This is a genomic window from Neobacillus drentensis NBRC 102427, from assembly GCF_001591445.1.
Lineage (GTDB): Bacteria > Bacillota > Bacilli > Bacillales > Cytobacillaceae > Neobacillus > Neobacillus drentensis.
In genome coordinates this window covers 1-57671 of the sequence record NZ_BCUX01000015.1, presented here as the reverse complement: position 1 = coordinate 57671, position 57671 = coordinate 1, and the positions used below count along the sequence as shown (strand labels likewise).

General features: G+C 38.4%; 58 protein-coding genes (1 of these 58 running past the window's edge). 21 read left to right on the top strand and 37 right to left on the bottom strand.

Features of this window, described 5'->3' with window-relative positions:
- Window positions 1-1505, bottom strand: partial view of a 4-hydroxyphenylacetate 3-hydroxylase family protein gene (locus tag BDR01S_RS09065; protein ID WP_066255925.1) — the 5' portion only. 7 nt of this gene lie to the left of the window's left edge; 1505 of the gene's 1512 nt are visible here — the first part of the coding sequence; its start codon is at window positions 1503-1505; its stop codon lies beyond the left edge, outside the window.
- A gap of 213 nt (window positions 1506-1718) precedes the next feature.
- Window positions 1719-3593 (bottom strand): helix-turn-helix domain-containing protein, encoded by a 1875-nt coding sequence (locus BDR01S_RS09060; protein ID WP_066255928.1) that lies wholly within the window; start codon window positions 3591-3593, stop codon window positions 1719-1721.
- A 406-nt stretch (window positions 3594-3999) separates the two neighbouring features.
- Between BDR01S_RS09060 and BDR01S_RS09055 the strand changes: the two genes are divergently transcribed.
- Window positions 4000-4977: a M20/M25/M40 family metallo-hydrolase gene (locus tag BDR01S_RS09055; RefSeq protein ID WP_066255930.1), complete on the top strand. Its 978-nt coding sequence runs from the start codon at window positions 4000-4002 to the stop codon at window positions 4975-4977.
- A gap of 143 nt (window positions 4978-5120) precedes the next feature.
- Here BDR01S_RS09055 and BDR01S_RS09050 read toward each other — a convergent pair whose 3' ends face one another.
- The 4 genes from BDR01S_RS09050 to BDR01S_RS09035 all read right to left on the bottom strand — a co-directional run bounded on the left by BDR01S_RS09050 (window position 5121) and on the right by BDR01S_RS09035 (window position 9215).
- Window positions 5121-5831 (bottom strand): DNA alkylation repair protein, encoded by a 711-nt coding sequence (locus BDR01S_RS09050; RefSeq protein WP_066255932.1) that lies wholly within the window; start codon window positions 5829-5831, stop codon window positions 5121-5123.
- A 63-nt stretch (window positions 5832-5894) separates the two neighbouring features.
- The gene (locus tag BDR01S_RS09045; RefSeq protein WP_066255935.1) at window positions 5895-6926 is read right to left on the bottom strand and encodes a S66 family peptidase; all 1032 of its coding nucleotides are present in this window, start codon (window positions 6924-6926) and stop codon (window positions 5895-5897) included.
- 277 nt (window positions 6927-7203) lie between these two features.
- Window positions 7204-8190: an ABC transporter substrate-binding protein gene (locus BDR01S_RS09040; protein WP_066255938.1), complete on the bottom strand. Its 987-nt coding sequence runs from the start codon at window positions 8188-8190 to the stop codon at window positions 7204-7206.
- A gap of 131 nt (window positions 8191-8321) precedes the next feature.
- Window positions 8322-9215, bottom strand: coding sequence for a TauD/TfdA dioxygenase family protein (locus BDR01S_RS09035; RefSeq protein ID WP_082797370.1), 894 nt, complete (start codon window positions 9213-9215; stop codon window positions 8322-8324).
- A 457-nt stretch (window positions 9216-9672) separates the two neighbouring features.
- On the opposite strand from BDR01S_RS09035, the gene BDR01S_RS09030 reads away from it, so the two are divergent.
- Together BDR01S_RS09030 and BDR01S_RS09025 are read left to right on the top strand one after the other, a co-directional pair.
- Window positions 9673-10449, top strand: a complete 777-nt coding sequence (locus tag BDR01S_RS09030) for an ABC transporter ATP-binding protein (RefSeq protein WP_082797369.1) — start codon at window positions 9673-9675, stop codon at window positions 10447-10449.
- Between the two features lie 23 nt (window positions 10450-10472).
- Window positions 10473-11297, top strand: a complete 825-nt coding sequence (locus tag BDR01S_RS09025) for an ABC transporter permease (protein WP_066255943.1) — start codon at window positions 10473-10475, stop codon at window positions 11295-11297.
- 121 nt (window positions 11298-11418) lie between these two features.
- Here BDR01S_RS09025 and BDR01S_RS09020 read toward each other — a convergent pair whose 3' ends face one another.
- Window positions 11419-13545, bottom strand: coding sequence for a glycoside hydrolase family 3 protein (locus tag BDR01S_RS09020; RefSeq protein WP_082797368.1), 2127 nt, complete (start codon window positions 13543-13545; stop codon window positions 11419-11421).
- A 214-nt stretch (window positions 13546-13759) separates the two neighbouring features.
- Window positions 13760-14350, bottom strand: a complete 591-nt coding sequence (locus BDR01S_RS09015) for a hypothetical protein (protein WP_066255945.1) — start codon at window positions 14348-14350, stop codon at window positions 13760-13762.
- 339 nt (window positions 14351-14689) lie between these two features.
- On the opposite strand from BDR01S_RS09015, the gene lspA reads away from it, so the two are divergent.
- On the top strand, window positions 14690-15154 hold the full coding sequence (gene lspA, locus BDR01S_RS09010) for a signal peptidase II (protein WP_066255947.1): 465 nt from the start codon (window positions 14690-14692) through the stop codon (window positions 15152-15154).
- A 64-nt stretch (window positions 15155-15218) separates the two neighbouring features.
- Here the strand turns inward: lspA and BDR01S_RS09005 are convergent, their stop codons facing one another.
- The 5 genes from BDR01S_RS09005 to BDR01S_RS08980 all read right to left on the bottom strand — a co-directional run bounded on the left by BDR01S_RS09005 (window position 15219) and on the right by BDR01S_RS08980 (window position 20266).
- Entirely contained in the window at window positions 15219-15656 is a 438-nt protein-coding gene (locus BDR01S_RS09005; RefSeq protein WP_066255950.1) for a universal stress protein, read from the bottom strand.
- A gap of 239 nt (window positions 15657-15895) precedes the next feature.
- Window positions 15896-16132: a hypothetical protein gene (locus BDR01S_RS09000; protein WP_066255952.1), complete on the bottom strand. Its 237-nt coding sequence runs from the start codon at window positions 16130-16132 to the stop codon at window positions 15896-15898.
- Window positions 16132-16452, bottom strand: a complete 321-nt coding sequence (locus BDR01S_RS08995) for a heavy metal-binding domain-containing protein (protein WP_066255955.1) — start codon at window positions 16450-16452, stop codon at window positions 16132-16134. The genes BDR01S_RS09000 and BDR01S_RS08995 overlap by 1 nt, the downstream gene beginning before the upstream one ends.
- Before the next feature lie 130 nt (window positions 16453-16582).
- Window positions 16583-18892, bottom strand: a complete 2310-nt coding sequence (gene helD, locus BDR01S_RS08990) for an RNA polymerase recycling motor HelD (RefSeq protein WP_066255958.1) — start codon at window positions 18890-18892, stop codon at window positions 16583-16585.
- Window positions 18893-19393: 501 nt separating this feature from the next.
- The gene (locus BDR01S_RS08980) at window positions 19394-20266 is read right to left on the bottom strand and encodes an SDR family oxidoreductase (RefSeq protein ID WP_066255963.1); all 873 of its coding nucleotides are present in this window, start codon (window positions 20264-20266) and stop codon (window positions 19394-19396) included.
- A gap of 210 nt (window positions 20267-20476) precedes the next feature.
- On the opposite strand from BDR01S_RS08980, the gene BDR01S_RS08975 reads away from it, so the two are divergent.
- From BDR01S_RS08975 to BDR01S_RS08960, 5 genes are all read left to right on the top strand, one after another.
- The gene (locus BDR01S_RS08975) at window positions 20477-20917 is read left to right on the top strand and encodes an Rrf2 family transcriptional regulator (RefSeq protein WP_066255966.1); all 441 of its coding nucleotides are present in this window, start codon (window positions 20477-20479) and stop codon (window positions 20915-20917) included.
- Between the two features lie 150 nt (window positions 20918-21067).
- A complete protein-coding gene (locus tag BDR01S_RS08970; RefSeq protein WP_066255969.1) occupies window positions 21068-21925 on the top strand; it encodes an SPFH domain-containing protein in 858 nt (285 codons plus the stop codon).
- 13 nt (window positions 21926-21938) lie between these two features.
- Entirely contained in the window at window positions 21939-22094 is a 156-nt protein-coding gene (locus BDR01S_RS24845; protein WP_082797367.1) for a type II toxin-antitoxin system antitoxin, read from the top strand.
- 252 nt (window positions 22095-22346) lie between these two features.
- A complete protein-coding gene (locus BDR01S_RS08965) occupies window positions 22347-22799 on the top strand; it encodes a C40 family peptidase (RefSeq protein WP_066255971.1) in 453 nt (150 codons plus the stop codon).
- Window positions 22800-22968: 169 nt separating this feature from the next.
- On the top strand, window positions 22969-23973 hold the full coding sequence (locus tag BDR01S_RS08960; protein WP_066255974.1) for a DUF3231 family protein: 1005 nt from the start codon (window positions 22969-22971) through the stop codon (window positions 23971-23973).
- A 104-nt stretch (window positions 23974-24077) separates the two neighbouring features.
- Here the strand turns inward: BDR01S_RS08960 and BDR01S_RS08955 are convergent, their stop codons facing one another.
- Window positions 24078-24779: a YoaK family protein gene (locus BDR01S_RS08955; protein ID WP_066255976.1), complete on the bottom strand. Its 702-nt coding sequence runs from the start codon at window positions 24777-24779 to the stop codon at window positions 24078-24080.
- A 205-nt stretch (window positions 24780-24984) separates the two neighbouring features.
- On the opposite strand from BDR01S_RS08955, the gene BDR01S_RS08950 reads away from it, so the two are divergent.
- Window positions 24985-25488, top strand: coding sequence for a CarD family transcriptional regulator (locus BDR01S_RS08950; RefSeq protein WP_066255977.1), 504 nt, complete (start codon window positions 24985-24987; stop codon window positions 25486-25488).
- Between the two features lie 83 nt (window positions 25489-25571).
- Here the strand turns inward: BDR01S_RS08950 and BDR01S_RS25295 are convergent, their stop codons facing one another.
- The 9 genes from BDR01S_RS25295 to BDR01S_RS08910 form a co-directional block, all read right to left on the bottom strand.
- The gene (locus tag BDR01S_RS25295) at window positions 25572-25730 is read right to left on the bottom strand and encodes a hypothetical protein (protein ID WP_157406131.1); all 159 of its coding nucleotides are present in this window, start codon (window positions 25728-25730) and stop codon (window positions 25572-25574) included.
- 11 nt (window positions 25731-25741) lie between these two features.
- Window positions 25742-26095, bottom strand: coding sequence for a DoxX family protein (locus tag BDR01S_RS08945; RefSeq protein ID WP_066255980.1), 354 nt, complete (start codon window positions 26093-26095; stop codon window positions 25742-25744).
- 310 nt (window positions 26096-26405) lie between these two features.
- Entirely contained in the window at window positions 26406-26954 is a 549-nt protein-coding gene (locus tag BDR01S_RS08940) for an NADPH-dependent FMN reductase (protein ID WP_066255983.1), read from the bottom strand.
- 213 nt (window positions 26955-27167) lie between these two features.
- Window positions 27168-31151, bottom strand: a complete 3984-nt coding sequence (locus BDR01S_RS08935; RefSeq protein WP_066255986.1) for a S8 family serine peptidase — start codon at window positions 31149-31151, stop codon at window positions 27168-27170.
- Between the two features lie 185 nt (window positions 31152-31336).
- Window positions 31337-31999 carry an amino acid ABC transporter permease gene (locus BDR01S_RS08930; protein WP_066255989.1) on the bottom strand — a complete coding sequence of 221 codons (663 nt, stop codon included), beginning with the start codon at window positions 31997-31999 and terminating at the stop codon, window positions 31337-31339.
- A 12-nt stretch (window positions 32000-32011) separates the two neighbouring features.
- Window positions 32012-32650, bottom strand: a complete 639-nt coding sequence (locus tag BDR01S_RS08925) for an amino acid ABC transporter permease (protein WP_066255992.1) — start codon at window positions 32648-32650, stop codon at window positions 32012-32014.
- Between the two features lie 89 nt (window positions 32651-32739).
- Window positions 32740-33546 (bottom strand): transporter substrate-binding domain-containing protein, encoded by an 807-nt coding sequence (locus BDR01S_RS08920; RefSeq protein WP_066255996.1) that lies wholly within the window; start codon window positions 33544-33546, stop codon window positions 32740-32742.
- Between the two features lie 14 nt (window positions 33547-33560).
- A complete protein-coding gene (locus tag BDR01S_RS08915) occupies window positions 33561-34289 on the bottom strand; it encodes an amino acid ABC transporter ATP-binding protein (RefSeq protein ID WP_066255998.1) in 729 nt (242 codons plus the stop codon).
- Between the two features lie 462 nt (window positions 34290-34751).
- A complete protein-coding gene (locus BDR01S_RS08910) occupies window positions 34752-36551 on the bottom strand; it encodes a S9 family peptidase (protein ID WP_066256001.1) in 1800 nt (599 codons plus the stop codon).
- 330 nt (window positions 36552-36881) lie between these two features.
- Here BDR01S_RS08910 and BDR01S_RS08905 point away from each other — a divergent pair, with 330 nt between their 5' ends.
- Window positions 36882-37139, top strand: a complete 258-nt coding sequence (locus tag BDR01S_RS08905) for an HPr family phosphocarrier protein (RefSeq protein WP_066256003.1) — start codon at window positions 36882-36884, stop codon at window positions 37137-37139.
- Between the two features lie 289 nt (window positions 37140-37428).
- On the opposite strand, the gene BDR01S_RS25290 is transcribed toward BDR01S_RS08905, so the two are convergent.
- From BDR01S_RS25290 to BDR01S_RS08885, 4 genes are all read right to left on the bottom strand, one after another.
- On the bottom strand, window positions 37429-37599 hold the full coding sequence (locus BDR01S_RS25290; protein WP_157406130.1) for a hypothetical protein: 171 nt from the start codon (window positions 37597-37599) through the stop codon (window positions 37429-37431).
- Between the two features lie 160 nt (window positions 37600-37759).
- Window positions 37760-38749, bottom strand: a complete 990-nt coding sequence (locus BDR01S_RS08895) for a Gfo/Idh/MocA family protein (protein WP_066256008.1) — start codon at window positions 38747-38749, stop codon at window positions 37760-37762.
- Between the two features lie 14 nt (window positions 38750-38763).
- Entirely contained in the window at window positions 38764-39927 is a 1164-nt protein-coding gene (locus tag BDR01S_RS08890) for a YecA family protein (protein ID WP_066260117.1), read from the bottom strand.
- Between the two features lie 225 nt (window positions 39928-40152).
- The gene (locus BDR01S_RS08885) at window positions 40153-40785 is read right to left on the bottom strand and encodes an FMN-dependent NADH-azoreductase (RefSeq protein WP_066256011.1); all 633 of its coding nucleotides are present in this window, start codon (window positions 40783-40785) and stop codon (window positions 40153-40155) included.
- A gap of 272 nt (window positions 40786-41057) precedes the next feature.
- Here BDR01S_RS08885 and BDR01S_RS08880 point away from each other — a divergent pair, with 272 nt between their 5' ends.
- The gene (locus BDR01S_RS08880; protein WP_066256014.1) at window positions 41058-41759 is read left to right on the top strand and encodes a pirin family protein; all 702 of its coding nucleotides are present in this window, start codon (window positions 41058-41060) and stop codon (window positions 41757-41759) included.
- 96 nt (window positions 41760-41855) lie between these two features.
- Here the strand turns inward: BDR01S_RS08880 and BDR01S_RS08875 are convergent, their stop codons facing one another.
- The 5 genes from BDR01S_RS08875 to pdxR form a co-directional block, all read right to left on the bottom strand.
- Entirely contained in the window at window positions 41856-42458 is a 603-nt protein-coding gene (locus BDR01S_RS08875) for an alpha/beta hydrolase (protein ID WP_066256016.1), read from the bottom strand.
- Window positions 42459-42577: 119 nt separating this feature from the next.
- Window positions 42578-43186 carry a flavin reductase family protein gene (locus BDR01S_RS08870; protein ID WP_066260118.1) on the bottom strand — a complete coding sequence of 203 codons (609 nt, stop codon included), beginning with the start codon at window positions 43184-43186 and terminating at the stop codon, window positions 42578-42580.
- Window positions 43187-43362: 176 nt separating this feature from the next.
- The gene (fsa, locus tag BDR01S_RS08865) at window positions 43363-44022 is read right to left on the bottom strand and encodes a fructose-6-phosphate aldolase (RefSeq protein ID WP_066256019.1); all 660 of its coding nucleotides are present in this window, start codon (window positions 44020-44022) and stop codon (window positions 43363-43365) included.
- Window positions 44023-44271: 249 nt separating this feature from the next.
- Entirely contained in the window at window positions 44272-44943 is a 672-nt protein-coding gene (gene rpiA, locus BDR01S_RS08860; RefSeq protein ID WP_066256021.1) for a ribose-5-phosphate isomerase RpiA, read from the bottom strand.
- 241 nt (window positions 44944-45184) lie between these two features.
- On the bottom strand, window positions 45185-46621 hold the full coding sequence (gene pdxR, locus BDR01S_RS08855) for a MocR-like pyridoxine biosynthesis transcription factor PdxR (RefSeq protein ID WP_066256024.1): 1437 nt from the start codon (window positions 46619-46621) through the stop codon (window positions 45185-45187).
- 165 nt (window positions 46622-46786) lie between these two features.
- On the opposite strand from pdxR, the gene BDR01S_RS08850 reads away from it, so the two are divergent.
- From BDR01S_RS08850 to BDR01S_RS08830, 5 genes are all read left to right on the top strand, one after another.
- The gene (locus BDR01S_RS08850) at window positions 46787-46978 is read left to right on the top strand and encodes a hypothetical protein (RefSeq protein WP_066256026.1); all 192 of its coding nucleotides are present in this window, start codon (window positions 46787-46789) and stop codon (window positions 46976-46978) included.
- A gap of 50 nt (window positions 46979-47028) precedes the next feature.
- Entirely contained in the window at window positions 47029-47313 is a 285-nt protein-coding gene (locus BDR01S_RS08845) for a hypothetical protein (protein WP_066256028.1), read from the top strand.
- Between the two features lie 138 nt (window positions 47314-47451).
- Window positions 47452-48132, top strand: a complete 681-nt coding sequence (locus BDR01S_RS08840; RefSeq protein ID WP_066256030.1) for a zinc metallopeptidase — start codon at window positions 47452-47454, stop codon at window positions 48130-48132.
- 326 nt (window positions 48133-48458) lie between these two features.
- Window positions 48459-49238, top strand: coding sequence for a Cof-type HAD-IIB family hydrolase (locus tag BDR01S_RS08835; RefSeq protein ID WP_066256032.1), 780 nt, complete (start codon window positions 48459-48461; stop codon window positions 49236-49238).
- A 51-nt stretch (window positions 49239-49289) separates the two neighbouring features.
- Window positions 49290-49820 (top strand): GNAT family N-acetyltransferase, encoded by a 531-nt coding sequence (locus tag BDR01S_RS08830; RefSeq protein WP_066256036.1) that lies wholly within the window; start codon window positions 49290-49292, stop codon window positions 49818-49820.
- 82 nt (window positions 49821-49902) lie between these two features.
- Here BDR01S_RS08830 and BDR01S_RS08825 read toward each other — a convergent pair whose 3' ends face one another.
- From BDR01S_RS08825 to BDR01S_RS08810, 4 genes are all read right to left on the bottom strand, one after another.
- Window positions 49903-50208 carry a BC1872 family protein gene (locus BDR01S_RS08825; protein WP_066256038.1) on the bottom strand — a complete coding sequence of 102 codons (306 nt, stop codon included), beginning with the start codon at window positions 50206-50208 and terminating at the stop codon, window positions 49903-49905.
- 118 nt (window positions 50209-50326) lie between these two features.
- Window positions 50327-51109, bottom strand: coding sequence for a putative protein N(5)-glutamine methyltransferase (locus BDR01S_RS08820; protein WP_066260120.1), 783 nt, complete (start codon window positions 51107-51109; stop codon window positions 50327-50329).
- 198 nt (window positions 51110-51307) lie between these two features.
- On the bottom strand, window positions 51308-52423 hold the full coding sequence (locus tag BDR01S_RS08815) for a cysteine desulfurase family protein (protein WP_066260122.1): 1116 nt from the start codon (window positions 52421-52423) through the stop codon (window positions 51308-51310).
- Between the two features lie 21 nt (window positions 52424-52444).
- On the bottom strand, window positions 52445-53179 hold the full coding sequence (locus tag BDR01S_RS08810; protein ID WP_235846528.1) for a gamma-glutamyl-gamma-aminobutyrate hydrolase family protein: 735 nt from the start codon (window positions 53177-53179) through the stop codon (window positions 52445-52447).
- A gap of 193 nt (window positions 53180-53372) precedes the next feature.
- On the opposite strand from BDR01S_RS08810, the gene BDR01S_RS25285 reads away from it, so the two are divergent.
- A complete protein-coding gene (locus BDR01S_RS25285) occupies window positions 53373-53510 on the top strand; it encodes a hypothetical protein (RefSeq protein ID WP_157406129.1) in 138 nt (45 codons plus the stop codon).
- Between the two features lie 44 nt (window positions 53511-53554).
- Here BDR01S_RS25285 and BDR01S_RS08805 read toward each other — a convergent pair whose 3' ends face one another.
- Complete coding sequence (locus BDR01S_RS08805; protein WP_066256045.1) at window positions 53555-54352, bottom strand: MBL fold metallo-hydrolase; 798 nt, start codon at window positions 54350-54352, stop codon at window positions 53555-53557.
- 161 nt (window positions 54353-54513) lie between these two features.
- On the opposite strand from BDR01S_RS08805, the gene BDR01S_RS08800 reads away from it, so the two are divergent.
- The 3 genes from BDR01S_RS08800 (at window position 54514) to serC (ending at window position 57434) form a co-directional block, all read left to right on the top strand.
- Window positions 54514-54750, top strand: a complete 237-nt coding sequence (locus tag BDR01S_RS08800; protein ID WP_066256047.1) for a hypothetical protein — start codon at window positions 54514-54516, stop codon at window positions 54748-54750.
- Between the two features lie 171 nt (window positions 54751-54921).
- Window positions 54922-56223, top strand: coding sequence for an MFS transporter (locus BDR01S_RS08795; RefSeq protein WP_066256053.1), 1302 nt, complete (start codon window positions 54922-54924; stop codon window positions 56221-56223).
- Between the two features lie 113 nt (window positions 56224-56336).
- Complete coding sequence (gene serC, locus BDR01S_RS08790) at window positions 56337-57434, top strand: 3-phosphoserine/phosphohydroxythreonine transaminase (RefSeq protein WP_066256056.1); 1098 nt, start codon at window positions 56337-56339, stop codon at window positions 57432-57434.
- The last annotated feature ends 237 nt before the right edge of the window (window positions 57435-57671 follow it).

The window sequence follows — 57671 nt, the reverse complement described above, 5'->3', positions numbered from 1 at the left end:
TTAGCGGTTTCTTTTTCTACTGCGTCCAGCCACGTCTTGTTTGTCCAACCATTTAGGTCATAATCGTTTAACGCTGTATCAACAAATGCTTTGTAACGATCCGCTGCTCCGACTGCCTCTGCATGGAATAGGGCTTCCATTCTAATATTTTCATGATTGCCTGCATAATTGACCTCATACAGTTCATGTCTTCCTCCAAATTCAGTTCCAATCGAATCCCAAACCATTTTTAACAATTTCACTTTATCCACAGCATCGATTCCAGTTCCGCGGTAATATTGATCGAGAAAGGGTCTTAATTCAGGATTTAGAAAATCACTGGAACTAGACGGCAGCTGAATTAAACCACCGGCAACCACTTGTTCAAAAATACCTTTCACTCTCACCCAGCTCATTGGTGCTAATGCTCGATAAGCAGCACTGGAGGCACCATTTGGCATAACAAGTCCATTCGGTCCTTTATCTGGATCAGTTGCCATCGCTGTAGACAATCCCCAGAACATATTTCGTATCGCCACAACTTCACCAATTTGAGCTTGCACACCTCTAAAGTTCTTTGTTCCGGCTGCTTCCGTTGCTTTTAATAAAAGCCCTGTCATGAAATCCAGCTTAACAGCAAGACGAGTACAACCGTGAAATGTGAAGCGGTTAACAAAGCCACTTTCAGGGACGAAATTATTTGATATATTGATATTTTTGTAGCAAAGAACATCTTCCCATGGAATAAACACGTTATCTAAAACAATGACGGCATCATTTTCATCAAACCGACTTGAAAGTGGGTAATCGAATGGTGTTCCCGTTAAAGCAGCCTGTAGTTCGAACGATTGCCGGCTGATCATTTTTACCCCCGGTGCATTCATCGGCACAAAGAAGATAAGTGCGTGGCTAAGGTCGCCATCTCCTAAATCAATGGTTCCATAGTTCGCAACGAAGTTATAATGAGTTAATGCTGCCGCTGTTCCTACCATTTTGGCACCGCTTACAATTATTCCGTCATCTTTTTCAGCAACAGCTCGAACAAATACATCTTTATTTTCGTGAAGGGGTTTTGAGCGGTCTACTTGTGGGTTGATAATGGTATGATTAACAAAATGAAGCTCTTTTGCCGCTTTCTTGTACCATGCTTTCGCATTATCCTCAAAACCTTGGTAATAATTTGAAAGAGCATCTAAATGACCAATAAACGAAGCCTTATAATCTGGAGTTCGGCCCATAAATCCATAATTAAGCTTGGACCATTCAGCAATAGCATCCCTTGCTTCTAATAGATCTTGTGAACTTTTAGGAGTTATGAAGAATTTGTGTGTTCGATCACCGTATTCATTTTCAGCCGTTAAGATATCACGTGTAGCTGGATCATGAAGGGCATCATACATTCTTGCATACGAACGTGCAGAATTTCGATAAGCAGGATGTGACGTTACATCTTTAATTCTTTCACCGTTTAAATAAACAACCCTTCCGTCATTCAAGCTTTCCAAATATTCTTTACCTGTGTACATTCCTTCAACTCCATTCTTATTATTATTAAAATTTTTGTGTGATCGAGTGTGGCGATCCCTAAATTTATGTTAATTTATTTGAAAATTCTTTACAATAACACCGAGTGTCAGAAAAACCAGAAAAAACAACTACTTTATGTCAGTTAAAAAAAAAAGAATGTCAGACAACACCAATGGACAATTTCCAACGCGCATTATCTGACACCTTTTACTTTATTGAAATTTTTTTAGCCTATCATGGTCGACAATTTTCAATGCTTTTAGAGCCATAAGCAATTGAAACTGTCTTTGTGGATCACGCAGGTCGCAGTCCAGTAGATCAGTGATTTTCGTGAGGCGGTAACGGAGTCCGCTTTTAGATAATGCTAGATTTTCTGCTGTTTGTTCCAGGTTTCCACCATTCAAAAGAAAATGATATAAGGTTTCAATTAATTCAATTTTATTACTATCTAAATTCTCACACAGACCACTGAGCGTATCCCTAATCATTTTCCGTATTGCATTTTCATTTTGGTCATTAATTAATACACCAATAATGCCCAGTTCACTAAAAGATGTGACGGGTTTATCCCTTGAAGACAATCGTACAGCTGAACGGGCTTCTTCAACAGCCACACCTGCATCGACTATTTTGCTGTTTTGAGAACTAATCCCCGCTAAAAACAGGGCATTTTTTATTTCCTTTTTTAAATTGGATACTAGAGACAATAAGGTACTTTCAATCTTTTCCTGGTTTAATTGTTTCTCCGTAAAAAGGAGAACGATGCTATCTGGCTGCTGGCCAATTAAGACATTGATGCTCTTCTCTCTAAAAAAAGTAGAAACAGCTTCAAATGTGTTTTTATGGAGAGTAAATTCCTTTTCTTCACATTTTTTCAAAAACTTGTAGTTAAGGACGATCATATGATAATGATCAGATAAATCCAATTGAATAAAATCAGCTTTCCTAATGATTTCCTGTTGAGAGTACTTTCCACTAATAATTTCTTCTAGAAAATGTCCTTTTACCAGTTCCAATGATTCGATTTCCGCTTTTTCCTTTAAAAACAGCAGCGCACAAATCGACGCTAATCGATCGACAATCATGGAGTCAATTTCATAGTTAGGTGTCCTTCCTCTATCATATAGAAACGAACAATATCCTACAATTTTACCTAAAAGGTATATGGGGGTAATAAGTCGTGTCCCATTTTCAAACGAGAGAACCTTAACTTTTGTCACATTCTGACGCTTATCTACTGAAGCATTAAATGCTTTTCTTATTGTTTCATAGCCATCCACTGTTATTCCTTTCAGTGTAATGACCTGATGCCGAATATCCTCAATAACAATGGGCAAGTTTAGTTGTTTATTTAAAATTTCTAAAATGGAATCAATATTATTGCCTTTTATTAGCTCATTTGTCATCTCATTATACGTTTTAGACACCAGTGCTATATTGTTCTTTTCAAGCATAAGCATTTCGTTTGTCTGTTCAAGTTCCTTAAGAATTGGCAGTTCTTTATTATAAGAAAAAAATTCTTCTGCCTCTTCCTTCCATTCAGAGATAAGACGCCCCTCCCAAATACAACAAGGTGCCCCTTCCCCCTCACACTCCAGTTCTTTAAAAAATACTTTCTGCCCAAGTAAAGTGGTAATATATCCAGTTGCATAACCAGTTAAGGTATAACAAACGGTACCTTTTTTTATCCCAAAATTTCGAATATGTTGTTCGGCTTCAAATGAACTTTCCCAAATTCCCTTAAGTCGAAAGGATGTAATTTCGTTATTCTCCATTTCAAGCTCTTTTTCCGTGATTCGGGGTTTTGCATGTCCTTTTAAGGCATGAATTATGGGACCATATTCAATTTTTTCAAGCATACTTAATGATTCGTTTTTCGCAACCTCAATCGCGTCTTCCTCTCCCAAGTGATACCCATACTTGAAGAAAAATGTTTTCAAACGATTAATCCCCATATTTTCAATTAAATCATGCTGCATCGCCCCAAATGCCTTTGTAGAAACGACAACAGACCTTTCATTATTTGCAAACAGGAGTTCATTTTCTTGTCTAATATGCAATAGGGCATTTAAAGAAAACGTTTTCATTCTATTGCTCCCCTTCTAATTTGAACTTGTAGCAACAGGATTCCTAAACTATCCTTTTTCCCAAGCTCCAACTGGCAAATCCCATTTTATTGTCCTGACTATAGAGGTTGATAGACTAATTCTACTTATTATCAGAAAATACCTTCTTCCACTTCATCAATAATTACATCCTTAAAATCAGACTAAAATATTAAAAATGTTGGGAAATATGCCTTTCATCAAATATTCCTAATCCAGCTGTCTTCTAAAAATTATCCTTTGGAACGGCCCGTATAGCTTTTTATAGCGAACTCTGTCTATCACTGTTCGTCTATTATGTATCCTTTTGGAAGTGTTTGTCGGAACTATTGTTTCTGAATAAAGAATCTATTATTCTATTTACAATAATCAAAGAGGAGTTGGCGCATTGAAAAAGAAAATAAGTATATCCTTTATTGTGTTGATGTTTAGTCTTTTGACGATTGTTGGGGGAGCTTCGGCCCAAACCGTTTCGTACAAGCCATCACTAGTGCATAAAAATGGTGCAATGGCTTATGAACATATGAAATACATAGCCTATGAAATAGGTCCAAGGGTGGCTGGATCGGCCAATGAACGAAAAGCAGAGCAATATATTCAAGGTCAATTCGAACGAATTGGAATGGAGTCAACCGTACAGGATTTTAGCTATTCTAGAAGAGGTTCGACAACCAAATCTTCAAACGTGATTGCCTATAAGCCTGGAAAATCAAGTAAACAGATTATTGTTGGAGCACATTATGATTCTGTTTCTGTCGGGCGGGGTGTCGATGATAATGCGTCAGGGGTTGGTGTCCTTTTGGAAGTTGCTGAGGTCTTGAAAAATATACCAACACCATACTCGATTGTTTTCATCGCATTTGGTGCTGAAGAAACCGGATTAAGAGGTTCAAATTTTTATGCAGCCAATATGACGCAAGCAGATATTAAAAATACGATTGGTATGATTAATATGGATAGTCTTGCAGTTGGTGATAAGATGTATGTTTATGGTGGGGCTGGAGAAGCCGGATTCATTCGTGACCAGGCCTTGGAGATTGTGAAGAAGAAAAAGTTAAATGTCGGAACAAATCCAGGTTTAAATCCTGAGTACCCAGCCGGAACTACTGGTGACTGGAGTGATCATGCACCCTTTATAGGGCTTGGTATTCCATACGGATATTTAGAATCGACCAACTGGGAAATTGGAGAATTAGATGGATATGACCAAACGGTTAAACATGGAGGAGTATGGCATACCGGTAACGATACGATTGAGTTTATCGAATCTGAATACCCTGGCAGAATCCAGGAACATCTTTCTTCATTTAGTACCCTATTAACCGAATTATTAAAGTTCATGAATAAGACGAGTACTTCTAAGTAATAAGTAGATTCATTGATTAACTAATGGAAGTAATTGTTACATCCCGCTTAAACTTGTTTCACAATTTATTCCACAGCAAAAAAAGTGTCAGGTACCAGCCAATTTCCCGGCGAGTGCCTGACACCTTTTTCCTGCCAACTATACTAACACCTTACATATTTGCGTTTGAAACCAAGTTTCTTCCCTCTATCTAACTCCTTTTGAATATTTTCTGATGCAAGCAGAACGCTGTTTTTTTTCTTGCTCCGCTTCATTTCAACAGGTCCTACAGCCTGTGCGGTTTCAACTGCCTTATCATGAAGCGGTAAATATGAAATCGCAACTGTGTACATAAAATTATTCATCGCCGATTTGGTTCGATCAGGAGAATCGTGAATTGTATTTTCCACCTGATCAAGCATACTAGCTATCTTGCCAGCGCTAAATTCAGCGTCTTTCCGATTCCCCAAAAGCCAACAATAACAGCTCCAGCCCGCCGACATTCTAAGTTCTTCCCCGCTTGCAATCCATTTATCGGCAACAGCTTGCGCAATATCGGTTTCTGCCAAAGTTACGGCCACCACATAATCAGACAGCATATAAAAATACGCCGCATCGATCCAACGCTCAAAATCCGCCTCGGTCATTATCTTGGGGTCCGCAATGATGCCGGCAAAATACATAGCATCGTAGTTCCCAGTGGCGTAGAGTTGCTCGGCCAATGGCTGATTTATCTTAATTTTCTTTGCAATCGGCTTCATTTTGCCTGTAGCCACGCCAAATAGGGGCTCGTGTGCCCCATTGCTTATGTACGTCTTTTTTATTCGCTCACTACTGAGCGATTCCAGTTCCTGTATAACCATTTCAAAATCCATCGTTTTGCACTTCCTTCCATTATCATCATTTCCACTGCATTGTAATTATTATCAAGCAATTAATTATTCCACGCCACTTTCTAATATCGTGAAAGTCTTTTTATCACAATTAATTTCCGCCATGGCTCCATAAGGCAAAATAAATTTCGGTTCGGTATGACCAAAATTGAGATTATAGAGGATCGGCAAATCCTCCAGATTAAATTCCTTCATTACTTTTTGTATTTCCACTTTATATTCATCGTAAAATTTCTCATCTTGCGGTTTACCAAAAATGATTCCATTCGCTTCTTGTAGAATTCCTTGAATGGCATAATTTCGCAACCAATACTTAATATTATTGGGCTCTGGCTTTTCCTCTGATGTTTCAAAGAAAAGAATACTATTCTTCCAATATTTCTCTTCTGGCCAAAGCACGGTTCCTTTCGCAAACTCTAGTACCTCAATACAGCCTCCAATCAAATGTCCTTGGGCTACACCTGAGCCTTGAAGTATATCGTAACCTATATTTTGTCGCATTGTCCGTCGGCGGTTTTTATTCTCTTCGATCCATTCTAAACGCTCACTTGTCCACTGTTCGGCCGCTTGAATTTCGCCAATCATCTCATTTGAAAAAAGCGTTCGCTTCACCATTTCAATCGTATATGAATCCATCTCAATGTTTTCAGCAAAATCGGTTAAAATGGCCGGACCATAAAAAGAAGAAATACCTGCTTTATGACAAAATAAATGTGAAACAGTTACATCTGAGTATCCCATAAAAATTTTCGGGTTTTCACGGATTACATCAAAATCAATATAAGGAAGTAAACGAATACTATCTTCTCCGCCTATATTTGCAAAGATACCTTTAATGCTATCATCCTTAAATGCTGTCATCAAATCTTCCGCACGAGATTGTGGATTTTTATAAAGATAATCGCTCCCTTTTAAACTATTCGGCATAGGGATAACTTTTAGTCCAAAAACTTCTTCTAATCTCTTTACCCCTTGTTCATACCGCCATCTCAGTCCTGGATCACCGGCACCTCCCCAGGACGGACTTACTGTTGCCACAAGATCTCCCGGTTGTAATTTCCTTGGCTTTTTTAACATATTTACTCCCACCCTTGTATCATTCGATTGGCTAAGAATATAGATACCTCTTAGTTTAAGAAAATATCTCTTGTCACTAATTTCTACAGAATTAGAAAAATACCTGCTTTAATTCGTTAATATGCCATTACATAAAGAAATACGAGCTATATGAAAGTGTTTATAACTACCTTTGTCGCTTTATGAACGGTTTATAACAAAAAAGTGCCTGACACCATCCATAATATTGGATGGTGTCAGGCACTTTTTTTATGTTTCTATTTGACCTTTGATGTTATTATTTTAAAACTGCATCGATGTACTCATTATGGATTTGTTTTTTGTAATTAAATGCTTTCTTGATGTACCCCGCTTCAGCTAACGTGTCAATGGAATCTTGCTGTGCGTTAATAGACTCTTCAGTAAAACGTATATTGGGTTTTTCTGCTGTGATGATTTTCTTAATGAGATCAGCTGGAAGTTTTGTTGCACGTGAATAGATTTTAGATGCTTCATCCGGATTTTCTATTTGCCAATCGGCTGCTTTTTTGTATACTCTTAAATAGGCTTGAACAATCTCGGAATGTTCCTTCGCAAAGCCTTCTCTGGCAATAATAGCGCCTGGGGCAAATATTTTTTTATTTACATTTAGAGTTACTCCGTTCCCTTTTTCAACATTATTTAGATAATAAGGATTCCACACGGACCATGCGTCTAATTTTTTGGATTCGAAGGCGGCTTGTGCATCATCGGGTTGAAGATTGATGAGTTTAACATCATCAGTCGTTAAACCATTCGCTTTCAATGCTTTAATTAGATATACATGAGCCGTTGTACCAAGAGGAACACCCACTGTCCTGCCCTTTAAATCTTTAATATTCTTGATATCCCCATTTTTTTGTACTAATATTCGAACATTCGATTCTCCTGTACCGGTTTGGGCAATCACTTCAAATGGCAGTTTTTTATCTAAACCTGCTATTAACGCACCATCTCCTAAAAACGATAAATCCACACGATTTGAAGCAAGTGATTCCAAAAGCGGGGGTCCGCTTGTGAATTCACTCCATTTAACTTCGGCATTCATCGCCTTAAACTCTTCTTCGAACCAGCCCTTTTCCCGAGCAATGACCAATGGTCCCATTTTCCCATTTAAAGCAATATTTACTTTAACCTGAGCACCTTTGGCATTCGTTTTTTCTGCAGATGAACCGCATCCTGCTACTAAAAATATCATGGAAATGACCAAGAATAATCCTAATAAATGCTTACGATATTTCTCCATTTTGTAACCTCCTCAAATCATATGGCTTCACCTGCCTGCATGTGTGTATCCTGATTAGGATAAGAATAGAGGTTCGACAATGAGAGTGATCTCTCTTTATCGGAACCTCTAATTATTCAATTGGTTAGATTTTATTTTTTAACTATTAATCTACTAACTTCATTTTCCTGATTAACGGTTACGTTCTTTCCAACTGTTACACGTCGTACAACGCGGTGACGATCTCCGTAATCTGCAACCGCATAATGTTGCGTGGCCAAGTTATCCCAAATGACCACATCCCCTTCCGTCCATTTCCAGCGGACGGTATTTTCTAAACGTGTCACATAAGAATCAAAGATACTTAATAATCTTTCAGATTCACTTGTTGTATAGCCTTCCAACTTTCCTGCAAATCCTCCTAATAACAAATGCTTTTTCCCTGTTTCTGCGTGAACATGTACAACCGGATGTCTCGTTTTAAAAACTGTTGATTCAAAAACAGCACGATATTTTTTGGTAACGTCATTAACATGAATATCACTTTGTTTATACTGTGCATAATCAAATTCATTTGAATGAATTCCCCATAACTTATCTGCTAATCTTTTCAAGCCGTCCGGAAGGTCTTCATACGCTGTATTCGTATTTGCCCAAACAGTATCACCGCCAACTTCCGGAATCGTTACCCCTCTTAATACAGAGTATTTTGGAACTTCAGGAACAAACGTAACATCCGTATGCCAATGATTCGCTTTTGCACCTTGCTCAGAGTCCAGTTCAAAAATAAAGTTCGTATTATTTTTTACTGGTACAGTCGGATGAGCATATGGTTCGCCTAATAATGTTGCAAATGCTTCTTGGCTCGCATCCGTTAAATGATTTTGACCTTTAAAAAATACTACCTTGTACTCGTTTAGAGCTTGTTTAATCTCATTTAAAATACTTGATTCTAAGTCTCCACTTAATTGAACACCTTGAATTTCTGCACCAATTCTGCCTGCTTGCGGTACCACTTTTAATTGTTTTGTTTGAAAAGCTGTCATTTTCAAATTCCTCCTCATTATCATGTTTTATTTTTTTTCAAATACAACGTAAATCTCCTTTGAACCTCCTCCTGACTTTTTATTTCCCACTTAACCAAGTGATATAGTCGGTTTAATGATCATCAAAAATAAAAAGAGATCCAACAAAGTAAGCGTGAAGGCTTCTCTTTGTTAAATCTCTAGACGACTAGTGGATTTTTATCACTATATTTAATTGGACTAAATTGGTAAGTGGTTTGTTTATGATTGCATCTTAACAGGGTTCGAAATACTCTGTCAATTATTTTTTTAAGTAATCCTATAAATTTAGTTGGATTTAAAGTATTGAATATTAATATTAACCATGGTAAGTTATTATCAATAAATTCATTCGAATGAATCGACTAGGCTACTGGAGATTCGGTGAAAGGACATCTATGTCTTTTCGCTGAATCTCTTTTTTATTTTAGAAAGGATGATGAATATTTTGGAATCAACAGTGAAAATCGATCATGTTAGAAAAACTTTTAAGAGTGACAATGAAAGCATTAAAGTATTAGAGGATTTTAATCTTGCAGTAAAATATGGTGAGTTTTTGACCATTATCGGTCCCAGCGGTTGCGGAAAAAGTACTTTATTAAAATTGATTGCAGGACTTGATTTAGATTTTGAAGGCGAGATTATGATAGCTGATAAGTCAGTGAATGGTCCCTCTAAGGATCGCGGCTTTATCTTTCAAGAGCATCGTTTGTTTCCCTGGTTAAACGTTGAAAAAAATATTGCAGGTAACCAGTCATTAAAAGATCCGGATATACGTTCAAAAGTGGACCATTTAATTTCACTAGTAAAACTTAAAGGATTTGAAAAAGCATATCCGCGTCAATTATCCGGGGGAATGTCACAACGCGTGGCAATTGCCAGGGCCTTGCTGCGGAATCCTAAAGTGTTATTGCTAGATGAACCGTTTGGCGCATTAGATGCATTCACTCGCAACCATCTCCAAGAAGCTTTACTGGAAATATGGGAGGAAAATCGAACGACAATGATTCTTGTAACCCACGATATTGATGAGGCGATCTTTTTGTCATCTAAAGTCGTCGTCATGGATGCAAAGCCAGGGCGAATAAAAGGGATTGTTCCTATTGATTTGCCTTATCCAAGAACAAGGATCAGTAAAGCTTTCCAAGAATACAGAACCGTTATCTTGAAATACCTTGATCACCAAGATAACGAAATAGAAGATTGGATTATCTAATTAAAAAAGAAAGGATGATATAAATGTCTACACAAACAATTGCTCAGAACAATGCCATTTCAATTAAGAAAAAGAAATCACAAGTAACAAAAAGCTACTCAATTTGGCGCGGATTATCCCTGCCTGTTTTCGTATTGATTTTATGGCAATTGTTAAGTTCACTCGATATCTTGTCCGCTCAATTATTTTCTTCACCCTTGTTAATTATCACGCGCTTCATTGAACTAGTTCAGTCAGGGGAGATGGCTAAACATCTTCAAATCAGTTTAATCCGAGCATTTCTCGGTTTTGCGATAGGCGGTTTTCTTGGGTTATTAATAGGTGTCATTGTTGGTATGAACAAAAGGGCGGAGGAGTATTTAAACCCAAGTATCCAAATGCTCCGCACTGTCCCACTGCTTGTGATTACACCGCTATTTATCATGTGGTTAGGGTTTGGTGAATTATCTAAAGTATTACTAATTGCTTTAGGCGCCTTTTTCCCTTTATATTTACAAACCTTTTTAGGCATTCGTAATGTAGATAAAAAGCTATACGATGTGGCTCAAATATTAGAGTACAGCCGAATGGATCAAATAACTAAGCTTATGATTCCGGCTTCATTACCTAATATTTTACTGGGTATACGCTTAGCTCTTAGCGCTGCCTGGATGTGCTTAGTCGTCGCTGAATTGTTGGGCGCTGATAGAGGTGTGGGTTTCATGATCCAAGATGCCCGTTCTTTTATGCAGACAGACACTGTCTTTGTAGGCATTATCATCTTTGCCCTTGCCGGTAAAATATCCGACTCGTTTGTCCGCTTTTTAGAAAATCGTTTACTAAAATGGCAAGATAGCTTTAAAGCCTAACTAAAAACCAATGAATTCTTCATTCTTATCTTTGAACATAAAAAAGACTACTTCCTTTTTATACGGAAGTAGTCTTTTCTGTAGAAAAAACTATATTGTAACTTTGGCCGGCAAGCTGAACTTACTTTTTATAGTTGAGACCAAAGCCGAAGGTGTAATCGTCACCTGCTGCATTTGTGTAAGTATAGTCAAACTTTTCGGCGTAGCCTGGAACATCAGATGCGTTTTTCTCGACAGCATCTTGGTTGGCTGGGATCGTGATTGGCAGCTTTCCTGTTGGGTTGAAACGTCCGCGAAGGACATCAAGTAGTGCTTCAGCCTTGACACTGTAAGTAGCCACAACTGCCGCAGCGCCAGGCTCTACCTCATCGATAACCCATGGATTGGTCATGTTGATAACCAGCGTAGTTGGGACTTTTTCTTCGATTTGTTTAACTCTTGCAACGTCAATGCCGGTATTTGTACCTAGTTTAATATCTACAGTAGAATTGTCAGGGAACTCGAATGGACTTGGGCGCAGCCAAACAACAGCGGCAGTTGCTTCACTAAGTGTGTTTACGATTTTTACTGTTGGGTCTTCCTTCGCAATAATTTCCTTCAATGCGGCTGTGCGACTGTCACTGTTGGAACCGCTAAACACTTCTACGTATAGCTTTGTAGTGGCGACTTTTTTATCAGTCAGTGGCAGCATGCCCTTGTTGTTGCGAAGAAGCGTTACGGACTTAAGATGCGCTTTGTCTGCTTTGGCCTGTGATTTTTCTGAGCTGGCAATATTCTGTGCTTCTGTCGGATCCGTATATGGGTCTTCGAAAAGTCCGAGGTTGAATATTTCAGTAAGCAGCTGGGACACGGAAGGATCAAGGTCTTTCACTTCAATTAGGCCTTGTTTTACTGCAGAAATTAGTCCGCTCGGGTCGTTGTTGTCAGAGAAAATATTAGTTCCTGCATCGATTGCCTTGGCAAACTTCTGCTCGATTGTTAGATTATGCACGCCCCAGTCGCGGTTGGTCAGCACGCCGCTGTCGCTGTTGACGTATCCCTTAAAGCCCATCCGGTCACGGAGCAGGTCTGTGAGGAGGGTCTTGTTGTAAGCACCGGCAACCTCTTCGAACTGCTTTGTCTCCGATTGCCAAAGCTCACGTGGAAGCTGTGCTGCGCTGCCCTCATTTTTAGGGGCATTGTAGTAGGACATGACCGAGCTCACTCCAGCATCGATGGCAGCTTGGAACGGCGGCAGCTGGTATTTGTACAGGCTGCCAGCCGTTGGATAGGTCGCAAACTGACCGGGCTCATTGTGCGGGTCGAGGCCACGGACGACAGCTCCGTCACCAGGGAAATGCTTAACAGTCTGGGCAACAGACTTGTTGCTTAGCTCCTCACCTTGGAAACCAAGGACGAGTTCTTTGGCAATTTTTGCGTTCAACGATGGGTCTTCTCCGAAGGTGCCGGAAATACGACGCCAGCGCGGTTCAGTCGCGGTTTCAATCTGATAGCCGTAGTTTTTCTGGATGCCGGCTGCGCGCCACTCAGCGGCTGCAATCTCGGCGAAGTCGCGAATGAGGCTGAGGTCACGCGTTGCCGCAAGACCCAGGGTTCCAGGCCAGGTGGAGAATTGACCGGAGGCCTCGCTGATGCCGAACTCGTTTTGTTCATTTATGTTATTCCTAGGATTAGAGGTGAAAACGATCGGGATACCCAGCGGTGAGGCCTCGGCAATCTCCTGATATTCGTTTGCTCGCTCCGCTAGAGCTTTAGCTGAAGGATTATCTCGGATGATAAGGTAGCGAATATGACGATTATTGATGTAATCGTTGATGGCGGTTTTGCTAAGTGAGGTGATTTGCATGATGCCTGCTTTCTCCTCCATGCTCATTCGCGGCAGGAGATCGGCTACACGCTTTTCGGTGGACAAGCGCCAATCCTCGTAAGGATCAAGCTTGCCGTTTGCATTGAGATCTTTGAATAGGCGTTGACCAATCTTAATAGTGGGCTTAACATGAGCTTCAACCGATGGCGACTTTTTCCCACCAGCATTTGAGTGATCCGGTGGTGAGGCAAATGCCCCGCCTGCAATCGTGGCAGCAGCCACACTTGTGATAAGAGAAGACATAACCATTTTTCTTAACCGTTTCGATTTTTTCGCCAATTTTGCTACCCCCTTGAAATTTTGTTGAAAGTGAATCATAAAAGCTTTTGCATTAAAATAGCTATATTTTCCCTCCCTTGCGCCCAAAAACTTGAGGTTCATAATTTGTAACCGGATACAATATGGGACAACTAAATTATAAGAAAATTAAGACAATTAATCGTTGTATTAATTTTAGGTTTTTTTGTGATATTTTTATTTCTTATCACCATAGTAAAATGAATAGATTTAATTAAAATTAGCACCATCCCAATGTTGGATGGTGCTAATTACGAGCTATGTGTAACGGTTTATAACGACCTTCGCCACCTATTAATCACTGAAAAGGGCTATATGAAACGGATTTTTCATTTAATTTGTTTAACTTTCCTCCGGCTACGATAAATCCCGCTCCTGTGAAAAGAGCGCCAATGAGTTCGACAATCTTCTGGCTGTCGCCTGAAACACCGGCCGCTGCAAATACTAGGGTGCCAATCAATAATAGATAGCCTGAAGATCGAGGAAATACCTTCCCCCTAATCATCGATACTCCCAAAAATATCATTCCTAGTACAAACAGAAGCGGTCCAAACGTATAAATGGGCTCAGTATAAGCTGTGGTAAAAACTTGGCCAACCATTTCCCCAGAAGCCTGTGCAATTTCCACAAAAACAATGGCTGTTACGATGATGTTTCCTATATTTCCTAGTATCATAGCCAAAAGGCCAAGCATGCCGTTTCTAACCCCTTGAAGAAAATACAAGCCAAAAAATGCAAAGACGAGCAGTAAGTGGGCTGCAAAAACCAGAAATGTACCAAAAATGCTTTCATGTTCGCCTGCTGCAAGATTTATAGTATGAGCCACCACGAGAAGGATTCCAGCGAGAATGGAAGTGATTCGCCCTAGACGAGCAATTGATTCATTCATTTTTTTTAACACTCCTTTAATTTTTTTAAGCTAGGATGTTTTAACGGTTTGGAAAAAAGTAAAATGATACGCAGACATTATGTCGGATAGTGCAGGAACAAGGATGAGTGGCAAAAGTCGACGAGTTCTTATACAAAAACAATACTCTGAGTTGAAATTATTTTACTATTTAAAATATAGAGGAACAGTTAGAAAATGGAAAGTACTATTTCCAAAAATTTACGAAAACTATAGAATTATCGTCTAATAGTTTAAGAGCTTTAAAATAGAATAGAAAAAAGCTTTCAATTATACTGATGATTAGGATGCAATTGATTCTGCAAGAAAGAAGGTCTATAAATGTTATTTTACCTGATTGCAATTCTTGTTATTGTGATGGACCAGCTTTCTAAATATCTAATTCGGGCCAACATTGATATCAATGAAACATTTACATTATGGGGAATTCCACTCACACATATTGAAAACAGCGGGATGGCAGGCGGTTTATTTCAAGGCTATGCGCGATTCTTCGTGGTTGTGGCGGTGTTGTTCGTGATAGGTGTTTTATATTTTCGCAAAACTGAAGAAATGAAGGGTGCCCTCATCGATAGTAGTTTCGGATTCCTAGTCGGAGGAGCAATTGGAAATGGAATTGATCGACTTCTGTTTGGGCAGGTAACAGATTTTATCATTCGCTCTGGTGGAATTCTTAACTTGGCTGACCATGCTATTGAGATTGGTGGGTTACTGCTTATTATTCACGGAGTCGTTAGCTGGTTAAAAAGCAAAGCAATAGATTCTCTTAAAAATGGGGACCAATAGATAACTATTGGTCCCCTCTCTATTAATCAATAAAAACTAATCCTGAAAAGCATTTTATAGTTTCTTATTTTACAATTAAAACTGGGCAATGCGCCTTTTGGACAACATAATGGCTGACACTTCCCAAGAAAAGTTCCTTCAGTCCACTTAATCCTCTGCTTCCCATGACAACAAGGTCTGCATCATTTTGCTTCACATAGTCGACAATCATGAGTCCTGGATTCCCTTGTAATAAAAGTGCTTTTGTTTTATTTGGAAGTGACTTTAATTCTTGTTCAATTTCACTACGCACGGCATTAGCTTTCTCAAGCTGCGACTCAAGAATTGCAACAACTCCATAACCGGAGGCGTATGGAATGGGCTTTTCTGGTTGCATGACCATTACGACAAACAATTGAATTTGTTGATCCTCTTTTGCCATATTCATTGCCATTTTCAAGGCTTTTTTGCTTAAGTCAGAATGGTCATATGCAACAACAATTCGCGAATAATTTGTTAACATTATTCTCATCTCCCCATTATTAAACTTTCCTTCCTACTTTTATTATACGTCTGGCATTTTAATCGCGGATTGAAGATATTGACAATTTTGTGTTAAATATGAAGATTTTTCCTAAAAAGCTGGCGAACAGTGACTGTTACTGTTCGCCAGCTTCTAAATCCCTCCAAGCCCTATTATTGCTAAAAAAAATGACTACAAATTAATTGATAATTTGAGTCACTTTTTACATTTTTAGTTAATCATTTTTCCTTTTTATAAAAACGCTCTCCAGTGAGCGGGTTATAGTACACCCTTGTTTTCTCATTGGTGATTGGGTCAATGTTTATTTCATCTGTTTTTTCAAATCCTGCGGGCACTTTTTCACCCTGCCGACCTTTGAATCGTTTGTCATAAATAAACACTCCTAATAAAATAAACACAATAACAGCGATGACTTGCAAGCCGTAATAGGTGATAATTATCCAAAGTCCGTTCATTACATTTTCTCGACTACTACTGCCGTACCGTATGCAAAGATTTCAGTCATATTTTTTCCAGCTTCTCCTGAGTCGAACCGAGTCATGACTATTGCATTGGCTCCCATCGCATTGGCATTCTTGATCATCCGGTCCATGGCTTCTTTTCTCGAATCCTCTAGCATCACAGTATATTGTTTAATTTCTCCGCCTACCAACCCTTTTAAGCTTGCCATAATATCCGCACCCAAACCGCGGCTTCTAACGATTAAACCAAAAACAGGTCCTTTAACTTCAACCACCTTGTAACCTGGGATATTTTCTGTAGTTACTACTAGCATACAATCACTCCTATTAAACATTTTAAGATATATGAATGACCTTACCTCATTATGGCGCATCCATTTTTCCTTATTATACCATCAAAAAGGTGTCAGGCACCCTTCAATAGGTGCCTGACACCTTTTTTTTTCACATTTTATCGAAATGGATGGATTTAACTTTATTTAATAGTAATTCTGACGGCGCACTCGCATATAAATACAACCGATGCATCGGTCTTGTCATGGCTACATACAACAATTTGATGTCTAATTCTTCCTCTCTGTATGACTCTTCTAAGGTAATAATCAGTACGGCATCAAATTCTAATCCTTTTGAAAGGTACGAAGGTAAGATCACTATGCTGCCCTTTTTCATATCTTGTTTTTCTTCTAGGAGCTGAATTGGAAGTTTGCTATTTTCAAGCATTTTATGTATTCGTGTGCACTCTTTGTCGGTTCTTCCAATAATCGCAATCGAGTTTAGCTCTTCCTTTTTGAGTAACTGAATATCATGTTCAAGGATTGCTCTTATTTGTTCTAAATTGGCAGGGTCTATTTTGGTTAACCGGGGTTTGTCCCCATGGCGAATGACGGGTTCTACTTTTGGCAAGTCTTTATCCATGATGGAAAGAATATCGTTTGCTAAGTGCATAATCTCGACTGTCGTTCGATAACTCTTTTGTAACGTTTGATAGTTTGCATTAGGGAAAATATCGTTTTTTAGCGGTTCCCAACTATTCAACCCTCGATAAGAATGAATCCCTTGGGCTAGGTCACCGACGATCGTAAACAAATCTGTTTCAAAACCTTCTTTTAATGCGGCAAATTGGAAATAACTATAGTCCTGGGCCTCATCAATAAAAATACTTTTCATTTTATAGGGTTCTTCGAGCCCTTCTAGCTTTGCCTTCATATAAAATAATGGTGCTAAATCTTCGAGCTCGAGCGCCTTTTTAGCAAAGATCCTTTGACAATAGTTACTTAACCTCGTGCAGTCTGCCTCGGAAAGTGTACGCGAATATTTTTGCAACAGTTCAGGCGATGCCATAAGTTCCTTATAAAGCGTAAAGATATCTTTTTTAACAAAAGCAGCCATATAATTTTTTATCGCGACCTTGGACTCTTTCTCCACCGAACTGATTCTCTTTTCTTTTGAATCCATGAAATTGACTACTTTTTCCTTTCTTTTTTCAGACTCCGGCCTGCTGCTAAAAAGGAGCTTTTCTAAAGCATCGTCATATTTGCTATTAAGTTTAGAAAGAATCAGCGATTTTTTTAATCTTAAATCATTGGCTAATAAATTTTTAATTTTATCCAGTCTCTTATAGATAGGTAAGTATTGAAATTCATTTATAAATAGTTTTTTTAGTTTCGCGCCTCTCATCAGGCGTGATTTTTCAATCATAAAGTCCTCGGAAGGTGCCAAATTATACTCAATTTCTTTTAAATAGTGGTCGATTAACTCTTTAAAATCTAGCGACCCTTTATAACTGGAAACCCATTGGATCATTTTTGATTTTTCATTTCCGTTTATAAGAGCCATTAATTTTGAATTAGGCGATATTAATGTTAATTTCTTGCCTAAACAATTTCTCATAAATTCAATATAGGTCGTTTGCTTTATCTTATTTACTCCTAAATCTGGCAGAACGGCGGAAATATAATCGATAAATAATTTATTAGGTGCGAGAATCATCAATTTTTCTGGAGGAAATCGATATCCAGATGAGTAAAGAAAGTAGGAAATTCGATGGAGTGCAATGGTTGTTTTTCCACTGCCGGCCGCTCCTTGGACAATAATGGGGTGTTTAAGTGAAGCTCGAATAACTTCATTTTGCTCATTTTGGATGGTCGCGACAATTTCAGTTAAGCGATTGTCTGCTTTTCCTGCTAAGGATTTCTGCAATAACTCATCATGTGTGGTTAAGTCGATATCTCTAATATCTTTTAATAATCCTTTCTCGATATCGTACTGTCGCTTTAGCGATAAATAACCACTTTGCGTTTCCCCGTAAGCGTCATAAGTGACATTCCCAAGCCGTCCATCATAGTAAACATTGGCAATTGGTGACCGCCAATCGACTATAATCGGTATCTGATTGACACGGTCAAATAGTGAAGCTTTGCCAATATATAAAATCTCTTCGATGGTGTCACCACTGCTTGTAAAATTGATTCTTGAAAAGTAAGGTTTGCCGATGACGCTTGATAGCCGTTCCAATTCACTCACGGCCAATTCTAAATACTGAGCATTCGTCAGTAGGTTCATGTAACTTAAACTACTGTCTGATGTGTCCAAATCAGCAAAGGCCTCTTTTAAATTCTCAACGAACTGTTCTTTATTTCCCTTCGACATTTCCAAAACACTTTTAATATATTCCTTAGTAAACTCTAGGCGCTCCACTTCTGATTGATAATCTTTATGGTCACGAATTGTTTTTTGTTTTTTCGAGCTCATAGTCTTAATCCGTCACCTCTCCATATGGGTTTTATAAGGGTGGAACAGCACAAAAAGAAACATCTACCCTTTTTAGTAGATGCTATACTTAAGATTGGAGTTATATTTTACCATTTGATAGATGTTTAATCAACCTACTTTTAGTTAATGGTTTTACCCTTTGAAAAAGAGTAAAACCATTAAGAAAATAATCAATCCTATTAAAAAAATAGGACCCAGACCCGTACTATATACAAAATATATTCGAATATTAAGAAGGGCATGAATAATAAGAATGATCAGTAAGCAAAACAGCAAAAAAATGGTTAGCTGTACATTTTTATTCCGATTTCGATTCAAAGAATTGGCTCCCTCCTAGAAGCTCTACAGGGATACTTAATGGACGAACTTACTCTTGTTTTTTATATAATTATTTTGGGTTGGTTTGAATTATTCCTTTCGGTTCAAAAAAAACCCGACCTCTGATTCACTCAGGAAGGTCGGGTCTTCATGGAATTTAGCTTACTTTGTTTGAGATATTTCGTTCACAATTTGAGTTAATGCCTCACTGATTGGCGTAACCGGACGTCCGAGAACCTTCTCAAAGTCATTACTTTCCACTGCAAGTGAGCCATTTCGAATACTCTCTTGAATTCCAACTACAATTGGAATGACAAAATCCGGTAAACCTAACCCTTTCATGATTTCGGCATACGTCTCGTCAGATACTTGCTGTACAGGTATTTCTTTACCCAATACAGCGCCAAGAGCAGCTGCTAATTCTTCTTGAGTTAATAGAGGAGCAGAAAGTTCATATACCTTATTTTCGTGACCGTTTCCTGTAAGCACAGCTGCTGCGGCATCTGCATAATCTTGTTGTAGTGCCCAGCCCACTTTACCTGTTCCTGCTGATGTTACCCACGGAGCACCTGCTAACGCACCTTGAATGCTTCCAATTTCGTTTTCCAAATACCAATTGTTACGCAAGAAAGTATATGGAATTCCTGTTTTAATTATTGCTGCTTCTGTCGCAACATGGGGCGGCGCCATTAAATTTTTGCTTTCTGTTGCATTTGCCAAACTTGTATAGGCAATAAATTTCACTCCCGCCCGTTCAGCTGCTGCGACTGCATCTGTATGCTGACGGATCCTTGTTTCATTGTCACCATCAGCAGAAATAATTAATAGACGATCAATTCCAGCGAAAGTCGTATCTAAGTTTTGCGGCTGATCAAAATCACCTTGGCGAACCTCTACCCCGCGAGATACTAATCCCCCTGCTTTTTCGGGATTACGGACACTGACAGCCAATTGATTCGCTGGGACAGTCTTTAATAAACTATCCACCACTTTTGATCCTAATTTACCAGTTGCACCTGTTACTAAAATTTTCATTTATTTTTCCTCCTTGTGCCACAGGGATGGTCCCTGTAACCGACTTAATTACCTGTAATCATCATAATAACATGTCGGTCGTTTGTCAACTAAAAATCGCTCTATATATTTTGTTCGCAAATTTGGTATAATACACTTGTAATCAAATTGATTACATTTCAATATTCTGGTGATATTAGAATATATAGATCATTAGGAAGGTGAAGAAAGATGTCGATCAGCAGCCGTTTTGCGGTTGGGGTTCATATATTAACACTCCTTGAGGTAAATAAAGGCGGGGTAAACTCCTCCGAGTTTATTGCGGGAAGTGTAAATACAAATCCAGCTGTCATAAGAAAAATAATGGGCATGTTAAAAAAATCAGGGTTAATAAATGTACGCCCTGGAATTGCAGGGGCTGACCTAGCAAAGGATCTATCGATGATTACCTTGTTGGATGTATATAAAGCCGTTAATGTTGTTCAGGAGAAAGAATTGTTTAGCATCCATGAAAATCCTAATCCTGAGTGCCCTGTTGGCAGAAATATTCAAGATACGATTGGTCCTCTGTTTTCAAGTGCTGAGACAGCAATGGAGAAAGCGCTTGGAAATGTAACCATTGCGGATGTAGTAAAGGATATTTCTAAAAAAGAAAAATTGAATACTGTATAGGAAACGACATCCTTTCATGGATGTCGTTTTTTCATGCATCAGATCAGATTTTCTTACCCAAATATTTTAATGTGATCCCTTCTTTTACAGCTAACTATGATATAATTATGATATCACTTTTATATCACTAATTAAATTGGAGGAAATGTAATGAGAGAAAAATCAATATTTAAAATGAATGGGTTTGCCGCACTTATCATTGCACTATTGTGCATCGGCTTTGGAATCTTTTTAATTGCTACTGGAACTATCCCTGAAAAAATAACTGGTGGATTCGTCATTATTATAGGATTGATTGTTGCAACAAGTTTAACGATTGTTCAGCCCAACGAAGCAAAAGTATTAACGTTCTTTGGTACCTATCTCGGTGTAATCCGGGATCAAGGATTATGGGCCACAATCCCCTTTACTTTCAAACGAAGTGTTTCCCTACGAGTGACAAACTTTAACAGCGAAAGGCTAAAAGTAAATGATCTAGAAGGCAACCCAATTGAGATTGCAGCTGTTGTGGTTTATAAAGTGAATGATGCAGCAAAAGCATTGTACGACGTTGAAAACTATGATAAATTCATTCAAATTCAAAGTGAGACCGGTCTTCGTCATATTGCGAGCAGATATGCCTATGATTCATTTGATCATCCTGATAACCCATTAACGCTTCGTCAAAATAGCGATGAAGTCGCAGACGTACTTATGTATGATTTGCAAAAAAGACTAGATGTTGCAGGTGTTGATGTCATCGAAGCCAGAATTATGCATCTTGCCTATTCTTCTGAAATTGCTTCTGCCATGCTGCAAAGACAACAAGCGCAAGCAGTATTATCCGCTCGAAAGGTGATTGTCGACGGTGCTGTAGGGCTTGTAAAAGCTGCAATTGACCAACTCGCAGAGCAAGAAATTGTTGAACTTGACGAGGAGAAGAAAGCGCAGATGGTCAATAACTTAATGGTTGCGATTGTCTCTGAAAAAGGTACGCAGCCGATTATCAATACAGGAAGCATCTATTAAGGTTGTGTAGTAAATGAGCAAACGAAAATCATTTCCGCTTCGGATTGACCCGAAGTTATATGAAGTGCTGGAAAAATGGGCTGAAGATGAAATTAGAAGCGTCAATGCCCAAATCGAAGTCATCTTAAAAGAGGCAGCCAAAAAGTCTGGAAGATTAAAGAAAGAATAGACCAAAAAGGTGGAATTAATATTAGGTTAAATGTGGTCAGTCCCTTGGCTCATTAATAAAGTCGTACAGCAATTGCTGTACGGCTTTTTATTGTTCATTTGAATTTTGAGCTCACTCTTTATGAATTAAAGGAGACAAGCATAAAATTATTTCAGAATAACTATCGTAATATAATTGTAATATTGATGTGATGTCACTGTTACACCTTTCTAGTATATTGAACCTATCAAATCACACTAGGAGGTAACAATCATGCTAAAGAAATTCATTGCAGCATTTGTCATCATCGTTTCTTGTGGCTCTTTGTTTGCTAACATGGGTGATAAAGCGGAAGCGGCTTATTATAATACAAAGGCAGTTGCGGTTGCAAAGTCTAATTTAGGAGTACCTTATCGTTGGGGTGGAATGTCAACCAATGGTTTTGATTGTTCAGGTCTAGTTAAGCATTCCTATGCAAAAGCTGGAAGAACGCTAAATCGTACCGCCGCTCAAATGTACTACGGAAACGGATATCGTATCTATAATAATATACAACCGGGTGATTTAATGTTCTTTGCTCCAACCAAAGCAAGTCGACCGACACATGTCGCGATGTATATCGGGAATGGTAAAATGATTATGGCTTCTTCATCAAAAGGAGTAATGATTACAAGCACAAACAATTCATATTGGCATCCAAGATACGTTGGAACTAAACGCGTGTAAAGACCATCCTAGATGGTCTTTTTTCTTACCTATATATTCTATTTGCTATATCCCCCCTTACGAAAATTCTAAAAACAACGAAAACTCCCTCTACTTATCCACCAATTCGTATTTCATAAAATAATATCCTAATGGTTACATTATAATAATAAAACTAGGGGGGTTTAGCATGAAGACTTCAAGTCAAGCGCCTATTACATCATCAGAATTAGCTAATTTGTGGATAGCTTTTCAAGAAAAAACCATGATGCTTAGAGTATTGGAACATTTTATAGAGCACGCCGATCATGAAGGAAAACAACTGTTACTGTCACATTATAATGGTGCCACCAAAAACATTGAGATGATTACAAGTATTTTTCAACAAGAAGGAGCAGTAATTCCGATTGGTTTTACGGAAAGCGATGTAAAAAAAGGCGTTCCAAAATTATTTGATTTCTTGTATGATATTATGTATTTATATTTGATGACTAAAGTGGAAATGAGCCTTTATGCACTTTTCACAGGTATGTCTTACCGAAAGGATATAGAAGATCTTTTTATCGGCATGACTACTGAATCCCAATTAATGAACAGCCAAGCAACTCAATTCCTGCTGGAAAAAGGTGTACTGGTACGTCCACCTTTTGTTTCCATGCCAAAACAGGTAAATTTTGTTCAAGACAAAAATTATATGGATGGGTTTAAGTGGTTTAGTGATGAAAGATCCCTGAATACAGTTGAAGTTTCACTAATCCATCATGCGATTGAAACAAACCTTGTAGGGATGCAATTAATGATTGGCTTCGCGCAAGTTGCTGCTGATAAAGAAGTTCAAAAATATCTTACCGAAGGAATGGAATTATCCAAAAAAATTGAAATAGATCTAGGTGAATTCTTACGCCAAAGTTATATTGAGCCCCCCGCTACTCATGCTGGTAAAGCAACAGCATCAAAAGTCGCGCCATTTTCTGACAAATTGATGATGTACAATACCAATTTGTTAACTTCATTTGGGCTCGGAAGTAATGCATTAGGAAGTGGATTCAGTTTACGGAGTGACTTGCCCGCAAAAATGGCTTTTAATGCAAAAAATATTTTCACTTTTGCTCAAGATGGGGGAAAGATTATGATCAAAAATGGCTGGATGGAAGAACCACCACAGATTGAGGATCGAAATCAACTAACTAAATAAATGTTTTATAGCACAGCAAAACTAACCTAAAAATAGGCTAGTTTTTTTCTTTTTACAGTGTCTTCTTTTACCCCTTTCCTATTGCTCCATACACCACTTTTTAATTATTTTAATTTCAACTTAATGGTTTCACTCAAGTACCCTCTATCCCTATGATACAAAATAGTTGCAATTACTAATATTCCCGATGCGATAAATATAGAGAAGTTCCCCAAATAGGTGGTTGAAAATGTCCCTGTCAACGCTCCAAATAAAAAAGAAAGAATGATCATAAAAAATTCTATGAATTGTTTTTTTGCTTCCAGATTTCGTTCTTTTATTGCCAAGTAGGCGGCTTGTGTCGCCGTTCGAAGATTACCTGTTGTTATTGTTGAGTTATAGGCCCACTTGTCCAATTTATCGAACGTCGAAATCTGCAAGGAAGATACAAATGCTATACACACGGTAACCACGATGTTTGGCACACTTCTTGGCAACAGACCTACTGTAATTAATACCAAGCATTCTAAGATAAGGATCGATCTTCGATAGCTATGTAATAGATCGCGTACATGAGGAGTCTTTACTATTTCTGAAACCAACACACCCAAAATGAAGGCGATAATAGGCGGAATAAAAAGTAGAGAGCCTCTCCAATCCTTGCTTGCTGCTTTTACAGCCAGTAATACCATATTTCCCGTTTGCGCATTGGCAAACACTCCATCGCGGCTGATAAACGTATAAGCATCAAGAAACCCGCCAACTATGGCTAACAAAATACCCAAATAAATGGAGTTGGACGATAACGAAGGGATTTTATCTTTCATTTTGTATCTCCTTGATTCTCTTTATTAACGTGAATAGTATTTCCAAGAAGGAACAAGAAAACCAATTTAAATGTGGTTAGTTCACAAGAACCGTCAACCTGGTCCTCTCGGGTAATTTGTCAACCAAATTGACGATTCAACAAAAAAAGAAGTATAATGAACATAGTCATCCTAATTAGAAAATAGTTTGAAAGGGGTTTGCGCTTTGTTTAATATTGGTGATTTAATTATTTATTCAGGACATGGGATATGCCGGGTAGATGAAATCTGTGATAAGACCTATACCGGGATTACTAGAACGTACTACGTTTTACATCCCATTGAAAATAATCATGATTTGACGATCAATACCCCTGTGGATAATGACAAAACCTTGATACTGAAATTAATAAATAAAGAGGAAGCTGAAAAAATATTAGAGTCGTTTCATTCGGCAGGAATTAATTGGATAGAAAAATTGCATTTGCGGGGTCAAGTTTATTCAGACATTGTGAAATCCGGTAATCGTATGGATATTGCTAAAGTAGCCAATACCCTGCTTCGGAAAAAGGCTGAAATTGAAATGGCTGGAAGAAAGTTTTATGAACAAGATAGCAGAATTTTGAATCCTATTATAAATATCCTTTTCAAAGAATTGGCCATTGCACTCAATAGTTCACCTGAAGCCATTATGGAAAAGGTTAAGAGCATTTCCAATGGAACTGCCTAACTATAACAACCATCAAAACCATCCTAGCACGTTAATAAAAAACGCCAACCCATTGAAATGAATCAATGGGTTGGCGTTTTTTATTAAGTTAATGAGAGGATTTCACTTTCCCAGTGAGCACTAAAGATAACAAAGGCTTTGGGGTTAAAACGTTTGCCCAATTCAGATAAGAAATGGGAATATTCATTTTGTTGAACTGCTAAAAATGGTGAACCATGCCCTATTAATAAAGACGGGACCAAATAAACTCCTCCTACCAACGTCCAATTGCTACAAATATTGCCAAGGCTAATAAAATGATATTCATTCCGATTGCCTGATTCTCTTTCCTCTTCAAGTGAAACCCAGCTGCCAGAATCATGACTACCCCTAGTGCAATTGCTGCAATCGGTGTCAGGATTGGTGCGATTCCTATTGCATAAGGTACGATCAATCCAATTCCTCCCAGCAGCTCTGCTATACCAATAAATTTAACCAAGCTTTTGGCAGAATCTTTTACCCACGGCATGCTGGCCTTCGCTTTCTCATAATAAAAAGCCTTCATTGATCCGGCCATAATAAAGGCTAATCCTAAAATAATTTGAACGACCCATAATCCTATGTTCATACCTCAACCCTCTCCTTTTATACTGTTTTTGTAATGATTCTTCTCCGACCGAAAAACACGACAACAGCTAAATTAGAAGAATGATAAGCATTAGAACAATCCCAAAACCTTTCTCTGCATTGATATGAGAATGAATACTCCATTATGCCTCTTTGTGTCCATGCATGAATGGGGCTTAACACATTTACAGCATTTAGATGAGCTTTACGCGGCGAAACAATTAGAAAATGACAATTAAAAAAGAACTCTTCTACTAATGTAGAAAAGCTCTCGTTTTACGACAATACGTGTCCATTGATCCAACTTTTTTTCAGACCGACTTTACAAAATCAATAAACGCATCTACTTTACTGTCTAAGAAACTAAGTGTCCCTTCATCAACCAACTTCCCAGTTTGTTCATCAAACTTCTGATTCGCCAAACCAATCAGTACCTCATTTCCTCCAGGTGGAAGAATCTTAGCCTGAATACCAGGTGCTGCTAGAATTTCACGCAATTGCATTTGGGCACGAACGGTTCCTAGCAGGCCAAGGGTCGCACCTAAAGCCATTACAGGTTTACCAATGAAAACCTTGTCCACTCTAGAACTCCAATCTAACGCGTTCTTTAAAACACCAGGAATGGACCAATTGAATTCTGGAGTAATGATGAGCACCCCATCGGCACTTGCGATTGCCGCTTTAAATTCCTTGACAGCTTGAGGTGGGTTGTTTTCCTCGTCTTGGTCAAAATGAGGCAGAGAACGGATGTCGGCTATTTCAATATCCATTTTGTCCTTGTAACGATCTTGCATTGTTTTAGCAAGCTGCATGTTATACGATTCTTTTCTTAAACTACCTACAATTGTTACGATTTTCATGATGTACCTCCAAAGTTTTGTTGATATTTTTGTCTCAAAAGCACCAGTAGTTCGATGTTGTCCTTATCTTAATTAATATAGAACATTATTAGTATTGTCAAATAATTTGCTGCCCTGTCATCCAAATACAAATCCTCCTATTAAGAAGTGCTATACAAAAATCCTGATGCCTGCCAAGTGGCCATCAGGATTTTTGTTTTAGTTACATAGTTTTTATTTCTTAACTAATGTAAACTGGGTTACTTTAAAAGCATCAATATTTATTAATGCGCTTTTTGCTTTGCTAGTCTTTTTACCAGTGGCGACAATCTTTATTTTGTGTACTTTATTAACGAGACTTTGCTTGTTAAAAACAATCGCTTTGTACTTACGGCTAGATGAGTAAAGGTCGATTCGCTTTACTTTTACACCATCAATGTAAATATCAGCTTTTCCCATATTCTTATCTTTAACCGCATAAACTGTGATTCCCGTTCCGCTAAATGCATATTCTAGGGATCCGGCACTTCCTTTGGTTTGATTTATCGTTCCTCCGGAAGCCTTGGTATATTTCGGTTTGGTCCAAATTCCTGAATATTTAATAGCGGCATTTGTATTTTCAACCATTTTTGCTGTTTGGACGGAAAGAGATAGACTATATTGGCCCGAACCTTTTAACGCAGAAGGAACAATATAATATAATCCGGATTTCGATGGTTTAAATACAATTTTTTCAGAAGAAGCAGTCCCCTTCGATTTTTTCAAGGCAGTTGTACCATATATAGTAGAGGTACCAACATTAAATAAAGAAAGATCAAAATTAGCTGCTGAAGGCCCAGACAAGGTGATTTCATATGTTTTTCCCTTGTCCAAACGTTTAGACCAAACGTCATAAATATCCTTTGTGTTAGTATTCAGACTTCCTTTAACGGTCCCTGCTATTGGCAGACTTCCTTTAATTTCATCATCATAAACAAAAGTGATAGGTGATGAAAAGGGAGTTTCCCATTTCTCTTTTGTATGAATAACTACCGAATAGTTATAGGATTTTCCTGGCAGTGCAGTGGTGTCCGCATAACTTGTTGAAGTAAAAGGGTTTTTATTAATCTTTACATAGTTCGCTTGTGAAGACTCTTTCCGATAAATGCTGTAGGATTCTGCCCAACCGACACCTGACCATGTAATAACAGGAGTTTTCTTCCCCTTATCGTAGTACGCTTTTAATGACACAGGATTACTGCTTACAATGAATTTATCTAAATTGATCCCTGAAGCACTTTTTCTCGAAGCGGGATCGTTTATACCAGTCCAGACAATTTTTACAGTGTGTCTGCCGTAAGATGCAAAATCCTTTTTATAGATTGTTTGTTTTGCTTTAAAAGTATCTGCATAAAGTGATGGAGAGGCAATCTTACTACCGTCGATATAAATATCGGCAATCCCTTGCGAAGGATCTTTATACCCTTGCCACTCGAACCTGTATCCAACAAAAGAAAAGTTAACTTCCCCCATTGAATTCAGGGTATTTGCAGTATTACCTGAATGCTTGGGATTAAATACAGGCGTCCATCCCCCTAAGAAAGTCATGGAGTTTGAATCATCCTCATACGTTCCTCCAAAATTACCAGTGAAAAGCTTATAGTCCCCTGCACCTTTGTAGGCATACACATCGACAAAATAAATCCCAGTTTTAGGAGCAGTAAACTTAATTGATTCATTGGATGTTTTTGCATTCTCAGAGTAGGCAACCATTCCATTCGTATTATTTATACTTGTTGTTGATTCATTGAACACATACAAATCAAAATCGGTCCCTGCTTTGCCATTCAAAGAAAGCGAAAGAACCTCTCCTTCTTTTAAAGACAATGCATAAACATCATTTTTATCTGTAGTCCCATCTAGTTTGTCGTTTTGAATGCTATTCTCCAATGGAATTCCGGGTGTTTCATTGTCATTAAAGTTATCTAGATTTGAAGTTTTAACAATTTTTCCGCTGCTAACGCGGCCTTTTAATGTTTCTAGACTCTTTCCTTTTGCACTTGTATACAGCTTAAGCATTTCCGGCGACATGCTTGGACGTAATCCTAGTAAAACTGCTGCGGTCCCAGTAGTATGCGGGGCCGCCATCGATGTTCCACTATAATAATCAAATGCTTGTGAATAATCAGAAACATATTTAGAATTTATAACTGTTCCGGAATCATTTGATTTAATAAAATCAGCAAAGTAGTAGGGTGTCTCATATCTATTTACATCATATTTGGTATTTTCATAGATTCCACCAGATAAACCTTCCACATTCAAACTTGGTCCCCTATCCGCATAAACTGTTAAATGCAAATAATCCTTAACAAATGGGGATTTCTCTTGACCAGATAGGGCATTCTGTCCAGTTAACAGCAATTCCCCACCATTAGATAGGTAATTCTTTAACATATCCGCATCTGTTGTTGTTAAAGTGGTACCTTGCTCAGAAAAGAACCCAAGACCGTTTCCTGTAAACCATATGACCCCATCGTAGGAAGACAAGTCGCTGCTGTTCAGGTAATCTGACAGAGATGAATCAGAACTAACCGTAATTGTTTTTAGTGAGGGATGGTCAGCCAATAGTTTTTGATAAACAGGCAAATAATTTTTAAATAGGGCGCGAAGTTCTGGCTCATTCTTAAATAATTCTGCAAGATCACTTTCATCATCTTGGACAAGAAGAATTTTTTTGTTCGGATCGATTAAGTCTAAATAACTTAATGCTTTGTTGAAAGCTTCTTGCCTTTGTGACTCGGAATTAGTTTCTCCCCTGTGTGCATCTGAATATTTTTCGTACCCAATGCCATCAAAGATCGCTTTATAATTGTCCCCGGAGATTTGTGCGGATGCTCCCGGCTGTTCAAGATTCAATGATTTTGTCAGCTCAGCTAATGGGAATTTCGGAACGGTACTTAAAATATCAACACCTGGGGCAGCAACGTCTACCGAATTGGTGCCATAATTTGAGAAAGGTGCTAGTTTACCCTTGTTATCAACAGCAGCAACTGCCAATATATTCGCATTTTCAAAGCTTGCAGGATAAGATCCGCCAAAATCGTTATCCATTGCATCATTACCTGCAGCGGCGACAAATAAACATCCACAATTCCCGATAGCTTCTTCAAGTAATGGGTCGTATTCTTCTCCGCCCCAACTGTTATTCGTTATTTTTACACCCATCTTTTTTGCGTAAGAAATGGCCTCGATGGCATCTGATGTTGTTCCCCCATCAGGACCTAAAAATTTTATTGGTAAAATCTTTACGTTTGTAGCAACACCGACGACACCTTTATTATCCTTTGTAGTTGCTCCTTCTAATTCTGCAGCAATCGTTCCGGAGACGTGTGTACCGTGCTCATCTCCTTCAAGTGCATCATAGACAGTATTATCATCATTATAAAAATCCCATCCATTAACATCGTCAACATAACCGTTTTTGTCATCGTCGATATTATTGGCCGGTATTTCTTTTGTGTTCCTCCAAATCCTCCCTTCTAAGTCAGGATGGTGGATGTCTACACCCGTATCAATGACCCCGACAACCACTTCTGGTAGTTTTGAACTGAATTTCTTCCAGCCTTCAGGTGCATCGACATCTATATCTGCTAATCCATTAATCTCTTTAATAGACTGTCCAGAATTGTTCAGGCCCCATAATTGCTCATAATAGTTAGGAGAATTGTTGGTGTCAGAAGCATAATATTTGTAGTTAGGTTGTACGGATTCAATCGTTACATCTTTTTCTAGTTTATTTATGAATTCACTAGTACTTTGACCAGCAGGGATCTTTACAACCTCTGCATTTAAAGATTTAAATTTCTGCTTGGATTTTAAAGAATATTTCTTCAGAACTGTACTAACTTCCCCAGTCGTCACTTTTTTTTTATACTTAATGATTAATTCGCCTGTTTGATATTTATTCGTACTTTGGGAGTCTTCAATATTCAATTTTGCCTTAATCTCTTTTTCTAGTTCACTTTCTTTATTTTTTTTAATAGGAACCATTTTGTTTTCTGTCACTAATCCTTGAATTTGGCTTTTTCTAATGTTTTTACTAGTGTTCACTTGCGTTTCATCCATTGCGAAACTATTAGTTCCTGTTTGAGCTTTTGTCTGCACTGCTGCTGTGAAAATAGTTGAAAATAACAGAAGGGCAGAAACAGGTAAAGCTAAAAATGTCTTTTTCTTCAATACTTGCACCCCTTTAAAAGATTAATAGTAAATTTAATCTATTCTTGTAAAATTATACATTAATTGAGAATCCAATATTAATAAATCGGACGACAAATTTCTATCTTTAGTATTTGATAGATGAATTATTTTGAGAAAAAACTCACTTATAAAAAACTCCGGCCCACATACTGAGCCGGAGTTTCTTACGTCTGCTTTAATTCTAGCCGTCGAGCCACTAGTGACAAAGTATAATTAACGATAAAGTACATCAACGCCACCATGACAAAGACAGGTATCACATACGACCCCTTTTGCGCGTAAATAATTTGTCCATTGTGCAATAAATCCGGTAAGGCGATAACCACTGCTAAAGATGTGTCTTTTAGCAAAGAAATAAATTGACTCACCAAAGGAGGAACCATTCTTCTCAGCGCTTGGGGCAGGATGATATAACGTAAGGTCTGGATGTAGTTCAGTCCAGACGCACGTCCTGCTTCCACCTGTCCTTTTTCGATCGAGTTTAAACCGCTTCGGATAATTTCTGATATCATAGCAGATTCAAAAACCGTCAAGGCTGCGATTGCCGCTGATGTAATTTCCATTTCAATTCCTATTTCGGGTAATGCAAAATAAGTGAAGAAAATGATCAGCAATAAAGGAAGGTTACGAATGGTCTCAACAATCAAGGCAAGTAATTTCGAAACAACGGGAATTCTCGCATATCTGAGCGTCCCTATGAGACTGCCAATAATGAAACTAAGCACAATTGATATGGCAGCAACCTTTAAGGTAACCGCAAATCCTTCTAGTAAAAATTTAAGATTGTCCAGTGTATATACTTCAATGAACGGTGCTAGAAACTCCATCTATGCACCTCCTTAATTACTTTTAGCCATGCGTTTTTCTAAAAATCCTACGCCAAGGCTTAAAGGTATCGTTAAAATTAAATAAAATAAGGCCACGAACACATAGGTATCAAATGTTATGTATGTCTTTGCCGATATTAAATCTCCCTGATACATTAAATCCCCGCCTGCGACGACTGCTAACAAAGATGAATTTTTTACTAAATTGATAAATTGGTTGCCAAGTGGAGGGATGACAATCTTTATAGCTTGAGGGAGAATAACCATTCTCATTGCCTGACCATAACTCAATCCTGTCGACCGAGCGGCTTCCATTTGTCCTTTTGGAACAGACATAATCCCGGCACGTATGGCTTCGGCAATGAAAGCGGCTGTATAGATAGTTAAACCAATTGTTCCTGCTGTCATTCCACCAAAGTTTCCAGATAAGTAAGTAAAAAACACGATAACTAGTACAGGTATATTTCGGATAAATTCAATGTATACCGAACCCAGCCAGTTAAGAAGTTTAACTGGGGCAATTCGCATAACCGCAATAAGTGTTCCTAAAATAAAACTCGATAATAATGCTATTAAACTGGAAATAATCGTTATTTTTAATCCTTCTAAAAATGAATCGAAATTATTCGTTAGTATCGAGAAATCCAGCAAACGATCTCCTCCTAATGAATCAGAATGAGCAGGTCCGTCACCTTGAAGACGAACACTGCTCAACCTGACATGAAACCGGTTATAGATAGTTAATTTTTAATCCATTTATCCTTAATTTCATCGTACTTTCCTGAATCCTTCAAGCTTTTTAAAGCTTTATTCAACTCATCGACAAGCGCTTGATTGCCTTTTTTAACAGCTATTCCGTAAGGCTCTTTTGTAAATGTTCCTCCGACTAGTTCAAATGACGGATCTTCTTCTGCCATCCCATAAAGGATTGCATCATCTGTGGTCAGGGCGTCACCCTTACCTGACTTTAAGGCTGTAAAAGCTTCTGCATAGTTTTCGAATTCTAGTACGGTTGTTTCAGGGGCTTTCTCACGAATATTTACAGATGAGGTCGAGCCTTTAACAGCCAGCACCTTCGTTCCTTTTTTCAAGTCTTCAATACTCTTAATCTTGCTGCCTTTTTTCACTAGCAATGATTGTCCGGCATCAAAATATACATCCGTAAAATCGACTTCTTTTTTACGCTCTTCGTTGATAGTCATCGTCGCGACAACCGCATCAACTTTCCCATTATTTAGAAGACCTACCCTTGTTTTAGAAGTCACCTCCACATACTCAGGCTTAACATTTTTGCCAAACATTTCTTCTGCCAGTGCTTTAGAAAGGTCAATATCAAACCCTTCCACCTCACCAGTTGAAGGATTTTTCAATCCAAACAAACGAGTATCATGTTTTACTCCAAACACAATTTTTTTATCTTCTTTGATCTGGGCAAGTACATCCTTACTGCCTTCCTTAGAAGCCTTGTCCCCGCCGCAACCAGCGAGAAATAAGGCAGCCATTGTTGTTACTAAAGCCATTTTTACGAAATTTTTTCTTTTGAACATTCCTTTACCTCCAATTAATGATTTAATATACGGCTGAGAAATAAGCGAGCCCGTTCTTCACGCGGGTTCTCATAAAATTCAGCCGGAACTGCTTCTTCCAATATTCGCCCTTCATCCATAAAAACAATTCGGTCAGCAACTTCTCTGGCAAAGCCCATTTCATGGGTCACCACGACCATCGTCATGCCTTCTTTGGCAAGGGCCTTCATCACATCTAATACCTCGCCGATCATTTCGGGATCGAGTGCTGAGGTTGGTTCATCGAAAAGCATGATTTCCGGTTTCATTGCAAGACCGCGAGCGATAGCCACACGTTGCTGCTGACCACCTGAAAGCTGGGAAGGATAAGATTCGGCCTTATCTAATATGCCTACCTTTGCCAGATAATGCTTGGCAGTATCCTTAGCCTCTTTTTCGGATAGACCCAATACTTTCATGGGAGCTAGAGTTATATTTTCAAGCACTGTTTTGTGGGGATACAAATAGAAATGCTGAAAAACCATGCCAATATTTCGCCTTAGCTTATTGATATCTGTTTTTTTATCCCCTACTGATATTTCATTTACGGTGAGTATCCCGTCAGAGATTGTTTCCAGATGATTGATGCAGCGCAGCAAGGTACTTTTTCCTGAACCGGAAGGACCTATTACGACGACTACTTCCCCTTGATTGATTGTGAGATTAATATCCTTTAAGACATGAAAATCCCCATAGAACTTATTTACCTGCTTAAATTCAATCATTCCTGACCTCCTGATATAAACCTATTAAAGACACAAATTCCATTTTTGGAAATTTTCAGAATAAGTTAAATTATATTAATATGTTGTCGAATTGTCAAATGGTGACAATTTACCTAGTTTATTCCTGAATTAACACTTTCTTCTTTTTCGAAAGCGTATCTATATATCTAATGCACTAGAAATTTCAAGTAAAGCAATCTACTATTCTGTAAAATTAGGTTAAATATGTACGTTATCTAGGAATAATGTCACAGTCCTATTTTACTCATAATTTTAGTTCATCAAAAAAGTCGCCCAAGTACGGATTTTTTGCTTGTAAACAGCAATTTATAATTCAGAACGGCCCCCGAATCCCGGGAGCCGTTTTAATTTCATTTATTTATCTGACAGCTTAACAAGCTGTTTGCTAGTTTTCAGCAGCTGTCCCGCTATTGTTGGACCAAAATTATATCCTTTATCAAATTAAGATCCGTTACCAATATAGCGATCCAGAAACTTTACCATTTCCTTATAGGCAGTAATTTTATTTTTTTGTTTTACGATGGAATGGCCCTCATCCTCAAAGCTAATAAAATCAACTAAATGATTTCGTTTCTTTAGTTTATCCACCATTTGCTCAGATTCTTTTATGTGGACACGCGGATCGCCCTTACCGTGAATAATTAATAATGGGGAGGTGATTCTATCTGAAAAATTCAATGGATCAATTCTATCAAAAAATTCTCCGTCTCTTTCTATTGTTCCATATTCACTCTCCCTGTGCTTCTTACGCCAGGGGCTTGTTGTTTGAAGGAATGTTCTAAGGCTGGACATTCCTACAATATCAATCGCAGCAGACCAAAGATGTGGATAGTGACTGATGGCTGCAAGAACCATAAACCCGCCATAGCTCCCCCCCATGATCGCGATCTTTTTAGGATCTACGTTCCTATTCGTCTTTAGCCATTCCACTAAAAAAATGATATCTTTTACCGCATCCATTCTTTTCTGGACATCATCCAAATGTGTATACTTTTTTCCATAACCTGTACTTCCCCGGATATTTGGTGAACAAACGGCATAACCATTGTTTAGTAAATACTGCTGAACTGGGTTGTATACCGCACGAGCTTGACTCTCCGGTCCGCCATGAATATAAATAACAACTGGAAGTTTGTCAGTGGATTCTTTCGGCCTCGAATAGAAGGCAGGAACTTCGAGGTTATCAAAAGAGCGAAAGGATATAAGTTCTGGCTCAACTAATTTATTTTCCAATACTGGTGAACGGGAAACATACGTAAGCCTCTCCGCCTGAATGGTCTTTAAGTCTAATTCCCATATATCAGAGGGATATGCCGCTCCCTTAAACTGATAGGCTAGCTTATGGCTATCAGGGGAAAATTTTAGATTTGAAATGACTCCGATTGGAGTTTTCCACGTATAAAGGGTACTTCGGTTTATGTCTAAAAGGACCCCCTTGGATATTCCTCCCTCATTAATCGAAAAAGCTAATAAATTTTTATCACTATTCATTGCCAAATCCTCAAAATCCCAATTTCCCAGCTCTAGCCAGTCGAGATGTTTGGTTTTTATATTTATAAGGGCAAGACCAAAGAATTCTTTGTCTTTATTGGATAATAAATAAATATAATCCCCATCCTTACTAAAATGGGAATCTTTAAAACTAGCTTCCCCCGTATGATCAGTTATCCAGTTTAGAGACCCTGTTGCAAGCTCGAATATGCCTAAGTCATTATCAAGAGGGGAATTTATCTTCTGAACCAAAATGGATTTACCATCAGGAAACCATTTAACCGCTGAATATACCCCATCACCAGTATTCAAATGACGAATTTCCAACGACTCCAAATTTTGAATATAAATATCAAAAAAGGAGGGATTTCGGCGATTACTCGACCAGGCAATCCATTTTCCATCTGGAGAGCTTCCGCCATAACGGTGAATATGCTTTGGTGAGTTTGTCAACCCTACTAATTCTCCTTCTTCCTTAAGTAAGTACAATTGCTGATTTTCATTTCCGCCAACATCCATACCAATAATCAAGTTGGATTTGCCATTAAGATAACTAATAAAAGTGATTCTTTCTTTTGTAAAGGAGGTTTGGACAGGCCATCCTTCACTCCCTTCCCCAACATTAATTTCCCAAACTTGTGGCAAACCAGAGTAATCAGCGATAAAGCTTATCCTATGACCTATTGGATCGTAGGCTGGATTTTCAGCAAAACGAACATGCAAATACGGTTCTATACCAACGGCAGTCATCAACGTCCCCCATCTGATTTAGGCATTTTTTGAGACACTTAGGAGAATATGTAAAAAGGTCTTAAACCACGATTCATAATATTTTTATCCATAACAAGGATCGATCATGTTTGTGTCATTTTATTCAAACTATTATATTTACAACCAATTCATATTATTCCAGGTGCCTAGAGTTTTGTTTATTTATGATTGTAAAAGTAATAAGCGAGACCTACCACACAAATTGGCCCCCATTGATTCAAGCAGTGCATTTTTTAAAAGGTAGTTTCATACATAAGAAATATGCATTACTTACATGTTTTACAAAAGCTCACCCCAGGGAGGTTTATTATGATACAACAAACTGTAACAATTAACAGAAATGCAGGGTTATATGCTCAGCCGGTCAATAAATTAGTTCAGAATGCTTCGCGATTTAATGCAGATATTTTTCTTACTTACAAAGGACGAAAAGTCAATGTAAAATCAGTACTCGGCGTGTTATCGTTAGCCATTCCTAAACGGGCAGAAATTATATTAGAGGCTTCAGGAGACGATGAAATAGAAGCACTTAAAGAGGTAATTCAAACGTTGGAAATGCTAGAGTAGGAGTTTTTTTAATAGAAACGAGGGGATCTTGTCGCTTTTCGATCTTTATGCGATCCCCTTGTTTCTATTTACTTACTTGCACTATTAAAACTAAGTCATTTTTGCAGTTTTTTAGGATTAATGAGCGGATTCTCTTAGCATTCACAGATTCTATCAGCGGATTTCTTCGTCCTATTGGCGGATTAGCTACTTCTATTGGCGAATTTCCCATTTCTATTGGCGAATTCCCCACTTCTATCAGCGAATTAGTTTTTTCGGGGGAATCCAAAGAAAAAACGTCTAAAGGCGTTTAATAATTACACTTTGGACAAGGTTGATGCCGGTCCTTCCCATGTCCGCATTGTCTGCACTTGTCTGAGTATTGTTTACCATTTTTAAATTTCCATTGTTCATACGTGATGCCATGTGACCCTTCATCGTTTAAGTACTTGATATAATCATTCCCATAAGGATAAATCAACAACATCACCTCCAGTGCTCTCTATAAATGTATGCGCTTACATACCTTAAAAACACTGAATTATATAAAAAATTGTCTGGCACCATCCATTTTCTGAAAGGCCCGTACATTCTAAATAAAAAATTAGGACCCACCGCTTTAGGTAGGTCCTAATCCAATACTACAAATAATAATTCTTCACTAGTTCACCCATGACCCAGTTTGTTCTGGCACCCGAAACTCCACTGCTTGGGCACTGAGAACTACCAGTTGTTAAGTCTGCCACGATAGTTTCGACAAGGGGTTGATGGACATGCTCTGGTGGTTCGAAACTCCATTGCTCTGTTCCGCGCGCTGTTGTCAAAACGATGGGGTCGTTTCCGAAAGTGGAAAAGGTGATTTTCCCTTTGCTCCCAACGATTTCATTGACATCGACATCTTCAAAAGCAGTAAAACACCAATTCCCAACACCATGGATGCCAGATTCAAACCTATAAGTACCTGTAACGATATCTTCGGCACGATAATAGCCCGCTTGATTGGAAGCAAAACCTTGCACAGACGTAATCGGTCCGAGTAAGAAATCTAATATATCAAGCGTGTGGCTGGCTAAATCGAGCAATAATCCCCCGCCTGCCAATTCGGGTTGAACCCGCCACGGGAGATGTTGTGGATCCAACACATCGTCCGAAGCTTTTTGATACTGTTGTGAGGAAACAAACCTTACCTCTCCCACGGCTCCATTTTCCAACAACTCTTTAATTTTTAAAAAGCGCTGCTGTGCCCTTCGGTAGTAGGCAACATATAATGGAACGCCTCCCTCCCGACATGCAGCAATCATTTCTTGGCATTCTTCAAAATTTCGTGCCATTGGTTTTTCTACATATACTGGTTTACCAGCCTTGGCTGCCATGATTGTATATTCTTTATGCGATCCTGGTGGTGTGGCAATATAAACCGCATCTACTTCAGGATCATTAATTAGTTCATCCGCATTATCGTACCATTTTGGAACATTGTGCCTTTTTGCATAATCTTTAGCAAGATCTCCCGTTCTTCTCATCACGGCAACCAATTCAGAGTGGTTAATTTTTTGGAAAGCAGGACCACTTTTCACTTCGGTGACGTCCCCGCATCCGATAATCCCCCAACGTACTTTATCAAATTTCATCCCATTATTCTCCTTTATTTGCCACAGCATTTTTTATATTTTTTGCCGCTTCCACACGGACATGGATCATTTCGGCCCACTTTATTATCCTTAAAGATTGGACCACTTTGTGGACTTCCACCCTGCTTGCTTGCATTTCTAAATTCTATGTCTCTTTCTAGTGCTGCTAGTTTCCAATCCATTAATTCCGGATGCTGCTCGCCTAAAATAGAGTAATAACTATAAACGGTCTGTTCTATATCAACTAGGCTTGAGAAGTATTCTTTTTTCATATGGTCACTAATTTCTGGCAATGCCTCTTTAGATAGCTGATGACAGAGAGCTTCAATTAAAATATCCTGATCTTGGAGTTCTTTAATAGTATGATAAGCCTCTCTTAAAACCTGAACAGCCAGGTCAGACTTAATATTTTCGATAACAGAACTAGCATAAATAATCGAATCCGAATTTATTAAATAAGGTGCTACTGCTTTCACTACTTCATCCGATTGAAATCCAATTAATGCAGATGAAACCTCTTCTAACAAGATATCATCATCACGGCCCAAGAAACTTGCTAATAATGGAATATGCTTTTCTAATTTCATTAATCCAATCATATAAACAGTTAGGATTCCATTAAATGTAAACCATTGTTCATTTAATTCCTCTTGAAGAATCACTTCTATTTCTTCTTCTGTAATCCAGCCATTTTGGGCGATACATGCAGCCAGTTTTTTTGCTTTTATGTAAATAGGATGTTGATAAGTTTCGGCATGGTCAAGGGTATTGATTGTTTTTAAAAACTCGTTGAAAACTTCATCCTCTGTTCCATTCATAATGAGTTCATTTAATGACCAACTATCCTCACTAATGTATCCTTGGAGTGCCTCTTTATATTTTAATGCAAGCTCTGGGCCAATACGGTTTAATAAATTAACTGCTAAATGATTCTTTGTCCCGTCCATCAAAGGGATATTTTCTAGCAGTACCTTGACAGCATCTTCATTAATTTTCATGTTTTCTACATAAATTAAAATAGAGGAGCGCTTGTCCTCGTTTTTAAAGGCTTCCTTCAATAACTCTATCGTCCATTCTTCTGGGACATTGGGATAATCGTGTAATGCCTGCAGAACGGTTTCTTGGATTAAAACATCATTACTAATTAAATGCGGTTTTATTTTTTCTAAAAAGGTCATAAGATCAGTCCCTTCACCCACTATTTCTCTTTCTTCTTATTATATTTGATTTTTAGTACCATCACCAAAGGATTCTCTTCGTTTTTGAATAAAATGGTGTCAGGCACCAAAAAAACCTTCTTAACTTGTGGGGGTGGCTGGCAGATAAATGGCAATAAATAGATAAAAATAAAGAAGCCTGAAATTCAGGCTCCTTTATTTTTACTTTACAGGCTTATTTAGTTATTAAACAGCGACTGCTGATAATTTCTTTGCAGCTTCTTTTACTTTTTCCATTCCTTCTGCAATAATCGTTTCAGCTTGAGCTGGCATTGCAGCATGACCTTCAATAATAACTTCGTCAATAATTTCCATGCCGAATACGCCGCCAACTACGTTTTTAATATAAGTTGCAGACATTTCCATTGGTGCTGCTTCAGGAGTTGAGTAAACGCCACCGCGTGCACTTAGGATAATCGCTTTTTTGTGAGTCATTAATTGTACTGCTTGACCATTTTCATCGTACTTGAAAGTGAAACCAGCTTGGTATACGTAATCAATAAATGTTTGTAATGGTGCTGGGATTGTTAAGTTCCATAATGGGAATGCGAAAACAACTAGGTCAGCAGCTGTTAGTGCATCCATTGCTTTTTGTTTTGCAGCAAGAAGACGTTTTTCTAGATCCGTCATTTCTTCCCCTGATTCTAATTTACCAAAAGCGTTGAATAAATCCTGGCCAAAGTAAGGCATATCTTCAGCGAAAACATCGAAAGTAGTTACATTTACACCCTCTAAATTTTCCATAAAGGTTTCATACATCTTACTTGAAATAGCCTCTGAAGCTGGACGATTATTTGCTTTAACTACTAATACATTCATTTATAACATTCTCCTTTTATTTACATTTAATTTTATTATCTTTAAATCATTTATCTCGAATTAATAATATAATAATATACTATCCTTGTCAATGAAACTCTATTAGGAGATATTTCCTATATTCCGCTTCCAATATATATTATTCTTTTAGAATAGCTAATGATGTTTGTTCTAGAATATTTACGTTGACACTAGACAATATAGAATATATAATTATCTCGAATTCAAGATAAATTTATATTTTAATTTTTCATTAGATGGGAGAGATAATTATGTTAAAAAAAATCGACAGTAATCATATGGGTTCTAGTAATCATGGCTGGTTAAGAAGCAAATTTCACTTTTCATTTGCAGAATATTATAATCCAGCTAATATTCAATTCGGGGTTTTACGAGTAATCAACGATGATTTAATTAATCCTCAAACAGGTTTTGGAACGCATCCACATAAAGATATGGAGATCATCTCCTATGTGGTGGATGGTGAATTGACTCATGGTGATAACATGGGCAACCAAAACACAATATCACGCGGACAAGTTCAATATATGAGTGCAGGTACGGGTGTGCATCACAGTGAGTATAATTTAGGAGAGAATACATCAAGGTTTTTACAAATTTGGATTTTACCAGACAAATATGGTCATACACCAGCCTATGGTGATTTTAGATTTAATTGGGATGATCGAAAAGATAATTGGCTGCACATGGTTTCAGGATTAGACGGCGATGCTCCAATTAAAATTAACCAAGATGCAAATATTTATTCCTTAGAATTGCAGCCAGGAAAGGAAATAAGCTTTCCAGTGAGTGAAGGTAGGCAGGCTTATTTAGTTCAAATTGAAGGAACTTCAGTCATCAACGGTTTGGAACTTTCTGATAGAGATGGCCTCGAGGTTGTTGAAGAAGAGATGACAATACTGGCCGAAAAAACGTCGCATATTTTGCTTATCGAAATGAAAAAAGCGAACTAGTTGGGGCAATAGAACAAAGTCTGATGGGAGGATCATCCCATCAGACTTTTTATTTTCATCTGATAAATCTTTAATTTAAGAATTTTAAATGGCTTGTTATAATTTCCGATACCATTGAGCTGCTGCTTCTACCTCTTGGATGGTTAATTGATGACCTCGATTCTCCCAATGAATTTCTACATTCGCATTCGCCTTTTCTAATAATGATTGTAAATCAGTCGATTCCATTGGGGAACAGATGGGATCGTTCGTTCCCGCTGCAATAAACACAGTTTTCCCTGATAAATCAGGGAGGTCCATTCCTCTTCTTGGTACCATTGGATGATGAAGAATCGCTCCTTTTAAAGCATGTTGATAATGAAATAATAGACTTGCCGCTATATTTGCTCCATTCGAATAACCAATCGCCATAATATTATCTCTTTCAAAACCATACTTTTCGGCTGATTCATCAAGAAACTCATTTAATTCTTTTGTTCGGAAAATAAGGTCTTCTTCATCAAAAACACCTTCAGCTAATCTGCGGAAAAAACGTGGCATGCCATTTTCTAATACATTCCCACGGACGCTGAGTACATTTGCCTCATCATCAATCATTCCTGCAAGTGGCAGCAAATCTAATTCATTGCCCCCCGTACCATGTAACAATAGTAGCGTGGGTTTTGTTGGATTTTTCCCCTTATTGAATATATGTTTCATTAGTAATTTCCCTCCAAAAACTCGATATTTCCGTGTGCATCGTTTCCCATTGCTGAAATATGATAACGCCCGCTGTTATCTGCATCTTTACTCTCCCTTTTAAAATAGGATTTTAAGAGTTATTTGGGTCTTTCGATTTCAAAAATTTCACCGATTTTGGCGTAATTATTCCCAGCTAATCGACTTACCGCTGCTAAACCACCTGGATCAATTCTTCCTTTTTCATAAATGTCACTTTCAATATGAAATTGAACTACTTTTCCGATAATAAAATCACACCCCGGTTTATCCTGGTCTCCCAATTCTAAGGTATGCTCTAAAGTACATTCCATTCGAACCTTGGCTTCTGTTACCCCTGGTACAGAAATTTTCGCGCTTTCGACTGGTGTTAAGTGTGCTAACTCTATTTCACTCTGATCAGGCGGAAGGCTTGCGGCTGTTGTATTTATTTTTTCAACATTTTGTTCATCAACGATATGGACAACAAATTGCTTAGACTCGATGATGTTTCTTGTCGTATCCTTTTGTCTCCCCCCAGAGCGTTGAATAGATAGGGAGATCATCGGGGGATTAGATGACACGATATTAAAATAACTAAAAGGTGCACCATTTAAAACGCCATCTTTTGAAATCGTTGTGACGAACGCAATCGGTCTAGGGATTATGCTCCCGATTAAAAATTTATAATTTTCTCTTTCCGACATTAAGGATGGATCAATTGAAAGCAAAGAAATCATTCCTTTTCCTATAATCAGTCCTGTTTTATTATGATGTCATATAATTGATTAAATTATTGATAATATTTATAAATCGAGAATCTTGAATTCGTGGTATTTTTGTTATTTAAAGGCGTTAGCCTCCTTTAGAAGTCAGGAAGTAACGCCCTTATGTTTTCTATTAATTATTAGACAGTTTTCCAGTCAGCGGCAAACTTCTCTAAACCTTGGTCTGTTAATGGGTGTTTTGATAATTGCTCAATTACCTTGAATGGAATAGTTGCGATATGAGCTCCAGCCATTGCTACACGAGTCACGTGATCTGGGTGGCGAACAGATGCTGCAATAATTTGTGAATCTAATTTCTGTACCTGGAACATCTTAGCGATTTTTGCTACTAATTCTACACCATCTTCGTTAATATCATCCAAACGACCTAAGAATGGGGAAACATAAGTAGCTCCTGCACGAGCAGCCAGTAATGCCTGGTTCACACTAAATATTAGCGTAACATTCGTTTTAACACCTTTTTTTGTTAAATAGCGGCAAGCTTCTAGTCCATCTAAGTTCATTGGAAGCTTAATGGTAATATTTTTATCACCGCCGTTAATTTTAATGAGCTCATCTGCTTCAGCAATCATTTGTTCAGCTGTCAAAGCATTTGGTGTTACTTCGGCAGAAACAGATTCAACCTCTGGTACGGCATTTAAGATTTCAGCAATACGGTCTTCGAATTTCACGCCTTCTTTTGCGACTAAAGATGGGTTGGTTGTTACACCTGATAATACGCCGATTTTATAGGCTTTTTTGATTTCCTCTAAGTTTGCAGTATCGATAAAAAATTTCATAATAAAATTCCTCCAAAATATTTATTTTTTTAACAGCGTGTCCGCTATATTCATGGAGCGGGCGTATAAATAGTGAAATAGCAATAACTATGTTGCTGTTTTAAGATCTAAAGCTGCATCTACTTATTTTATATGTTTTCCCTCAAAGATTTCAATATTTTGTTATATTTTTCTAACAAATCTTTTTAGGTTGGATATAACATCCTTTAGTAGTCTCTTCTAGATCTTAAATATTAAAACCGGATTTTTTTATTTGCGGACTTTTGTAATTAGGTTTTTATTACTGTCTAATGTAATGACAGCATCTGTCATGTCAACAAATAATCCATTTTCAACAACACCCGGAATGATATTTAGCTCTCTCTCCAAGGCAATTGGATCCTTTATTTCTATAAAATCACAATCAATCACATAATTACCGTTATCTGAAAGATATGGGGTCCCATTTGTTTGCCTCAAGTTCGGGCTGCCACCGAGCTCTCGCATGTGCTTCATGGTCATTTCATAGCCAAATGGGACTACTTCTATTGGCAGCGGAAAAGCTCCTAAGGTATCTACATATTTGTGTGAATCGGCAACTACAATAAAAGTTCTCGCTGCTTTCGCAATTATTTTCTCTCTTAAAAGAGCGCCTCCTCCACCTTTAATAAGATTTAAATCTGGATTTACCTCATCAGCTCCATCGATTGCGACATCAATTCCCTCGATCTCTTTGAAAGATACTAGTGGGATGCCGAATTCTCTCGCTAATTTTGCCGTTTGTTCTGAAGTTGGGACTCCCTGGATGGAAAGTCCTTGTTGGACCAATTGACCTAGTTTAGCAATGGAATAAAACACAGTAGACCCTGTACCTAGTCCAACAACCATGCCGTCTTTCACGTATTCTACCGCTTTTTCACCAACTTCTTTTTTTTCATTCAAGGTTTAATCTCCCTTCAACTTAAGCTGGAGGCCTCGTGATTAATTTGTCCCTTTTCTTGTAACTTGTTCCCTTGCTTATGTAAAACTTATTTTTCTGGTGTGTCCATTTTTTACACTTTACCTATCCATATTATAACTTTCCGACAAAATCCGTCAATAAATATATCTCGAATTAAATGTATTATTATTTTATAAAAAATTCATGACACGAGTTGAGGCCTTCTTATATGTTTCATCCCAATCATTTTTCTATGTTGATTAACGCTTCCGAAAACCTTTCGATCCCTTCATGGATGGAACTTGTTTCCACCCTGCCATATGTAAAACGCTGACACCCCTTTTCAGAACCTAATATCCCTCCCGGAACAATTGCAATCCCCTTCCTAATTGATTCCTCAAGTAACTTTTGTTCATCTATAGGCTCATTTAATTTGCACCATAGATGAATTCCACCATTTGGAATAGAGAAGGAAATTTTGTCATCCAATAATTGTTTAAGGCTTAGAACAATCTGATTTCTCCGTTGTTTCAGTTGCTTTCTTAAAAAATGAATATGTGGATGAAAATACTCGGAACCGAGAAATTGATTGGCTACCCACTGGGGAAAAATACTGTGTCCAAAGTCCACTTGTTGTTTGGCGTCAGCAAGCCGATAAACGACCTTTGCAGGACCTATTACCCAACCGATTCGCAACCCTGAAGCAATAATTTTGGACAAAGAACTTATATAGAGAACATTTCCGTTATCATCCATTGATTTTAAAGTTGAATTTACCACTCCATCAAAGGAGGTTAAACTATAGGGGTCATCTTCAATAATCGGAATACCGTATTCAGCTGATAGGTTTAAAATTTGTTTTCGTCTTTCCATTGAAAGAACTGTTCCCGTTGGATTTTGATAATCAGGGTTTAAAAAAATCATTCTAATTCGATGTTTCTTATGAAAATGAACAAGGTCATCTGGATTGACTCCATGTGAATCGACGGGTAATCGATAGATTTTTAAACCAGCCGTATGGAAAATTGGAAGTGAATAGCAGTAGGATGGATCCTCAATCGCAACAGCGTCACCAGGTTTAAGCAGGCATTGAACGATTAAATGGAGAGCTTGCTGGGCACCCGATGTAATTAGAATCGAAGAAGAATCTGTATTTATATTCTTATACTCCTTCACATGCGTAGCAATCGTATCCCTTAGTTCTTTACTCCCCTGTGGATCGTTATATCCAAGATAGCCTGTAAAGGGCCGCTCTGACAGGATACGTTGAAATTGCTCATTTGGGAATAGACTTGGTGACAATTCACCGCTTGCCATATTAATAAGATCATTTTCCTGTGTTTCCTTACGAATTCTTTGAACAACAGGAAGGTTGGGAAGAAATGAGCCTCGCTCCAAATATCTGCTCCAGTTTGGAATACGTCTATGTTCGAGTCCCCAAATATCTGTACTGACAATGGTTCCACTCCCTTTTTTTCTCTCCACAATCCCCATAGACTGTAATTCTTCATATGCTGCTACCACTGTACTACGATTCACTTGCAGCACTTCAGCTAAGGCCCGTTCTGAAGGTAACATCGTTTCCGGTGAAAACAGACCTGTGGAAATACCTTGTTCAATGTAATCGGCAATTTGTTTATAAATTGGTCTTTTATTTGTTCGATCTGGTTTCCAGTTCACAATTTCCTCTCCTCTCCATTCAATTGGGACCTACTATGATAAAAAGTGGATGGTCATTTTTTTTAGTAATTGGATGGTCATTTTTTATCATTTTAACCTTAAAATAGGAATCATACTTTGTCTAAAGAAAATAAATAATTTTATCATATAGTGAGGATGAAAAAAATGAAGGTCGGTATGGCACTTATTATTATCGTTTTAGTAGCAGCCCTTGTTGGTACGCTTGCGCTCTTGGGGAAACCAGATGAAAACTATAAAAGCTCCGCAAAACAAAACACAATAAGGTTGACAGCGATTTATGTGATCGTTATCTTAGGTGCAATTGGAGGATTAGCTTGGTATATCAGTATGAACTAATATTCCTATCGTAGAACACACATAATAAGCTTAAAAAGGTGTGTTGTTCTGTGGATTTCCCTACCATAAAAACGAACTTTTGGGATGCAATTTTTGCAATACCCATCATAATATTGTTAACTCAACTAATAAAGGTGTATTTTGTATTACCAAAATGGTTTGTACCAACGATTGCACTTTTATTTGGACTAGGTATTTCCATTTTTATCAGTCACAAACACAACATCCTTGGCGGCATATTTATGGGCTGGTTTTACGGCTATGCAGCGGTCGGGACATATGCTTCATTAAAAACAAATCTTATTGCTTATCGGAATAAACGAAGTAAAAAGTAGTCCTCGGATATTCTCTCCATTCAAAAAAGACTTACATTACTGGGTAAGTCCTTTTTGACGAGCACTTTATTACTAAAAACCTGAACCATAAAGTATACTAAAGATATAAATTTGTCATCTGTAGAAGGAGCATACTTCATGGGTTTTATTGTTTATTTTATTCTAATCATGATCATACCACTATTCGTGCAAATGTACTTACGAAATACCTATTCTAAATTTTTAAAAGTGGGAGCCTCCTCTGGTTTGACCGGGGCCCAGGCAGCTAGAAGAATTTTGGATGAAAATGGCTTATACGATGTTTCGGTCGAAGAAGTGAGAGGTCACTTATCTGACCACTATGATCCAAAAAGTAGAAGTGTAAGACTATCTTCAGCAAACTACCATGGTACCTCCATTGCTTCGGTATCCGTTGCGATTCACGAAGTTGGCCACTGTTTACAGCAAAAGGACAGATATGTTCCATTGCGTGTAAGACATGCCTTAGTGCCTGTGGCTAATATTGGCTCGAATTTTTCATTCATACTAATTTTAATTGGCATTCTTCTTTCATCTGCCAACTTTTTATTACTAGGAATACTTGCAATGGGCGCTGCAGTGCTCTTTCAGGTGGTTACCTTACCGGTTGAATTCAATGCAAGTTCTAGAGCATTGAATGTAATGATTGGTTCTGGTCTTATCAGAAATGAAGAGGAATATCGAGCGAAGAAAGTTCTAAATGCTGCTGCATTAACCTATGTAGCTGCAACAGTGGTCGCAATTGCCGAATTACTTCGTTTTGTTCTCATGTTTACTGGAATGCAAAATAATGATGACTAATAAAAAATAAGACTCCCTGTATCGGGGTCTTATTTTTTATTAAATGATATATTCAATGTACAGTTGGCTGGAAGTGTGTAAGTTTACATAACATTATTACAGTCAAACTATGTTAGCTAATATCTTTTTTCATATACATTCCAATATTAAGTAAATCTTATGAGCCAGGAATTTACAAAAAATTTTCATTGAAACAGGTTTGTTAAAGATGCGAACCAACTCTTCATCATGTATAATGAAAACCCACTCAGATACTCTTTAAATTCAAACATGGACTATAGAAAAACTGGCTTATCAAGTGAGATAGCATCATAGGAGTGTGTTTTATGAAATACAAAGTTGTCATCTTAGATATAGACGGAACCATCCTCCCGCATGGTAAAACACTTAGTCATGCCACAAAGGATGCCATTCAGCGCTTAAAAGAGAAACAGATGAAAGTGGTTATTGCTACCGGAAGAGCACCATATTTTACAGAGTCGATTATTCAAGATACCGGGGTCGATTCTATGGTCTTTTTTAATGGCGCCTTTGCCTTCCATGAAGGAAAAGAAATATACAAAAGCTCCATGGAGAAGCATGTATTAGAAAAAGTCCATCAATTGTCCAATGGCTTTCAGCACCCTCTTACTTTTTTAGGCGATACGAGCTTTAAAGTTACCCATTTAGATCATCCCTTCGTTGTAGAAGCGTATCAGCATGATCCATGGAAACCGGAGCTTGCCCCGCCGCAATTTTGGAAAGACCAGGATATTTATCAAATCTTCCTTCATTGTGATCTAGAGGAGGAGTCATCCTATCAGACAAAGGTTCCAGAACTTGATTTTCGCAGATGGAGTTCAGGGGCACGAACCTGTGATGTGAATTTGTCCAATTCAAACAAAGCTGTGGGTATTACTAAGTTATTAGAAAAGATTGGGATTGCACCTGATGAGGCGGTGGCCTTTGGGGATGGTTTAAATGATTTGGAAATGCTATCACTGGTAGGAATGGGAGTCGCCATGGGAAATGCCCGTGATGAGTTGAAAGCTGTGGCCAATATGGTAACACTCTCTGCCGAAGAAGATGGTGTCCGCTACGGATTAGAGCGTCTCGGTTTAATATAAACAGAGGGCTCTTTTCTGAGTTGCTAAATGACAATGTAAGGAGTGGGAGAAATGAATTTATCATACGAAGTGATCTCGGATGGAGAAATAGAATACTGCCGTGATTTATGTAATGAGCTGATGGCCTTTCAAAAGTCGAGAGCTTACATAAGACCAGAATTGTTTGACAGTATGAATTTCGAAACTAGGATGGTTCCTTCGATACATAGTGCTATACACAATTATATCGTAGTCGTAAAAGATGGTCGACAAATCGTTGGGTATGTTTATTCCAATATTTCTCCTAAAGAGGCATATTCTAATGAGTTTGCGACTTTCTTTGACCTTTCTTCTGTTCTTAGACCTAATGTAGGTTGTTTATCGCAATTTTATATAAAAGAAGAATACCGCAAATATGGAATTGGGACTAAACTTCTCAATATGTCGATGACGTGGTTGAAACAATTTGCTGAGATCGAAGATTATTTTGTCTTTGTCTCAAATGGCAATAATGAGGCGCTGGAATTTTATCAACGTAAAGGATTTTCAGTCAGTCATGATATATTGGATGGGTTTATTACTGTTTTACGGAGAAATAAGTAAAAATAAAAGCTTGTAGGTTTTGGTCCATTTATAGGACTTGTTTCTACAAGCTTTTTTATAAGTAATCATCGACTTCGTAGTTTTACATCCATCCTTCTGCAATCGTGCTGTTATCAGCAACAGTGAAGGCTGCATTAGTGATGGCTTGTGCTAATGTTTCGCCCGTTTCGCATATGTTATTAAAGCAAACTTCAGAAACCCCATTCGTTGTATAAGTAAAGCCGAAATCTTTTAATTTTTCTACGATGAGCATCGCATGGTCAAGATTTTGTTCAGGTTGAAAATCAGTTACTGGAATGAATGTCCCCTTTTCAAAATCAAACCATCTGTCCCACCTGTTTAACTTCCAACCTAGTATTCTCCGAGCGATAATTTCTACTTGGTTCATAGCCTATTAACTCCTTTTCTCTAGATTTTTTTATTTTACCATTTTCATCGTCCCGGTCCTACCAAATCATCTTCAATTTAATGACACTTTTTTGAGTTGAGGCTCGTTGTTTATTACTTTAGGTTCCAGGTTTTGTACCGATAATGATCGTGGCGTCCAAATCAGCATTTCTGGCTACTTTCGCGATCAGCCCCATACTAGAAAAAATATCTAGGGTTTGGGATGCTTGCTGTTCGCTCGTTTCTACCAACAAGTTACCTCCTGGAGCTAACCAGAGAGGTGCCTCTTTCGCTAGCATACGCTGTAGGTCAAGTCCGTCCTTTCCTCCGTCGAGTGCCAACATAGGTTCAAACAGGCGAGCCTCCCGAGGTAGCAACTTGATTGCCTCGGTAGGTACGTAAGGAGCATTAGAAACTATGATGTTTATACGGCCTCGAATCGAGTAGGGTAGAGCTTTATACAAGTCCCCTTGAAAAACGCGGCCACCAAAAGCTGATATATTGCTGCTAGCACAGTGTACAGAGGCGGGAGCGATGTCAACAGAGTACAAGACTATCTGCCCTACAGTCGCTGCAAGTGCTGCACCTACTGCTCCTGACCCACAACACATATCAACGACGAGATCCCCTAATCTAGTTAGGGTTTCTGCCTGGTGGACAAGAAACTCTGTTCGTTGGCGAGGGACGAAGACTTTAGAGTCTATCTTTATCCTCAGACCACAGAACTCTGTGTACCCAATGACATGTTCAAGAGGTGTACCCCCGGCTCGCAATTCTACCATTTTCTTAAGGTCATCCAATGTCCGTGCTTCAGATATAAGTAGGAGAGCCTCTTCTTTTGCAAAAACACATCCAGAGGTCCGAAGCCTATGGATAATACTTGCTTCTGTTTGGTCATCCACAGAGAAGTTAACATGCTTTACAATAAATACCAACCCCTCTTTCCCTATAAATTTGCTATTTGTTTATTTCTATAAAAATTCTCTGTGTAAGTTAAACTTATACAAGCTATCAATAAAAAATGACCATCAAATCAACTAACACAATTTGATGGTCATTTTTTATTACTTTTTTTAAGGCGAGCTAGGCCCTGTTCCTTGTTATATTATTCCATTAAACCATTCCATTACTTGTTCAATCTCAACTTTCGTCGTATACCTGCCTAAACTTAAGCGGATCGCACCCATTCCTACCTCTTCAGGAACATCCATCTCTTTTAAGACAGGTGATAGGTCAATACTACCTGCATGACAGGCCGATCCAGTTGATGCTGCTAACTGAGGGATGGAATCTAACAGCTCTTGACCTACTCTTCTGACAAAACTTACATTTAATGTATTTGGCAGACGGTCTTCCGGGTGCCCATTCAAAACGACTTGATCCCCGAAGGCATCCTTTAGTCGCTTCCAAAAATAATCGGTTAAATCTTTAATTCCAGTATTCCCTACCTGTTGCTTAGCAATTTCACAAGCCGTTCCTAATCCCACTGCTAATAACGTATTTTCTGTACCTGCCCGAAGTCCAAACTCATGCCCCGCTCCATGGATAAGTGGTTCCAAATGGATTCCCTCTCGAATATACAATGCACCAATTCCCTTTGGTGCGTATAGCTTATGGCCGGCAATCGTAAGCATATCCACTTTCAAATCTTCCACATTCACCGGGACTTTTCCAACCGATTGTGATGCATCTGTATGAAATACAATCCCAAAATTTCGGGCGATTTCCCCAATCTCCTTGATGGGCTGCAAGGTACCTGTTTCATTATTGGAATGCATAATCGAAATCAAGATTGTTTCCTTTGTGATCGCTTTTTTTATTGCTTCTATTGTAACTTTCCCGTCCCGATCCACGTCTACATATGTGACCTTTGCACCCATTTGTTCAAGAAATTTGCAAGGATTGATAATCGCAGGATGTTCAATTTTAGAAGTAATAATATGATTGCCTTTATGTCGATTTTTAAAATAGAACCCTTTTAATGCAAGGTTATTGGCTTCGCTGCCACCACTTGTAAAAATAACTTCTCTTGGGGTACAGCCGATTAATTCCGCCACCTGACCTCTAGATTGATGTAATAATTCCTTCACTGGTAACCCTGCCCAATGTAAGGCTGACGGATTCCCAAAAAAATGATCTAACAGCGGTTTAATCGCCACAGACACTTCAGGAGCAATCGGTGTACTAGCATTGTAATCCAGATAAATTTTTTCCATCAATTGAATCATTCCTTTCCCTTAAATCGAAATTGGGACCTTTATACAGCTGTTTATAAATTCTTTGAACACATTATTCATCTCATCGTTTGTGCTAGCCATTGATTCAGGATGCCACTGAACTCCGACCGTAAATGTGGTTGGATGGATATACTCTACCGCTTCAACAAGCCCGTCGGATGATTGGGCAACAACACGAAGGTCATTGGCTACCTTATCGATTGCCTGATGATGGAGACTATTTACACGTACTCGTTCAGAACCAACGATTTCAAATAATTTGCTATCCGTGTTGATGGTCACCCAGTGAGTTTCCCGACTTCTATCTATTTTCTGTGAGTGTTGGATTGGTTCTTTGACTTGACTCGAGATGTCCTGGATTAACGTACCACCTAGGGCGACATTCAAAATTTGAACACCTCTGCAAATCGCAAGCAATGGGATATTGTTATCAAGTGCATATTTCACCATTGCGATCTCCGCCATGTCCCGTTCGGGTGTAGTTGGACCTAGGTGACGATGCGGGTCCTGGCCATAAAGTTTTGGGTCAACGTCCTCTCCCCCGCTGAGAATTATTCCATCGCATAAGACAAGCGTCTCTAATGCGATTTCAGGGCTAATATAGGGAAGAATAATCGGGATCCCTCCATTAGCAGCAACACTTTTATGGTAATCATGGTGTACATAGACACCTTCCATAGATTCGTTATGTTTCACATAGGCACCTGTTATGCCTATCACTGGTTTCTTACACAAACTGCTTCCTCCTCTAACTAAAAACACTATCATAAGTATTTTATCACACTCATTCTACCAGATTGTTTTTTTGAATGAACCAACCAAGTCACACTCTACAAAAATAATTTACATACTCTTTAATTGAACATCATAGATTATTATGTATGACAGAAATACAATTATTTTTAGAAAGTCAAAGGATGGAGATAAAATGGAACATGTTCTTTACAATGGCAAGAAATATATTATCCTTTACAAATACACTTCCGGATTTTGTGAAATCAAGGAAGTAGATAGTCTGCATAATATTCAATTGGTTCATCTATCAGAATTAACCCATGTAAACTAAAAAAAGCTAAAAAAGGCCATGAAGCCTTTTTTAGCTTTTTTGATTTAACTTGCGGCGACAATTGAGGCGATGATATGTCTAGTATCCCATTGCCCTTCTGAAAAAGCTATAATTGGGTACTTTTTTGGAAAAAGCAATTGAGTCATTTCATCAATCGAGCGACCTTCACTGTAGAGATTTTTCACTTCACCAGATAGATTTTCAAGGTAATCTAGCTTTTGGACTAATTTGCTTTTTCCATCCTTAATATAGCCGCTATGGCAACAGAACAGCCCCTGAAAATCATAGTTGAGCAGGTTGCGAATCGATTGAATGATCACTGGGATGGATTCACTGTCCATAATGACTTTCGTTCGTGATGTGACAAATAAATCGCCTGAAAATAGTCGGCCGGTTTCTTCATGGAAAAATGAGACATGGTCATCGGCATGCCCCGGTGTGTAGATGACTTTCCATTCTTGACTGTGTGATTGAATGTTCTCCCCAAGTGGCAAGGCATCAAAGGCTGACCGAACTCCCCAGGTAAGTTTCCGATACTTCGGGTAGGGACAATGTTCCGCACATATATTGATTCCATTTGAATGGACATAAATTGGAACATTCCTATTCTTTTGAATCCAAGGGGCTAAACCAGAATGGTCTTCATGGCTATGCGTTAATGTAACGAAATCAAAGCTTAGGTCCTCATAAATGGGGATAAGTTCTTTTTCAAGACATTGCGGTCCTGTATCGATTAGCATTCCATCAACTAAAAAGGAATAAACCGTTCCTAATATGATTCCTGAGCTTTGAACATTTCCCTCTATGCAGATAACGTCCTCATTCGTAAACATATTTAACATAATCAACTACACCTCATTTTTAGAATTTTCCAAATTATCAATACAACTGTATCGAAAAATAAATGAATAATCAATCATATTTTCCTGAAGAAATTTAGACCTGCTTATGTATATTTCACCACATTTTCTCAAATTATATGAAAAAAAAGGTGGTTATATAATTGAGTAATTGGTATCTCATTTTGTCTGGTATTGCTTTGTTAGTATTGATTGGCGGTTTAATTTTCACGCTAGGGACTGGAAGAATGGTTAGTACTAGAACCGGTGAATTTGATACGCAAATCAATAAAAACACTCAAAGGCATCCATACTTACTGAATCCTGTATTTCTTGTTTGGATTATCGCAATCGCAGCAATCATTATTTATATTATCTATTTGGGTTTTAATTACTATTGATAAAAATTAGAAGCAAAAGGCCGTTCCATTGATTGGAGGCACCTTTTGCTTTTTTTAAATCAAAAAAATTAAATTTTATGAAATTTACTTATATAAACTGCGATTTTTTCCTGATAAAATAAAAATCAAATAATGATGGAGGAGTTAATTCCTTCAGAAAGAGGTTCTAGTGTGTCACATTACCCGGAATATTCAAAACAAGTTTTGCTCCAGACTTTCATAGATTCACCCGAGAAACAGCAGGTGCTATATCGAAGGACATTGCTCGTTGTTGTCATTTCGCAAATTTTCGGAGGGGCTGGACTGGCTGCCGGTATAACGGTAGGTGCCCTTCTTGCCCAAGATATGTTAGGGACGGACAGTTATGCAGGGATTCCTGCAGCGTTATTAACGCTTGGATCTGCAGGGGCAGCATTGCTTGTCGGTCGCCTTTCCCAACGATTTGGACGGCGGATAGGACTGGCCGGAGGTTTCTTAACTGGCGGAATCGGCGCGATTGGAGTCATCATTTCAGCGATCACCGGTAATATCTTTCTTCTTTTTGCCTCACTCCTTATCTATGGGGCTGGCTTTGCATCAAATTTACAAGCACGCTATGCAGGAACGGACTTAGCCAAACCTACTCAGCGAGCAACCGCAGTTAGTATTGCGATGGTATCAACTACATTCGGTGCTGTGGCTGGACCAAACTTGGTGGGTGTAATGGGCCGATTTGCGACGTCAATTGGAGTTCCTGCTCTAGCTGGTCCGTTCATACTTGGTGCAGCTGCGTTTACTCTTGCCGGATTTGTCCTCCTAGCATTCCTGCGCCCTGATCCTCTCATCGTTGCAAATGCGATTACAAAAGGACTGGAAGTTAAAAAAAAGAATCTATTGGAAAAACAATCTAGCAAAATAGAAATCAATCAACGAGGAATTGTTGTCGGCGCCACCATTATGGTTTTAACGCAGATTGTCATGACATCGATTATGACAATGACACCTGTTTACATGAAGCATCATGGACATGATCTTAGTGAAGTTGGAATGGTCATCGGCTTCCATATCGGCGCTATGTACCTGCCTTCTCTCGTGACTGGTATTCTTGTCGATAAGATTGGCCGGACCGCAATGGCCGTCGCTTCTGGTGCTACTCTTCTTACTGCAGGTATTCTTGCTGCAAGTGCACCTGCTGATTCGATGCTGACTCTTATCATCGCACTGTCTTTGCTCGGGCTTGGCTGGAACTTTGGATTAATTAGTGGAACAGCACTGATCATCGATTCAACGGATCCCTCGACACGTGCCAAAACACAGGGAACGGTTGATGTCTTAGTTGCTTTGGCTGGGGCATCCGGTGGAGCAATTTCGGGAATGGTCGTTGCTCAAACGAGTTACGCGGGACTCTCATTTGCAGGTGGCTTCCTTTCCCTTCTGCTCATCCCAGTCGTTATTTGGTCGCGCAGCAGTCAAAGAATGGCGGATAAAAGCTAAAATTCGATATTTTTAATAAAAAGTGAAATTTTTCACGATTTCACAATTAAATTTATTTTCGGAATTTTATAAGTATGGTATAGTCAGAGAAAAGAAAAAATGGAGTGATAAAAATGAAACTGCAAGTCCACCGCACTTATAATTTTAATGCAGGTCCTTCGGCGTTACCAATTTCTGTTTTAGAAAAAGCCCAGGAGGAACTGATAGATTTTCGAGGTACGGGCATGTCGGTTATGGAACTTAGCCATCGAAGCAAGGCTTATGAAGACGTACATAATCAGGCAATTGCCAGCTTAAAGGAACTGTTGTCCATTCCTGATACGCATGAAGTACTCTTCTTGCAGGGCGGTGCTAGTCTTCAGTTTTCAATGATTCCGATGAACTTTTTACAAGCTGGGAAAAAAGCTGGATATGTAATGACTGGTTCCTGGTCAGAGAAAGCCTTCACAGAGGCAAAGCTATTTGGTGAAGTTTACCATGCAGCTTCCACGAAGGAAGGCAACTACCGAAGCATCCCAACACTAGATCAATTACAGTACAATTCAACTGATGCTTATTTACATTTAACGTCCAACAATACGATTTATGGTACACAGTGGAAGGACTTTCCAGACACTGGAGATGTTCCATTAATTGCAGACATGTCGAGTGATATTCTCTCTAAACCGATCGATGTTAGCAAGTTTGCGCTCATTTATGCTGGTGCCCAGAAAAATCTCGGCCCTTCCGGCGTAACCGTTGTTATTATTCGCAAGGATCTGCTTGAACAAGCCAATACAGCTATCCCAACGATGTTAAAATACAGCACGCATTCAAAAAATAACTCCTTGTATAACACACCGCCAACCTTTGGCATTTACATGCTTGGAGAGGTCCTAAACTGGGTTCGTGAGTTAGGTGGGTTATCTGCCATTGCTGAGCAGAATGAGAAAAAAGCGAACCTGATATACGAGACAATCGACGCTAGTAATGGTTTTTATATTGGCCATGCAACACCGGACAGTCGTTCTCTCATGAATCTTACCTTCAACTTAGCATCAAAGGACTTAGAAAAGAAATTCCTCGAGCAAGCAAAGCAGTCAGGTTTTGTAGGCGTAAACGGACACCGCTCCATTGGCGGATGCCGGGTATCAGCATATAATGCCGTTCCAGTTGAAGCCTGCCAAGCATTCAAAGAGTTCATGATTCAATTCCAAACAGAAAATAGTTAAATAGAAAATCACCCTCACTTTGTTATGTGAGGGTGATTTTTTATGGTACTGAAGAAAAATTCATAATAATTTCATGCTAGTCTGCCTGTCATGGCTTTTTTGATATTAGGTTAAGCACCGGGTTTGATAAATAGGCGGAGAAACTTCTCTTAATTAGAAAATAGCACTGAAAATAGCCTAAATAGACGGAAAGATTCCGATTATTGAATCGAAAAACATGAAAATGAGTAATTTTGC

Excerpts from the sequence above, each read along its gene's own strand:
- BDR01S_RS09060 (WP_066255928.1), bottom strand. The coding sequence starts at position 3,593 with ATGAAAACGTTTTCTTTAAATGCCCTATTGCATATTAGACAAGAAAAT.
- BDR01S_RS09050 (WP_066255932.1), bottom strand. The coding sequence starts at position 5,831 with ATGGATTTTGAAATGGTTATACAGGAACTGGAATCGCTCAGTAGTGAG.
- BDR01S_RS09045 (WP_066255935.1), bottom strand. The coding sequence starts at position 6,926 with ATGTTAAAAAAGCCAAGGAAATTACAACCGGGAGATCTTGTGGCAACA.
- BDR01S_RS09040 (WP_066255938.1), bottom strand. The coding sequence starts at position 8,190 with ATGGAGAAATATCGTAAGCATTTATTAGGATTATTCTTGGTCATTTCC.
- BDR01S_RS09035 (WP_082797370.1), bottom strand. The coding sequence starts at position 9,215 with ATGACAGCTTTTCAAACAAAACAATTAAAAGTGGTACCGCAAGCAGGC.
- BDR01S_RS09030 (WP_082797369.1), top strand. The coding sequence starts at position 9,673 with ATGAATATTTTGGAATCAACAGTGAAAATCGATCATGTTAGAAAAACT.
- BDR01S_RS09025 (WP_066255943.1), top strand. The coding sequence starts at position 10,473 with ATGTCTACACAAACAATTGCTCAGAACAATGCCATTTCAATTAAGAAA.
- BDR01S_RS09020 (WP_082797368.1), bottom strand. The coding sequence starts at position 13,545 with ATGAACCTCAAGTTTTTGGGCGCAAGGGAGGGAAAATATAGCTATTTT.
- BDR01S_RS09015 (WP_066255945.1), bottom strand. The coding sequence starts at position 14,350 with ATGAATGAATCAATTGCTCGTCTAGGGCGAATCACTTCCATTCTCGCT.
- lspA (WP_066255947.1), top strand. The coding sequence starts at position 14,690 with ATGTTATTTTACCTGATTGCAATTCTTGTTATTGTGATGGACCAGCTT.
- BDR01S_RS09005 (WP_066255950.1), bottom strand. The coding sequence starts at position 15,656 with ATGTTAACAAATTATTCGCGAATTGTTGTTGCATATGACCATTCTGAC.
- BDR01S_RS09000 (WP_066255952.1), bottom strand. The coding sequence starts at position 16,132 with ATGAACGGACTTTGGATAATTATCACCTATTACGGCTTGCAAGTCATC.
- BDR01S_RS08995 (WP_066255955.1), bottom strand. The coding sequence starts at position 16,452 with ATGCTAGTAGTAACTACAGAAAATATCCCAGGTTACAAGGTGGTTGAA.
- helD (WP_066255958.1), bottom strand. The coding sequence starts at position 18,892 with ATGAGCTCGAAAAAACAAAAAACAATTCGTGACCATAAAGATTATCAA.
- BDR01S_RS08980 (WP_066255963.1), bottom strand. The coding sequence starts at position 20,266 with ATGAAAATTTTAGTAACAGGTGCAACTGGTAAATTAGGATCAAAAGTG.
- BDR01S_RS08975 (WP_066255966.1), top strand. The coding sequence starts at position 20,477 with ATGTCGATCAGCAGCCGTTTTGCGGTTGGGGTTCATATATTAACACTC.
- BDR01S_RS08970 (WP_066255969.1), top strand. The coding sequence starts at position 21,068 with ATGAGAGAAAAATCAATATTTAAAATGAATGGGTTTGCCGCACTTATC.
- BDR01S_RS24845 (WP_082797367.1), top strand. The coding sequence starts at position 21,939 with ATGAGCAAACGAAAATCATTTCCGCTTCGGATTGACCCGAAGTTATAT.
- BDR01S_RS08965 (WP_066255971.1), top strand. The coding sequence starts at position 22,347 with ATGCTAAAGAAATTCATTGCAGCATTTGTCATCATCGTTTCTTGTGGC.
- BDR01S_RS08960 (WP_066255974.1), top strand. The coding sequence starts at position 22,969 with ATGAAGACTTCAAGTCAAGCGCCTATTACATCATCAGAATTAGCTAAT.
- BDR01S_RS08955 (WP_066255976.1), bottom strand. The coding sequence starts at position 24,779 with ATGAAAGATAAAATCCCTTCGTTATCGTCCAACTCCATTTATTTGGGT.
- BDR01S_RS08945 (WP_066255980.1), bottom strand. The coding sequence starts at position 26,095 with ATGAACATAGGATTATGGGTCGTTCAAATTATTTTAGGATTAGCCTTT.
- BDR01S_RS08940 (WP_066255983.1), bottom strand. The coding sequence starts at position 26,954 with ATGAAAATCGTAACAATTGTAGGTAGTTTAAGAAAAGAATCGTATAAC.
- BDR01S_RS08930 (WP_066255989.1), bottom strand. The coding sequence starts at position 31,999 with ATGGAGTTTCTAGCACCGTTCATTGAAGTATATACACTGGACAATCTT.
- BDR01S_RS08920 (WP_066255996.1), bottom strand. The coding sequence starts at position 33,546 with ATGTTCAAAAGAAAAAATTTCGTAAAAATGGCTTTAGTAACAACAATG.
- BDR01S_RS08915 (WP_066255998.1), bottom strand. The coding sequence starts at position 34,289 with ATGATTGAATTTAAGCAGGTAAATAAGTTCTATGGGGATTTTCATGTC.
- BDR01S_RS08910 (WP_066256001.1), bottom strand. The coding sequence starts at position 36,551 with ATGACTGCCGTTGGTATAGAACCGTATTTGCATGTTCGTTTTGCTGAA.
- BDR01S_RS08905 (WP_066256003.1), top strand. The coding sequence starts at position 36,882 with ATGATACAACAAACTGTAACAATTAACAGAAATGCAGGGTTATATGCT.
- BDR01S_RS08895 (WP_066256008.1), bottom strand. The coding sequence starts at position 38,749 with ATGAAATTTGATAAAGTACGTTGGGGGATTATCGGATGCGGGGACGTC.
- BDR01S_RS08890 (WP_066260117.1), bottom strand. The coding sequence starts at position 39,927 with ATGACCTTTTTAGAAAAAATAAAACCGCATTTAATTAGTAATGATGTT.
- BDR01S_RS08885 (WP_066256011.1), bottom strand. The coding sequence starts at position 40,785 with ATGAATGTATTAGTAGTTAAAGCAAATAATCGTCCAGCTTCAGAGGCT.
- BDR01S_RS08880 (WP_066256014.1), top strand. The coding sequence starts at position 41,058 with ATGTTAAAAAAAATCGACAGTAATCATATGGGTTCTAGTAATCATGGC.
- BDR01S_RS08875 (WP_066256016.1), bottom strand. The coding sequence starts at position 42,458 with ATGAAACATATATTCAATAAGGGGAAAAATCCAACAAAACCCACGCTA.
- fsa (WP_066256019.1), bottom strand. The coding sequence starts at position 44,022 with ATGAAATTTTTTATCGATACTGCAAACTTAGAGGAAATCAAAAAAGCC.
- BDR01S_RS08850 (WP_066256026.1), top strand. The coding sequence starts at position 46,787 with ATGAAGGTCGGTATGGCACTTATTATTATCGTTTTAGTAGCAGCCCTT.
- BDR01S_RS08840 (WP_066256030.1), top strand. The coding sequence starts at position 47,452 with ATGGGTTTTATTGTTTATTTTATTCTAATCATGATCATACCACTATTC.
- BDR01S_RS08835 (WP_066256032.1), top strand. The coding sequence starts at position 48,459 with ATGAAATACAAAGTTGTCATCTTAGATATAGACGGAACCATCCTCCCG.
- BDR01S_RS08830 (WP_066256036.1), top strand. The coding sequence starts at position 49,290 with ATGAATTTATCATACGAAGTGATCTCGGATGGAGAAATAGAATACTGC.
- BDR01S_RS08825 (WP_066256038.1), bottom strand. The coding sequence starts at position 50,208 with ATGAACCAAGTAGAAATTATCGCTCGGAGAATACTAGGTTGGAAGTTA.
- BDR01S_RS08815 (WP_066260122.1), bottom strand. The coding sequence starts at position 52,423 with ATGGAAAAAATTTATCTGGATTACAATGCTAGTACACCGATTGCTCCT.
- BDR01S_RS25285 (WP_157406129.1), top strand. The coding sequence starts at position 53,373 with ATGGAACATGTTCTTTACAATGGCAAGAAATATATTATCCTTTACAAA.
- BDR01S_RS08805 (WP_066256045.1), bottom strand. The coding sequence starts at position 54,352 with ATGTTAAATATGTTTACGAATGAGGACGTTATCTGCATAGAGGGAAAT.
- serC (WP_066256056.1), top strand. The coding sequence starts at position 56,337 with ATGAAACTGCAAGTCCACCGCACTTATAATTTTAATGCAGGTCCTTCG.